At 51.0% G+C, this 57671-nt stretch carries 52 protein-coding genes and 1 pseudogene (1 of these 53 running past the window's edge); 36 read left to right on the top strand and 17 right to left on the bottom strand.

Annotated features, from left to right (window positions below; genetic code table 11):
- The 5 genes in view from BMY16_RS14710 to BMY16_RS14690 are tightly spaced (at most 56 nt apart) and all read left to right on the top strand, a layout consistent with a single transcriptional unit that may run on beyond the window.
- Positions 1–603, top strand: the final stretch of a protein-coding gene (locus BMY16_RS14710) for a SpoIIE family protein phosphatase (protein WP_244513076.1). It extends 1467 nt beyond the left edge of the window; 603 of the gene's 2070 nt are visible here — the last part of the coding sequence; its start codon lies beyond the left edge, outside the window; it ends in the stop codon at positions 601–603.
- Positions 604–659: 56 nt separating this feature from the next.
- Entirely contained in the window at positions 660–1325 is a 666-nt protein-coding gene (locus BMY16_RS14705) for a LysE family translocator (RefSeq protein WP_091844008.1), read from the top strand.
- A 3-nt stretch (positions 1326–1328) separates the two neighbouring features.
- Positions 1329–1874, top strand: a complete 546-nt coding sequence (locus tag BMY16_RS14700; RefSeq protein WP_091844006.1) for a DUF4924 family protein — start codon at positions 1329–1331, stop codon at positions 1872–1874.
- Position 1875: 1 nt separating this feature from the next.
- Positions 1876–2733, top strand: coding sequence for a dTDP-4-dehydrorhamnose reductase (gene rfbD / locus BMY16_RS14695; RefSeq protein WP_091844004.1), 858 nt, complete (start codon positions 1876–1878; stop codon positions 2731–2733).
- 46 nt (positions 2734–2779) lie between these two features.
- A complete protein-coding gene (locus BMY16_RS14690; protein ID WP_091844002.1) occupies positions 2780–4366 on the top strand; it encodes a peptide chain release factor 3 in 1587 nt (528 codons plus the stop codon).
- A 15-nt stretch (positions 4367–4381) separates the two neighbouring features.
- Here BMY16_RS14690 and BMY16_RS14685 read toward each other — a convergent pair whose 3' ends face one another.
- Positions 4382–6433, bottom strand: coding sequence for a SpoIIE family protein phosphatase (locus BMY16_RS14685; RefSeq protein ID WP_170836136.1), 2052 nt, complete (start codon positions 6431–6433; stop codon positions 4382–4384).
- A gap of 231 nt (positions 6434–6664) precedes the next feature.
- Here BMY16_RS14685 and BMY16_RS14680 point away from each other — a divergent pair, with 231 nt between their 5' ends.
- From BMY16_RS14680 to rpe, 4 genes are all read left to right on the top strand, one after another.
- Positions 6665–7246, top strand: coding sequence for an L-threonylcarbamoyladenylate synthase (locus BMY16_RS14680; protein WP_091843998.1), 582 nt, complete (start codon positions 6665–6667; stop codon positions 7244–7246).
- Between the two features lie 7 nt (positions 7247–7253).
- Complete coding sequence (locus BMY16_RS14675) at positions 7254–9026, top strand: chloride channel protein (RefSeq protein ID WP_091843996.1); 1773 nt, start codon at positions 7254–7256, stop codon at positions 9024–9026.
- Positions 9027–9071: 45 nt separating this feature from the next.
- Positions 9072–10049 (top strand): methionyl-tRNA formyltransferase, encoded by a 978-nt coding sequence (fmt, locus tag BMY16_RS14670; RefSeq protein WP_091843994.1) that lies wholly within the window; start codon positions 9072–9074, stop codon positions 10047–10049.
- Positions 10050–10221: 172 nt separating this feature from the next.
- Positions 10222–10872 carry a ribulose-phosphate 3-epimerase gene (gene rpe / locus BMY16_RS14665; RefSeq protein WP_091844024.1) on the top strand — a complete coding sequence of 217 codons (651 nt, stop codon included), beginning with the start codon at positions 10222–10224 and terminating at the stop codon, positions 10870–10872.
- Here rpe and BMY16_RS14660 read toward each other — a convergent pair whose 3' ends face one another.
- Positions 10873–11469 carry an RNA polymerase sigma factor gene (locus tag BMY16_RS14660; RefSeq protein ID WP_244513075.1) on the bottom strand — a complete coding sequence of 199 codons (597 nt, stop codon included), beginning with the start codon at positions 11467–11469 and terminating at the stop codon, positions 10873–10875.
- A 203-nt stretch (positions 11470–11672) separates the two neighbouring features.
- On the opposite strand from BMY16_RS14660, the gene BMY16_RS14655 reads away from it, so the two are divergent.
- Both BMY16_RS14655 and BMY16_RS14650 read left to right on the top strand, forming a co-directional pair.
- Complete coding sequence (locus BMY16_RS14655; RefSeq protein ID WP_091843990.1) at positions 11673–13607, top strand: sugar phosphate nucleotidyltransferase; 1935 nt, start codon at positions 11673–11675, stop codon at positions 13605–13607.
- 150 nt (positions 13608–13757) lie between these two features.
- The gene (locus BMY16_RS14650) at positions 13758–14447 is read left to right on the top strand and encodes a porin family protein (RefSeq protein WP_170836135.1); all 690 of its coding nucleotides are present in this window, start codon (positions 13758–13760) and stop codon (positions 14445–14447) included.
- 229 nt (positions 14448–14676) lie between these two features.
- On the opposite strand, the gene BMY16_RS14645 is transcribed toward BMY16_RS14650, so the two are convergent.
- Positions 14677–15984, bottom strand: a complete 1308-nt coding sequence (locus BMY16_RS14645; RefSeq protein ID WP_091843987.1) for an NCS2 family permease — start codon at positions 15982–15984, stop codon at positions 14677–14679.
- Complete coding sequence (gene rfbA, locus BMY16_RS14640) at positions 15981–16847, bottom strand: glucose-1-phosphate thymidylyltransferase RfbA (RefSeq protein WP_091843985.1); 867 nt, start codon at positions 16845–16847, stop codon at positions 15981–15983. Before rfbA ends, BMY16_RS14645 begins: the two co-directional genes overlap by 4 nt.
- Positions 16848–16936: 89 nt before the next feature.
- Here rfbA and BMY16_RS14635 point away from each other — a divergent pair, with 89 nt between their 5' ends.
- From BMY16_RS14635 to rny, 4 genes are all read left to right on the top strand, one after another.
- On the top strand, positions 16937–17551 hold the full coding sequence (locus BMY16_RS14635) for a hypothetical protein (RefSeq protein WP_091843983.1): 615 nt from the start codon (positions 16937–16939) through the stop codon (positions 17549–17551).
- A gap of 123 nt (positions 17552–17674) precedes the next feature.
- On the top strand, positions 17675–17974 hold the full coding sequence (locus BMY16_RS14630) for a hypothetical protein (protein WP_091843981.1): 300 nt from the start codon (positions 17675–17677) through the stop codon (positions 17972–17974).
- A 12-nt stretch (positions 17975–17986) separates the two neighbouring features.
- The gene (locus tag BMY16_RS14625) at positions 17987–18307 is read left to right on the top strand and encodes a cell division protein ZapA (RefSeq protein ID WP_091843980.1); all 321 of its coding nucleotides are present in this window, start codon (positions 17987–17989) and stop codon (positions 18305–18307) included.
- A gap of 7 nt (positions 18308–18314) precedes the next feature.
- Entirely contained in the window at positions 18315–19856 is a 1542-nt protein-coding gene (gene rny, locus BMY16_RS14620; RefSeq protein WP_091843979.1) for a ribonuclease Y, read from the top strand.
- A 48-nt stretch (positions 19857–19904) separates the two neighbouring features.
- Here the strand turns inward: rny and BMY16_RS14615 are convergent, their stop codons facing one another.
- Complete coding sequence (locus tag BMY16_RS14615) at positions 19905–22007, bottom strand: prolyl oligopeptidase family serine peptidase (RefSeq protein WP_091843977.1); 2103 nt, start codon at positions 22005–22007, stop codon at positions 19905–19907.
- A 114-nt stretch (positions 22008–22121) separates the two neighbouring features.
- Between BMY16_RS14615 and serB the strand changes: the two genes are divergently transcribed.
- Positions 22122–23363 (top strand): phosphoserine phosphatase SerB, encoded by a 1242-nt coding sequence (gene serB, locus BMY16_RS14610; RefSeq protein ID WP_091843975.1) that lies wholly within the window; start codon positions 22122–22124, stop codon positions 23361–23363.
- On the opposite strand, the gene BMY16_RS14605 is transcribed toward serB, so the two are convergent.
- From BMY16_RS14605 to BMY16_RS14580, 6 genes are read right to left on the bottom strand one after another with little or no spacing between them, the layout of a single operon-like run.
- On the bottom strand, positions 23354–23743 hold the full coding sequence (locus BMY16_RS14605) for an FMN-binding protein (RefSeq protein ID WP_091843973.1): 390 nt from the start codon (positions 23741–23743) through the stop codon (positions 23354–23356). The two genes, serB and BMY16_RS14605, sit on opposite strands and share 10 nt — an antisense overlap.
- Positions 23744–23753: 10 nt before the next feature.
- Positions 23754–24896 (bottom strand): Rid family hydrolase, encoded by a 1143-nt coding sequence (locus tag BMY16_RS14600; RefSeq protein WP_091843971.1) that lies wholly within the window; start codon positions 24894–24896, stop codon positions 23754–23756.
- Complete coding sequence (locus BMY16_RS14595; RefSeq protein ID WP_091843969.1) at positions 24893–25471, bottom strand: hypothetical protein; 579 nt, start codon at positions 25469–25471, stop codon at positions 24893–24895. The genes BMY16_RS14600 and BMY16_RS14595 overlap by 4 nt, the downstream gene beginning before the upstream one ends.
- Before the next feature lies 1 nt (position 25472).
- Positions 25473–27233, bottom strand: coding sequence for a di-heme oxidoredictase family protein (locus tag BMY16_RS14590; protein ID WP_091843968.1), 1761 nt, complete (start codon positions 27231–27233; stop codon positions 25473–25475).
- A gap of 30 nt (positions 27234–27263) precedes the next feature.
- Positions 27264–28577 (bottom strand): imelysin family protein, encoded by a 1314-nt coding sequence (locus BMY16_RS14585; RefSeq protein ID WP_091843966.1) that lies wholly within the window; start codon positions 28575–28577, stop codon positions 27264–27266.
- Positions 28578–28624: 47 nt separating this feature from the next.
- Positions 28625–29929, bottom strand: coding sequence for a hypothetical protein (locus tag BMY16_RS14580; RefSeq protein WP_091844022.1), 1305 nt, complete (start codon positions 29927–29929; stop codon positions 28625–28627).
- A gap of 210 nt (positions 29930–30139) precedes the next feature.
- On the opposite strand from BMY16_RS14580, the gene BMY16_RS14575 reads away from it, so the two are divergent.
- Positions 30140–31099, top strand: a complete 960-nt coding sequence (locus BMY16_RS14575; protein WP_170836134.1) for a LuxR C-terminal-related transcriptional regulator — start codon at positions 30140–30142, stop codon at positions 31097–31099.
- A gap of 26 nt (positions 31100–31125) precedes the next feature.
- Here BMY16_RS14575 and BMY16_RS14570 read toward each other — a convergent pair whose 3' ends face one another.
- A complete protein-coding gene (locus BMY16_RS14570) occupies positions 31126–31728 on the bottom strand; it encodes a response regulator transcription factor (protein ID WP_091843964.1) in 603 nt (200 codons plus the stop codon).
- Between the two features lie 126 nt (positions 31729–31854).
- Between BMY16_RS14570 and BMY16_RS14565 the strand changes: the two genes are divergently transcribed.
- Entirely contained in the window at positions 31855–32358 is a 504-nt protein-coding gene (locus BMY16_RS14565) for a DUF4251 domain-containing protein (RefSeq protein ID WP_091843962.1), read from the top strand.
- A 39-nt stretch (positions 32359–32397) separates the two neighbouring features.
- Here the strand turns inward: BMY16_RS14565 and BMY16_RS14560 are convergent, their stop codons facing one another.
- The 4 genes from BMY16_RS14560 to BMY16_RS14545 all read right to left on the bottom strand — a co-directional run bounded on the left by BMY16_RS14560 (position 32398) and on the right by BMY16_RS14545 (position 36788).
- Complete coding sequence (locus BMY16_RS14560; protein WP_091843960.1) at positions 32398–33555, bottom strand: sodium ion-translocating decarboxylase subunit beta; 1158 nt, start codon at positions 33553–33555, stop codon at positions 32398–32400.
- Positions 33556–33558: 3 nt separating this feature from the next.
- Complete coding sequence (locus BMY16_RS14555; RefSeq protein ID WP_091843958.1) at positions 33559–34014, bottom strand: acyl-CoA carboxylase biotin carboxyl carrier protein subunit; 456 nt, start codon at positions 34012–34014, stop codon at positions 33559–33561.
- A 5-nt stretch (positions 34015–34019) separates the two neighbouring features.
- Positions 34020–35033 carry an OadG family protein gene (locus BMY16_RS14550; protein ID WP_091843956.1) on the bottom strand — a complete coding sequence of 338 codons (1014 nt, stop codon included), beginning with the start codon at positions 35031–35033 and terminating at the stop codon, positions 34020–34022.
- Between the two features lie 69 nt (positions 35034–35102).
- A complete protein-coding gene (locus BMY16_RS14545) occupies positions 35103–36788 on the bottom strand; it encodes a putative transporter (protein WP_091844018.1) in 1686 nt (561 codons plus the stop codon).
- A gap of 246 nt (positions 36789–37034) precedes the next feature.
- On the opposite strand from BMY16_RS14545, the gene mutA reads away from it, so the two are divergent.
- Genes mutA through BMY16_RS14530 form a run of 3 tightly spaced genes read left to right on the top strand, consistent with a single transcriptional unit; the run spans position 37035 to position 42126 of the window.
- Complete coding sequence (gene mutA, locus BMY16_RS14540) at positions 37035–38888, top strand: methylmalonyl-CoA mutase small subunit (RefSeq protein WP_091843955.1); 1854 nt, start codon at positions 37035–37037, stop codon at positions 38886–38888.
- Positions 38889–38907: 19 nt separating this feature from the next.
- A complete protein-coding gene (gene scpA / locus BMY16_RS14535; protein ID WP_091843953.1) occupies positions 38908–41073 on the top strand; it encodes a methylmalonyl-CoA mutase in 2166 nt (721 codons plus the stop codon).
- Entirely contained in the window at positions 41074–42126 is a 1053-nt protein-coding gene (locus BMY16_RS14530; protein WP_091843951.1) for an NAD(P)/FAD-dependent oxidoreductase, read from the top strand.
- A gap of 43 nt (positions 42127–42169) precedes the next feature.
- Here BMY16_RS14530 and BMY16_RS14525 read toward each other — a convergent pair whose 3' ends face one another.
- A complete protein-coding gene (locus tag BMY16_RS14525; RefSeq protein ID WP_139207252.1) occupies positions 42170–42415 on the bottom strand; it encodes a hypothetical protein in 246 nt (81 codons plus the stop codon).
- 164 nt (positions 42416–42579) lie between these two features.
- On the opposite strand from BMY16_RS14525, the gene BMY16_RS14520 reads away from it, so the two are divergent.
- The 15 genes and pseudogenes from BMY16_RS14520 to BMY16_RS15880 form a co-directional block, all read left to right on the top strand.
- On the top strand, positions 42580–45120 hold the full coding sequence (locus BMY16_RS14520; RefSeq protein ID WP_091843947.1) for a 3-keto-alpha-glucoside-1,2-lyase-like domain-containing protein: 2541 nt from the start codon (positions 42580–42582) through the stop codon (positions 45118–45120).
- Between the two features lie 66 nt (positions 45121–45186).
- Positions 45187–45744, top strand: coding sequence for an RNA polymerase sigma factor (locus BMY16_RS14515; protein ID WP_091843945.1), 558 nt, complete (start codon positions 45187–45189; stop codon positions 45742–45744).
- Positions 45737–46600: an anti-sigma factor family protein gene (locus BMY16_RS14510; protein WP_091843943.1), complete on the top strand. Its 864-nt coding sequence runs from the start codon at positions 45737–45739 to the stop codon at positions 46598–46600. The genes BMY16_RS14515 and BMY16_RS14510 overlap by 8 nt, the downstream gene beginning before the upstream one ends.
- Before the next feature lie 12 nt (positions 46601–46612).
- Positions 46613–47764: a hypothetical protein gene (locus tag BMY16_RS14505; protein WP_139207251.1), complete on the top strand. Its 1152-nt coding sequence runs from the start codon at positions 46613–46615 to the stop codon at positions 47762–47764.
- Positions 47765–47877: 113 nt separating this feature from the next.
- Complete coding sequence (locus BMY16_RS14500; RefSeq protein ID WP_091843939.1) at positions 47878–49338, top strand: TlpA family protein disulfide reductase; 1461 nt, start codon at positions 47878–47880, stop codon at positions 49336–49338.
- A 130-nt stretch (positions 49339–49468) separates the two neighbouring features.
- Positions 49469–50128 carry a helix-turn-helix domain-containing protein gene (locus tag BMY16_RS14495; protein WP_170836133.1) on the top strand — a complete coding sequence of 220 codons (660 nt, stop codon included), beginning with the start codon at positions 49469–49471 and terminating at the stop codon, positions 50126–50128.
- Between the two features lie 97 nt (positions 50129–50225).
- On the top strand, positions 50226–52250 hold the full coding sequence (locus BMY16_RS14490; RefSeq protein ID WP_139207250.1) for a TonB-dependent receptor: 2025 nt from the start codon (positions 50226–50228) through the stop codon (positions 52248–52250).
- On the top strand, positions 52247–52849 hold the full coding sequence (locus tag BMY16_RS14485; RefSeq protein WP_091843933.1) for a hypothetical protein: 603 nt from the start codon (positions 52247–52249) through the stop codon (positions 52847–52849). The genes BMY16_RS14490 and BMY16_RS14485 overlap by 4 nt, the downstream gene beginning before the upstream one ends.
- Positions 52850–52936: 87 nt before the next feature.
- A complete protein-coding gene (locus tag BMY16_RS14480; RefSeq protein ID WP_091843931.1) occupies positions 52937–53512 on the top strand; it encodes a Crp/Fnr family transcriptional regulator in 576 nt (191 codons plus the stop codon).
- A 134-nt stretch (positions 53513–53646) separates the two neighbouring features.
- Positions 53647–54417, top strand: coding sequence for a TlpA family protein disulfide reductase (locus tag BMY16_RS14475; protein WP_091843929.1), 771 nt, complete (start codon positions 53647–53649; stop codon positions 54415–54417).
- A gap of 170 nt (positions 54418–54587) precedes the next feature.
- Positions 54588–55532, top strand: a complete 945-nt coding sequence (locus BMY16_RS14470) for a carboxypeptidase-like regulatory domain-containing protein (protein ID WP_091843927.1) — start codon at positions 54588–54590, stop codon at positions 55530–55532.
- 5 nt (positions 55533–55537) lie between these two features.
- Positions 55538–56476: a hypothetical protein gene (locus BMY16_RS14465; RefSeq protein ID WP_091843925.1), complete on the top strand. Its 939-nt coding sequence runs from the start codon at positions 55538–55540 to the stop codon at positions 56474–56476.
- A 147-nt stretch (positions 56477–56623) separates the two neighbouring features.
- Positions 56624–56761: a hypothetical protein gene (locus BMY16_RS15620; RefSeq protein ID WP_170836132.1), complete on the top strand. Its 138-nt coding sequence runs from the start codon at positions 56624–56626 to the stop codon at positions 56759–56761.
- Between the two features lie 299 nt (positions 56762–57060).
- Positions 57061–57252, top strand: coding sequence for a hypothetical protein (locus tag BMY16_RS14460; protein WP_091843923.1), 192 nt, complete (start codon positions 57061–57063; stop codon positions 57250–57252).
- A gap of 294 nt (positions 57253–57546) precedes the next feature.
- A pseudogene (locus BMY16_RS15880) lies at positions 57547–57671 on the top strand (N-acetylmuramoyl-L-alanine amidase); the annotation flags it as partial.

Raw genomic sequence — 57671 nt, 5'->3', positions numbered from 1 at the left:
GACCTCTACGGCTATCTGCTCATAGGCGATTCACTCTATTTCTGTGTGGGTGATGTCTCGGGTAAGGGCGTGCCCGCTTCGCTTTTCATGGCTCAGGCCACCCGTCTTTTCCGTACGCTGGCAGCCCAGAGCATGATGCCGGCGGAAATAGCCACACGCATGAACAATGCTTTGACTGAGGGCAACGAACAGGGCATGTTCGTAACCATGTTCCTCGGACTGGTTGACCTACAGTCTGGCAGGCTCGACTTCTGTAATGCCGGCCATAATCCCCCGATTATCTATGACGATCAACAACATGGTGCGTTTCTTGAGATGGAACCGAATGCGCCGATTGGTCTTTGGCCAGAACTGGAGTTCGTGGGCGAGTCGATTGAAAATGTCAAGGGCCGGCCGTTCTTTGTCTATACCGACGGACTCAATGAGGCGGAGAATACCAGCCAGGAACAGTATGGTGACGAACGCCTGCTGGCTTTCCTCCGTGCCGCCCGTTTCCATAATGCCCGAAAGTTGCTTGAGGCTCTCAAGGCTGATGTCGAGCGGTTCCGTGATGGCGCTGAGCCTAACGATGATATGACGATGCTCTGTTTACGTGTAGAATAAAATAGGGCTATTTAGATTTGGTAGTGTAGTAATAATTTTGTAATTTTGCACCCGTTATGCCTTTTCATGTGCCAATAAACATATTGGACTTTATCTTCAAGGGGATGATGATCGGCGTGATTGCCTCTGCCCCGATGGGTCCTGTCGGCATCCTTTGTGTACAGCGAACGCTGAACAAAGGACGCTGGTATGGTCTTGCCACTGGTATAGGTGCTGCGGTAAGTGATATCATCTATGCGGCCTTTGCCGGTTTCGGTATGTCGTTCGTCATGGACTTTATCACCAATACGCAGAACCGTTTCTATCTGCAGATTGTAGGAAGTGTCATGTTGCTCTGCTTCGGTGTCTATACCTACCGCTCTGATCCTACCAGGAAAATGCACCAGTCAGGACAGCAGAAGGGTACCCTCTGGTACAACACGTGGACTGCTTTCCTCGTGACCTTCTCTAATCCATTGATTATCTTCCTGTTCCTGGCCATGTATGCTCAGTTTGCCTTCGTGCTGCCCGATCATCCCTTTGAGATGCTGGTGGGCTTTGCCAGTATTGTTGGCGGTGCCCTGTTATGGTGGTGGGGACTGACATGGCTGGTGGATAAAATACGTACGAAGTTCGATACTAACGGCATTAAGATCATCAATGAGGTTATCGGTGTGGCCGTGATCTTAGGCAGCGTCATCATGCTGTTAGGTACTACAACGAACCTCGTGAGATTCTTTTAGATTATGTTTGTAGCTCAAGAATTACGAAAGAAGAATATTGCCGAATATCTGTTGTATATGTGGCAGATAGAGGATACGATACGGGCCTTCGACTGTTCGCTGACCCGCATCAAGAGAGAGTATGTGGAACGCTTCGACTATGACGAGGAGCAGAAAGAGGAAGAGATAGACTGGTTTGGCAACCTTATCCGTATGATGAACCAGGAGGGGTGTCGTGAGAAAGGCCACCTGCAGATCAATCAGGTGACGTTGCAGATGCTCGTCGAACTCCACAACCAGCTGTTGCAGTCGCCGAAGTTTCCCTTCTATAATACAGCGTACTATAAGGTGCTGCCGTATATTGTGGAACTGCGCAACCATGGAGCCAACAAGGAGGAGAATGAGATTGAAACCTGTTTCAACTCGCTCTATGGCGTGATGTTGCTGCGCCTGCAGAAGAAGGATATCTCCCCAGACACGCAACATGCCGTCAAGGAGATTACCACCTTCATTGGTATGCTCTCAGACTATTATAAAAAAGACAAGGAAGAAGGACTGAAATTTGAATAACATGAATATATTGATAACAGGCTGTAATGGCCAGTTGGGTAATGAGATGCAGTTGCTGGAGAAGGAAAATCCCCAGCACACCTATTTTAATACGGATGTAGCAGAACTGGATATTACGGATCAGGCTGCCATTGAGAAGATGGTGATGGACCATGCCATCGATGGCATCGTAAACTGTGCCGCCTATACCGCTGTGGACAAGGCAGAAGATAATCAGGAACTTTGCCGAAAGTTGAACAGTCTGGCACCCGGTTATCTGGCAGCAGCCATTGCGAAACGGGGCGGTTGGATGATTCAGATATCCACCGATTATGTGTTCGACGGTACGAACCACACGCCTTATACGGAAGATGCGCCCACATGTCCGAACAGCGTCTACGGTGTGACGAAACTCGAAGGTGAACAGGCTGCTCAGAAAGCTTGTGAGAAGACGATGGTCATCCGTACGGCATGGCTTTATTCCACCTTCGGCAATAATTTTGTTAAGACAATGATTCGTCTGGGTAAAGAGAAACCTGAGTTGGGTGTCATCTTCGACCAGATTGGCACACCCACCTATGCCCATGACCTGGCTGTGGCCATCTTTGCTGCCATCAACCAAGGGGTGGTGCCAGGTGTCTATCATTTCTCCAACGAGGGTGTCATCTCATGGTACGACTTCACGAAAGCCATCCACCGCATAGCAGGTATCACAACCTGTCATGTGCGCCCTCTCCACACGTCGGAATATCCAACACCCGCCAGTCGTCCGCATTATTCCGTGCTCGACAAGACAAAGATCAAGACTGTATACGGTATAGAGGTCCCTTATTGGGAAGAGAGTCTCGAAGTTTGCGTGCGCAAACTTCTAAATGATTAAAGTATTTATCATTTGTCATTCATCATTTATCATTTAGCGAAAGCGCATGAATACAGAAATAGAAAGAAGAAGAACATTTGCGATCATCTCGCACCCGGATGCGGGTAAGACAACACTGACGGAGAAGTTCCTGCTGTTTGGTGGACAGATACAGGTGGCTGGCGCCGTTAAGAACAATAAGATTAAGAAGACTGCCACCAGCGACTGGATGGACATTGAGAAGCAGCGTGGTATCTCGGTGTCGACCTCTGTGATGGAGTTCGACTACACTCCTGAAGGCTCAGACATAGAATATAAGGTGAACATCCTCGATACCCCGGGTCACCAGGATTTTGCCGAGGATACCTTCCGTACCCTCACGGCAGTCGACTCTGCCATTATCGTGGTGGATGGTGCCAAGGGTGTGGAGACGCAGACCCGTAAGCTGATGACTGTCTGTCGTATGCGTAAGACACCCGTCATCATCTTCATCAATAAGATGGACCGTGAGGGTCGTGATCCTTTCGACTTGCTCGACGAACTGGAACAGGAACTGGAAATCAAGGTGCGTCCTTTGAGTTGGCCCATTAATCAGGGTGCCAAGTTCAAGGGCGTGTATAACATCTATGAGCAGAAGCTCGACCTCTTCACCCCTGACAAACAGCGTGTGACGGACAAGGTAGAGGTGGACATCAACAGCGAAGAACTCGACCAGCGGGTAGGCGAGGAGAATGCTGCCAAGCTTCGTGAGGACCTGGAACTTGTGGATGGCGTCTATCCCGAGTTTGAGGTGGAGACCTATCGCGAGGCCGAGGTGGCGCCCGTCTTCTTCGGTTCTGCCCTTAACAACTTCGGTGTGCAGGAACTGCTGAATTGTTTCGTGGAGATTGCTCCCAGTCCCCGTCCTACGAAAGCCGAGGAGCGTGACGTGAATCCCGAAGAACCCAAGTTCACGGGCTTTATCTTCAAGATTACCGCCAATATCGACCCCAACCACCGTTCTTGTATTGCCTTCTGTAAGGTGTGCAGCGGTAAGTTCCAGCGTAACCAGCCCTATCTGCATGTGCGTCAGGGAAAGAGTCTGCGCTTCTCGAGCCCCACACAGTTCATGGCTCAGCGAAAGAGTACTATCGACGAGGCCTGGCCCGGTGATATCGTCGGACTGCCAGACAATGGTATCTTTAAGATTGGCGACACCCTCACCGAAGGTGAGCAGTTGCATTTCCGCGGACTGCCTTCCTTCTCGCCAGAATTGTTCAAGTATATCGAGAACGATGACCCCATGAAAGCCAAGCAGTTGCAAAAGGGCATCGACCAGCTGATGGATGAGGGTGTGGCTCAGTTGTTCGTCAATCAGTTCAACAACCGTAAGATCATCGGCACCGTCGGTCAGTTGCAGTTTGAGGTCATCCAGTACCGTCTGGAGAATGAGTACAACGCCAAGTGCCGTTGGGAGCCTGTGCATCTCTACAAGGCTTGTTGGATAGAGAGCGACGATCCGCAAGAACTTGAAAACTTCAAGAAGCGCAAGTATCAGTATATGGCCAAGGACAAGGAAGGACGTGATGTGTTCCTCGCCGATTCAGGCTACGTGCTCTCCATGGCGCAGGAGGACTTCAAGCATATTAAGTTCCACTTTACCAGTGAGTTCTGATTTATTTTGCTAAATCTATTCAGGATTGATTGTTCTTGATGAAATGGATGACGATACCCGTAGGGCGAGCATGGTGAGGTCGTCGTTTTGTTCGGCACCGTCTCGGAAGAGGGTCGTGTCAGCCTTGAGGGCCTCGATGATGTCACGCGTGCTGTTGTGGTAGAGTGGTGTCATCAGCTCTATAATACGGTCCTCGCCATACTGCTCTTGTTGGCGGTTCTCGGCTTCGTTGAGTCCGTCGGTGTAGAGTAGCATCAACCGATCGTTAAAGAATTCAATCTCCTCACCCTTATACTCCAGATCTGGCCATAGTCCGATGGGGGCATTAGGCTCTTCAACATCAAGGAAGGATAATTGTCCATCGGCATTGCCTATGACGGGTGGGTTGTGCCCGGCGTTGCAATATTCTATTCGTCCCAGTTTCAGATCGAAACAGCAGATGAACATGGTGACAAACATGCCCATTTCGTTGTTATTCGACAGCTCGACATTCAAACGGGTGGCAATCTCTGCGGGTTTCCTACCCGTAGAGGCCAGTGTGAGGAATCCTCGCGTGGCCAGCGTCATGAAGAGCGAGGCGGGAACCCCCTTGCCGCTGACGTCGCCGATACAGAAATATAGCTTATCACCCTTTACAAGAAAGTTGTAAAGGTCGCCGCCCACCTCCTTGGCGGGAGTCATCGAGGCGTACATGTCGAGCCCCTCAACCTTGGGGAATACACTGGGAATCATCGACATCTGTATGTCGCGGGCAATGCGGAGCTCACTTTCTATTCGCTCCTTGGCTGTGGTGGCCTCTTCAAGCTGGTCGTAGGCTACCTTTAGGTCGTTGTGAGCCTTTCTCAGACGGACTCCCATGCGATGGCGCACAAGAATGTAGATGATGAGGAACAGGATGGTTGCCGACATACCGATTACTCGTCCGATGTGGCGCTGGCGCACGTATTGCTCGTTTTCGGCCGTTATCTCCAGTTCTTTCTTGTGGACGGCCTCCTCTTCACGGGCTTCGGCGATGCGCGAAAGCGTGATAGCTGAGTCGAGACGTTCGGTGATGTCCATACTGACTGCACGGGCTGTGTCTAGCCGTCCGGCTCTCATGTTAACCTCGAACTTCTTCAGGAGCAGCTTCTGTATGTTCTCCAGCGAATAGCTGGTACCATATTCCTTCATAAATACCTCCATGCTTCCGAAGTTGTCTGCTGCTTCCTGCCATAGACCTGCCAGTTTCAGGTAGTCGCTGGCCAGGATCTTTCCCTCAGCCGTCTTGAAGAAGTCTGTCTTGCAGAACTGCTTGTAGGCCTCGGTAGCTTCATCTTTTCGCCCCAAACCCTCTAATGCTCTGGCAAGGTAGATGTAATAGCGTGCCCATTGCTTTTCTGCATAATCAGGCTTGGCATCTTCTTGTTTCTCATACTTGCTGATCAACTCGGCAAGGCGGTCTAGCCATACGGTAGCTTTCTCGTAGTCTTCTACCTCCATAAGGGTGTAGCAGATGTTGATAACGCCGATGATGGCATCGCGGTATGTCGTGGCATAAGGATGGCGCTGGATGAGGCTGAGGTGGGATTGATAGCCTTCTTCCATATGTTTGTTGGTATCCTCTTCACCCAGTCCGAAGCGGCTCTGGCAACATCCAATGTAGATAAGCAGGTTGGTATATTCGCTCGTCGTGTCACACCCCAGGCTTTTCAACCGTTCCGTGGCGGGTATGGCAACTTTGAGGGCAGACTCATACTCGCCCCACGTATTCATCAGTCCTGTTAGACGGTTGGTGATGCCGGCATAGACTCTTATATTCTCCTCGTCGGTGGAGTTCTCAACAGCCTCGATTCCCGTTTTCCAGTATAGTTCTGCCATGCGCTTCTGCATCAGCCTGTCGTAGGCGTAGCCCAGCCAATAATAGGCCTTGCCTTCAGAGAAGCTTTTCTGCTTTTTGAAACTGTCGGCGAGCTCAATGATGCGAGGGTAGTCCTTGGCTAAGTAGGCAGCATATACCATGTTCTCTGCGTCTATACGCTGACTGTTATTCTTGTTGCTGCCTCTTTCGCATCCTGTCAGGATTGCCAAAAGCAGGACTATATAAAAAATGTAATGCTTTGTCATTTAGAATGATATATGAGCATATTAATCTGCTGCAAAGATACAAAAAAACTTTTATTGTCACAATAATAACAGTGCTTTTTGTGTTTGTTTTTCCTCTTTTTTTGTGTATCAGTGGCGAAAAATGTACTTTCTGAAGAAAGATTTGGTTGTTTCGGAAATAATATGTACCTTTGCAAAATAAATAATAATGACGTAATGACAAGAGAAGAAGATATCAAGCGTGCCGTCGAGACGATGCGGAAGGGTGGGGTGATCCTCTATCCTACGGATACCGTATGGGGCATCGGTTGCGATGCTACGAATGCCGAGGCGGTGAGACGCGTCTATGAAATCAAGCAGCGTGACGACTCGAAGGCCCTTATCTGCCTCGTCGACAGCGATGCCCGTATGCAGCGTTACTTCCGTCAGGTGCCCGATGTGGCTTGGCAGCTCATCGACAGTCTGAAAGAAGGTGACGTGAAACCTACCACACTGATTCTTGACGGTGCCATCAATCTGGCCACGAATCTGATTGCCGAGGATGGTAGTGTGGGTATCCGTATCACCAACGAGCCTTTCTCCAAGGAGCTCTGCTACCGCTTCCAAAAGGCTATTGTCTCTACCTCCGCCAATATCAGTGGAGAACCAGCTGCACAGAACTATGGCGACATCGACCCCCGCATTCTGGAGGCTGTCGATTATGTCTGTTGGTCGCGCCGTCAGGAGCATAAGCCCCATACGCCCTCAAGTATTATCAAGTTGAAAGAGAACGGTGAAGTCACAATCATCAGGAAATAGTCCGACAATGCTGCAGCGGCTGCATGAGTGGCGGGTGGAGCACGTGAGCGAGAGGGCATTCATGATTATCCTCGCCCTCATCGTGGGCTTCTTTGCTGCCGTGGCTGCCTTCTTCCTCCATAGGATTATCAACCAGATCGTATTACTCCTGACGAGCTCTTTCGACCGCACCGGCGCCAACTGGCTCTATCTGGTCTATCCCGTCGTGGGTATCTATCTTACCTCGCTCTTTGTACGGTATATCGTTAAGGATAATATCTCGCACGGTATTACCCGCATACTCTATGCCATCTCTACGAACAAGTCGCGGCTGAAGTCGCACAACTGCTGGTCTTCGGTCATCGCTTCAGCCATTACCATCGGTTTCGGTGGATCTGTGGGTGCTGAGGCTCCTATCGTGCTCACAGGCTCTGCCATCGGCTCGAACCTCGGACAGCTGTTCCATCTCGACCGTAAGATGCTTATGACCCTCGTGGGCTGTGGTGCAGCCGGTGCTATTGCCGGTATCTTTAAGGCCCCGATAGCCGGACTGGTGTTCACGCTTGAGGTGCTGATGATCGATATGACGATGTCGGCCCTTCTGCCTATTCTCGTCTCTTGTGTGACAGCCACAGTCTTCACCTATATCTTCAGTGGTGATGCAGCCCTCTTTACCTTCCATCTTGACAGCGGTTGGTCGGTGGAGCGCATCCCTGCCTGTGTCCTCTTGGGCATCAGCTGTGGTCTGGTATCGCTCTATTTCATCCGGATGATGGGTGCCTGCGAAGGCGTGTTTGCCAAGTTCAAGGATCATCCGCACATCAAACTGGCCATCGGCGGTGTGGCGTTGAGTCTGCTCATCTTCCTCTTCCCGGCACTCTATGGTGAAGGTTATTCCAGTATCAACCTGTTGCTCAACGGACGGACGGAGGCCGACTGGAACCGCATCCTCAACAACTCCCTCTTTGCCGGTCAGGGCGCCATGCTCCTGCCGTATATCGCCCTCGTGCTGTTTACGAAGGTGGTGGCCACCTCGGCCACTAATGGCGGTGGCGGTTGCGGTGGTACGTTTGCCCCTTCGTTGTTCATCGGCTGTTTCACGGGTTTCCTCTTCTCTCGTCTGTGGAACATCAACCAGATTGGTGTCTATGTGCCCGAGAAGAACTTCGCCCTGCTGGGCATGGCTGGCGTGATGTCGGGTGTGATGCATGCCCCGCTGACGGGTGTCTTCCTCATTGCCGAACTCACGGGCGGTTACTCGATGTTCATGCCCCTGATGATTGTCAGCGTGTGTGCCTATCTCACGATTATCATGTTCGAGCCCCATAGTATCTACGGCTACCGTCTGGCCCGTCAGGGTAAGCTGCTGACCCACCATACCGACCATGCCGCCCTGACGCTGATGAACCTCGACTCGGTAATCGAGAAGGACTTCTTGGGTGTGACGCCCGACATGGAGCTTGGGCAGATAGTCCAGAAGATCAGCCGCAGCCATTCTTCGGTGCTGCCAGTAATGGATGCCGGAGGTATGCTTTTGGGCGAGATTGATATTCTGAAGATCCGTAGTGTCGTGTTCCGTATTGAACTATACCATCATTTCAAGGCTTCGCAGCTGATGACTGAGCCGAAGGCCCTGCTGAGCGATGCTACGCCGATGGCTGATGTGATGCGTACTTTTGAACGGACGGGTGCCAACTGGCTTCCCGTGCTCGACGTTGAGAGTCGCCTGAAGGGCTATATCTCTCGTCAGCGCCTCTATACACTCTATCGTAAGATGGTACATGACATGAGTGAAGATTAGGAGTTAAGAAGTTAAGGAGTTAAGGAGTTAAGAAGATAAGGAGTTATGGAGAAGAAAGATTTACGTATTGTGTTTATGGGAACGCCGGAGTTTGCGGTGGAGACACTAAAGGCGTTGGTAGAGAATGAGTACAATGTCGTGGCAGTGGTCACACAGCCCGACAAGCCCGTGGGTCGTCATCAGACGGAGGTACAACCCTCGGAAGTGAAAAAATACGCCTTGGAACATCAGCTGCCCGTGCTGCAGCCGGAGAAGATGAAGGATCCCGCCTTCGTGGAACAGTTGCGTGGCTATAAGGCCAACCTCCAGGTGGTCGTGGCCTTCCGCATGTTGCCCGAGGTGGTGTGGGACATGCCGCAGTATGGCACCTTCAACGTCCATGCCGCCCTGTTGCCTCAGTATCGTGGTGCTGCCCCCATCAACTGGGCCGTCATCAATGGTGAGAAGCGAACAGGCGTCACCACTTTCTTCCTCGACAAGGATATCGATACCGGACGTGTCATCCTGCAGAAGCCCTTCGACATCCCCGACACCGCCGATGCGGAATATGTCTACGACGGACTGATGCACCTCGGGGCTGAGATATGTCTGGAGACCATCGAGAAGATTATCGCCGCCGACGGCATGCCCGAGAGCATCCCGCAGGATGATCTGATGGGTAATGTGAAATACCTCTACGACGCACCGAAGCTCTTCAAGCAGACGTGTGAGATCAACTGGAACCGCCCCTCGAAGCGCATCTACGACTTCATCCGCGGACTGAGTCCCTATCCCGGGGCGTGGACCACGCTGATGGGCCCCGACGGAAAGCCCGTCGACCTGAAGATCTTTAAGACCACTAAGACCGAGAAGAATCCTGGCATGCGTCCTGGTATGATTGTGGTCTATAAGGGCGTGCTCTATATCACCACTGCCGATTTCCTGCTGCAGATCGACGAACTGCAGTTGGCTGGCAAGAACCGCATGAAGGCCCGCGACTTCCTCAACGGCAACAAAAATTTCGACCGCTATATAATAAAATAAGGTGTATCAGCGTTTCTTAGGTAAAGAACCCCCAAAAAGTGTGATTGCCTATGAAGGATTCTACTCCAGAGAAGTTCAAACCGAGAGCGCAGACACTCGACATCATCCGTCAGGTAGCCTACACCTATCGTACAAACATCAATCAGGCTGTGAGCCTGAATTAAGCAAAAGGATTATGGCATTAGTATCCCCATCATTACTCGCTGCCGACTTTCTGCATCTCGACCGCGACATCGACATGATTAATCGGAGTGAGGCCGACTGGCTCCACCTCGACGTGATGGACGGCTCGTTCGTTCCCAACATCTCTTTCGGCTTCCCTGTGCTCGAGGCTGTGGCAAAGGTCTGTAAGAAACCGCTGGATGTGCATTACATGATTGAGCATCCCGAGCGTTACATCCAGCAGACGGCCAAGCTCGGTGCCATGATGATGAATGTGCATTATGAGGCTTGTGTCCATCTCCACCGCACGGTTCAGGAGATCCACAATGCCGGCATGAAGGCCGGTGTGACGCTGAATCCCTCAACACCCGTGTGCGTGCTTGAGGATATCATCGGCGATGTGGAGATGGTATTGCTGATGAGTGTCAATCCCGGCTTCGGCGGACAGAAGTTCATCGAGAATACCATCGACAAGGTGAAGCGCCTGCGTCGGATGATTGACGAGAAAGGCTGTCAGACCCTGATTGAGGTAGATGGTGGCGTGCAGGGCGAGACGGCTCCGCGCTTGGTAGAGGCGGGTGTCGACGTGCTCGTCAGCGGCTCCTATGTCTTCGGTGCCACCGACCCTGAGCAGGTCATCCGTCATCTGAGAGCCCTGTAATTACTCCAAGTTCAGGTTTACCCCGTACTGTCTTGTCAGCTTGCGCAGGTTGATGAGAGCATAACGCATGCGCCCCAGCGACGTGTTGATGCTGACATTGGTCTGTTCGGCAATCTCCTTGAACGACAGTTCCTGGAAATAACGCATGTTCACCACGTCGCGCTGTGCCTCCGGCAGGGCTTCTACCAGACGCTTCACGTCTTCCATCACCTGTTCGTTGTTCAGCTCGCTCTCACGGCTCTGGTTGTGGATGGCCTCACCGCGCAGGTTGCTCAGGTCGTTGTCCTTCGGGGCTTCCACAATCTTACTGCTCTTCTGGGCCCTGAAGTGGTCGATCACCACGTTGTGGGCGATACGTGTCAGCCACCACGAGAACTTACCCGTATCCGAATACTGGCCGTTCTGCAACTTGGTTATCACCTTCAGGAAGGTCTCCTGAAAAAGGTCGTTGGCCAGATCCTCATCTTTCACCGCATACATGATCGTGGTGAAGACTCTGTCCTGATTCCTTGAAAGTAACTCGTCGAATGCACGGTTATTGCCATCGATGTAAGCCAATGCCAACTGTTCGTCGGACATTGTTTTCAGTGTACTCATACTCTTCAAATTTTGAATGGAGTAAAGTCTGTTTCGATAGGCAATAATCTGTTTAAAGGGTTATTAATCTGCCGCAAAAGTAGTGATAATTCCCGAAATAACCAAGAAAATAGCCTTTTTTCTTAAAAAATTTCACTAATCTCTCTTTACTATTTACTTATTTTATTATCTTTGCACACATTAATAGAACTAAAATAACACAAATGATGAAACTATTCGTTCCTGGGCGCTTGTGCCTTTTTGGAGAACATACAGACTGGGCTGGACACTATCGTACAATGAACGCTGATATTAAACCGGGTGCCGCCATCGTGACGGGTATTGAACAAGGTATCTATGCCGAAGTCGAGAAGTCGAGCATCTTCGAACTCTATAGCGACGCCCCGGAGATCGGTGGCGTGTGGCAGGATTTCTCCTGTCGTATGGACGAGGCCGAGCTGAAGCGTGTCGCCAAGTCGGGCGGCTTCTTCTGCTACTGTGCCGGTGTGGCCTCCTATATGCTCGAATGGTATAAGGTGGGTGGTGTGCGCATCCGCATCACGTCGATGACGCTCCCCATGAAAAGCGGCCTCTCCTCGTCGGCAGCCATCTGTGTTCTCGTGGCCCGCGCCTTCAACCTCTTGTATAATCTCAACCTCAATACCCTGGGCGAGATGAATATCGCCTATGTGGGCGAACTCCGTACCAGTAGCCGATGTGGCCGTCTGGACCAGGCCTGTGCCTTTGGTGTGAAGCCCAACCTCATGACCTTCGACGGCGATGAGATCGAGGTGCGCTCGCTCAACGTGAAGAAACACCTCTACTGGGTATTTGCCGACCTCTGTGCCGAGAAGGATACTATCAAGATTCTGTCCGACCTGAACAAGGCCTATCCCTTCCCCACCACCGAGGCCGAGCGGAGGGAGCACGAGGCACTGGGTGAGAAAAACCTTGAGATTGTCGACCGCGCCATCCGCTTTATGGCCGAGGGCGATGCCGAGTCGCTGGGACGTCTGATGACCGAGGCCGAGGCACTCTTCAACAGTCAGGTGGCTCCCATGTCGCCTGCCCTGAAGTCGCCCAAGCTGGATGCCGTTCTGGCCGATCCCGCCATCCTGCCCCTTGTCTGGGGTGGTAAGGGCGTCGGCTCCCATGGCGACGGCTCGGTGCAGTTCCTGGCTCGCAGCGAGGAGGCTCAGACCCAGCTGACGGCTTATCTCAACGAGCATGGCATGAAGGCCTACTCCCTCACGCTGAAGCCCGTACACACCGTGCGTCGCGCCATCATCCCCGTGGCAGGCTTTGGCACCCGGTTGTATCCCGCCACCCGTGCACTGAAGAAGGACTTCTTCCCCATACCTTGTCCCGACGGCATGGTGCGCCCCGTCATCCTCATCCTGCTCGAAGAACTCGTTCTGAGCGGCATCGAGGAGATCTGTCTGGTGCTTGGCTCAGAAGAGGAACGCCAGCAGTATGCCGACTACTTTGAGCGTCCGTTGGAGGAGGAACATCTGCGCAAACTCAATCCCGAGGCTCAGGAGTACGAGAACCATATCCTCGACATTGGCAAGCGCCTCCACTATGTCTATCAAAAAGAGAAGCGTGGCTTTGGTCACGCTGTCTATCAGGCTGCCCAGTTTGCCGGCAACGAGCCCGTCATGCTCCTTTTGGGCGACACGCTCTATCGTAGCGACTCCAACAAGCCCTGTGCCCTGCAGATGGTCGAGGAATACGAGCGTTACAACTCCCTGATGGTCAGCATCCATCCTATCCCTCTGGCCGAGGTGAGCCGTTATGGCATCCTCCACGGTGTATGGGAAGACAAGGGTAGCCATGTGCTCAGTGTCGATACGATGCACGAAAAGCCCAAGGCCAGCTATGCTGAGGAGTTCCTTGGTGTGCGCAATAAGAATGGAGAGAAGGAGTACTACAGCGTCTTCGGTCAGTATATCCTTACCCCGGAGGTGTTCTCACAGTTGCATGAAGACATCATGCAGAAGGAGATTGAGGGCGACCATGTCACCGAGATAGAGCTGACCTCCGCCCTCGAGGCTGTTCGCAAGCGTAGTGGCATGATGGGTGTGCGCCTCCAGGGCCGCATGTTCGACATGGGCAACCCCACCGCCCTCGTCCGCGCCATAGAGGAATACAGTAAATAAAAAGGGCATGCTTCTCTGTCCTATTTTAACTTTTTTATGTTTAAAGTGCACTTTTTTGCATTTTTTCTTGCTAGTTTGGGAAATTATATATATATTTGCACCGTGAACGAAATAAATAAAACATTTTTAACGTTTAAAATTAACACGATTATGAAGAAATTAATGATGATTGCAGCCCTCTTGGTTGCTACAGTTAGTGCAAATGCACAGTTTGAGGCTGGTACATTCTCTCTGCAGCCGAAGATCGGTGGTGTTATCAGCAAGGTAAGCAATATGCCTGATATTAAGATCCCTACCGCTGCAGGTGTCAGCTTGGATGCCGACAAATCTTTCTACGCAGGTGCTCTGATTGGTGTTGAGGCTGAGTATCAGCTGGCCGATATGTTCAGCCTTGCTGCTGGTTTGAACTTCGCTATGCAGGGATGCCAGTGGGAAGATACTGAGCTGAAAATAGGTGGCGAATCTCTTAAGTTGAAGGATAACAAAATTCAGCTGAACTATCTGAACCTCCCCATTGTGGCCAACGTTTATCTCTTCAAGGGCTTTGCCGTCAAGACTGGTGTTCAGCTTGGTTTCCTGCTGAGTGCAAAGAGAAAGTATGATATGACAGGCTCTATCGGTGGTTCGAGTGCTACCGTCAAATACGACGAAGATGTCAAGGATCAATGCAAGAAGTTCGATGTTTCAATTCCCATTGGTGTCTCTTATCAGGTTCCCACAGTCCCCGTTTACATCGACGCTCGTTACAACCTCGGTCTGACCAAGATTGTTAAGGATATCGACGAGAGTGTAAAGAACCAGGTATTCCAGCTCACCGTTGGTTACAAGTTCGCCCTCTAAGATTTCAAGTTATTTAGACATAAGATCCCCGTCAGAAGTGAATTCTGGCGGGGATTGTTATTATAAATATAAAGCATCATAGAGATGTATTCTATGACAGTAAAACAACTTGTTTTGGTTTCGAAGAAACTATCTTTTCACCTCGTGGAGATAGTCTTTTACAGACCAAAACAAATTGTTTTACTATTGTGCATAGAAGGGGCAGGCCCCTCTTATTTGCTATAGGAATCTATAGGAATGCGTAGCGACACACAAAGAGGACGGCCAACAGAATGGTTGCCCAGTTGATGTTGTTGCGTTCATCCTTGTCCTTGAGGGTGCCCGTCAGCAAGTGGATGAGCACATAGGAGATGACACCCATCAGAATACCGTCGGAGATGCTGTAGGTAAGCGGCATCAGCACAATGCATATAAAGCAGGGGATGCCGGTGACATAGTCGGAGAAATCAACTTTGCGGATGTCGTGCATCATCATCACACCGACCAGTATCAGGGCGGCTGCTGTGGCTTGACCGGGAATGGCCAGGAAGAGCGGCGCAAAGAGTAGGGCGACAATGAAACACAGGGCAGTGGTGAAGCTGGTGAGACCACTACGGCCGCCGGCATTGACACCCGAGGCACTCTCCACATAGGTGGTCACGGTAGAGCTGCCAAGAATGGCGCCCACGGTGGTACCGATGGCGTCGGCCATGAAAGCCTGGTTGAGATTCTTCACGTTGCCATCGTCATCTACCATACCGGCACGGTTGGACACGCCAATAAGGGTGCCGATGGTGTCGAACATGTCGATAAACAGGAATGTCAACACGACAACAACCATATCGACCGTCAGGATGTTGTGCCACTCGAACTGCCAGAATATGGGCTCGATGGAGGGAGGCGCAGAGACGATGCCCCCGAAGTTGGTGATGCCCAAGGGAATGCCCACAACGGTGGTGACGAGGATGCCGATGAGCAGCGAGCCGGTGATGCCCTTGACCAGCAGAGAGGCTGTGAGCACAATACCGAAGATGCCCAGCAGCACAGCGGGATCGTGCAGATTGCCCAGGGTGATGAAGGTGGCCTCGGACGAGGTGACGATACCTGCACTCTTCAGACCGACAAAGGCAATAAACAGGCCGATACCGGGACTGATGGCGCGGCGCAGGATCAGCGGGATGGCATTGACGATGTACTGCCGCAGCCCGGTGATGGTGAGCAGGATGAAGATGACACCCTCGATGAGCACGGCGGTCAGGGCAAACTGCCAGCTATAGCCCATGGTGAGCACCACGGTGTAGGCAAAGAAGGCATTGAGGCCCATGCCCGGAGCCAGCGCAAAGGGCAGCTTGGCATAGAGCGCCATGACCAGCGTGGCTACGACAGCCGAGATGCAGGTGGTGGTAAACACGGCTCCGGCATCCATGCCTGTGGCCGATAGAATACTGGGGTTGACGGCCAGGATGTAGGCCATCGTCAGAAATGTGGTAATGCCGCCAATCACTTCCTTGCGAAGCGTCATCGTGGCGGGATTGAATCCGAAAATTTTTTGTATCATAAGTTTAGCAGATATTTGCCGTAGTCATTTTTGGCCATGGGCTCGGCGAGACGGCGGAGCTGTTCCTTGTCGATCCAGCCGCGCTTGTAGGCTATCTCCTCGATACAGGCCACCTTCAGACCCTGGCGCTTCTCGATGACCTCGATGAAAGTGGATGCCTCGGAGAGCGAGTCGTGGGTGCCGGTGTCGAGCCACGCAAAGCCGCGCTGCAGCGTCTGCACCAGCAGCTCTTTCTTGGCCAGATATTCCTGGTTGACGGTGGTAATCTCCAGTTCTCCACGGGCGGAGGGCTTGATGTGCTTGGCAATCTCCACCACGCTGTTGGGGTAGAAGTAGAGTCCTACCACGGCGTAGTTCGACTTCGGGTGCTCGGGCTTCTCCTCGATGCTGAGGCAGTTGCCATCCTTGTCGAACTCGGCCACGCCATAGCGCTCGGGGTCGTTGACATAATAGCCGAAAACGGTGGCACGATTGTTCTGTTCGGCATTGGCCACAGCCTGCTTGAGCATGCCCGTAAAGCCGCCGCCATAGAAGATGTTGTCGCCCAGGACGAGACAAGCGCAGTCGTCGCCGATAAACTCCTCACCGATGATGAATGCCTGGGCCAGTCCGTCGGGAGAGGGCTGTTCGGCATACTCGAAGCGCACGCCCAGGTCGGAGCCGTCGCCCAGGAGGCGCTTGAAGCCCGGCAGGTCGTAAGGGGTGGAGATAATCAGGATCTCACGGATGCCGGCAAGCATCAGCGTGGAGATGGGATAGTAGATCATTGGCTTGTCGAAGATAGGAATCAGCTGCTTGCTGATGCCCTTGGTGATGGGGTAGAGGCGTGTGCCAGAACCGCCGGCTAAAACGATACCTTTCATATTTTTTGTTATTTTGTTGCTGCAAAGGTACGATATTTATTTTATTTTTAGTAACTTTGCACGCGAAATTTGATAAATTACGAATAATTATGGGATTTTGGAATAAAATTTTCGGAAAGAGCGACGAGCAGAATGTGGGCGGCATGGAGGACTTCATGTCGCTGATCCGCGTGTATTTCCAGGCGGCGATGGCTGCCGACCTGGGTATCACCAACCTGGCTGCGCTGCCCGACCTACGTGTCTTCAAGGCTACCCTGAAGGTGCCGACTGTGAATAATAAATTAGGTGTTGGCGAGCGTAGCCGCTGTAAGAAGATGCTGAAGGAGATGTATGGCATGGAGGACGACTTCTTCAAGGAGATCGACCAGAGCCTGCGTAAGCGCTGTAAGAAGATACAGGACGCACAGACCTATCTGCTGCAGTTCCAGGGCTTTACACAGGACATCATGATGCTGACAGGCAACCTGATGAAGTTCAAACTCCGTCTGCCAGGCTTCATGAAGAAGGCGCTCTACACGATGACGGAGAAGACCGTCGGCGACATCTTTAATAAGAACGACTTCTCGGACGCCTCGGTGATGAAGACGGTGGTGGCCGTGCGCCAATACAACCAGCGCCTGGGCTTCTCGCAGAAGTGGGTGACCGACTTTGTGTATAAGGTCGTGATGCTTGCTAAGAAGGAACCAAAGAAGGCGGAGGAGTGATTATTGAAGATTGAAGATTGAAAATTGAAAGGGGGATGGATTGTTAAAAAATAATAATCTTCCGTCTTCAATCTTCTATTTTCAATTAAAAAGGTTTACCTTTGTACTCCAAATAGTTACGAGATGAATCCAAACGAGCAGGCATTAGCAACTTTTCAGACGCGTGTGAGGCAAATGATCCTCCAGTTTCAGAAGCTGAAGAAGGAGGGTGAGGAGCTGCGCACGGTGATTGCGAAGAACGAGCAGGAGATCAAGGACCTGCAGGCTAAGCTGGCTCAGGCGGAAAACGACTATATGTCGCTGAAAACGGCAAAGATGATGGAGATCACCGACGGTGACCTGGAGAGTGCCAAAGCCCGGCTGGCCAGGATGATCCGCGACGTGAACAAGTGCATCGTCATCCTAAGCGACGAGGAACAATAACGGTGCTATACAATGGCAGAAGTGAATAACGAGAAACTACATATCAGGCTGCACGTCTACGATGAGGAAATCGAGATGACGGTGAAGCGCTCCGACGAGGAGTATTTCCGCAAGGCAGCCAAGCTCATCACCGACCGTTATAATGCCTATGCACAGGCTTATAAGGGGCGGAAGGCAGATCACACCATCGCGCTGATGACGCTGATCGATGTGGCCTTGATGTATGAGCGGGAGCACGGTAAGAACGATACGGCTCCCTTCCATGACGTTCTCGCCAAGCTGACTTCTGAGATTGAGGAAGCACTTGAGAGTGAGAACGTTTTAACAATATAGATTTTTTATGGATTTAATTTTTGTACTTTTGATTGCTGCCGGCGCCCTCGCACTTGGAGGTGTCTGCGGATATCTGGTATTCCGTTACGTACTGAAAGGGAAATACAAGGAGATGATTGAGGCTGCCGAGAAGCAGGCCGACGTCATCAAGGAGAAGAAACTGCTCGAGGTGAAGGAGAAGTTCCTGAACAAGAAGAGCGAGCTGGAGAAGGAGGTGCAGCAGCGCAACCAGCACATCCAGCAGAGTGAGAACAAACTGAAGCAGCGTGAGATTTCGCTGAACCAGCGCCAGGAAGAGCTGGGCCGCCGTAAGAACGAGCTCGACAACCAGCAGAACCGCATCGACAACGAGAAGAAGCTGCTCAGCGTGAAGGCCGAGGAGCTGGAGAAGATGCAGTTGATGGAGCGCGAGAAGCTGGAGGAGGTGTCGGGACTGAGTGCCGAGGAGGCTAAGAACCGTCTGGTGGAGTCGATGAAGGACGAGGCCAAGACCGCAGCCGCCAGCTATATCAACGAGATCATGGACGAGGCAAAGCTCAATGCCAACCAGCAGGCCAAGAAGATTGTGATCCAGACCATCCAGCGTGTGGCTACCGAGACGGCTGTGGAGAACAGCGTCAGCGTGTTCCATATCGACAACGACGACGTGAAGGGCCGCGTGATTGGCCGTGAAGGTCGTAACATCCGCGCCCTGGAGGCTGCCTGCGGTGTGGAGATTGTGGTTGACGATACGCCCGAGGCCATCGTCATCAGCGGTTTCGACCCCGTACGCCGTGAGACCTGTCGTCTGGCCCTGCACCAGCTGGTGAGCGACGGCCGTATCCACCCCGCCCGTATCGAGGAGGTGGTTGCCAAGGTGAAGAAGCAGCTCGACAACGAGATCATCGAGACGGGTAAGCGTACTGCCATCGACCTGGGTATCCACGGTCTGCATCCTGAGCTCATCCGTATCATCGGTAAGATGAAATACCGTTCTTCTTATGGTCAGAACCTGTTGCAGCATGCCCGTGAGACGGCCAACCTTTGTGCCGTGATGGCTGCCGAGCTGGGTCTGAACCCGAAGAAGGCCAAGCGTGCCGGATTGTTGCACGATATAGGTAAGGTGCCCGACGAGGAGAGTGAGATGCCTCACGCACTCTACGGCGCCAAGATTGCCGAGCAGTTCAAGGAGAAGCCCGACATCTGCAATGCCATCGGTGCCCACCACGACGAGATGGAGATGCAGACGCTGCTGGCGCCCATCGTTCAGGTGTGTGACGCCATCTCCGGTGCCCGTCCTGGTGCCCGCCGTGAGATCGTAGAGGCTTATATCAAGCGTCTGAATGACTTGGAGGCCATCGCCATGAGCTATCCCGGTGTCACCAAGACCTATGCTATTCAGGCCGGTCGTGAGCTGCGTGTCATCGTGGGTGCCGATAAGATGAACGATGCAGAGGCAGAGGCTCTGAGCGGTGATATCGCCACGAAGATCCAGAACGAGATGACCTATCCCGGACAGGTGAAGATTACCGTTATCCGAGAAACACGAAGCGTTGCCTACGCAAAATAAAACAATAATCCCCGCTCAAATCCGAGCGGGGATTATTGTTTTATTTGATTAGAATTTCAATCCCATATTGTAGAGGATGAAGCCGTAGATGTCGGCTTGCTCCTCGAGCACCTTTGCCAGGGGCTTGCCGCCGCCGTGACCCGCCTTCGTGTCGATGCGGATGAGTACGGGGTTGCTGCCCTGATGGCACTCCTGCAGGGTGGCTGCAAACTTAAACGAGTGGGCGGGTACCACACGGTCGTCGTGGTCGGCAGTGGTCACGAGGGTGGCAGGGTAGGTTGTGCCGGGCTTCAGGTTGTGGAGTGGGGAGTAGCCCTTGAGATACTCGAACATCTCCTTCGAGTCGTCGCTGGTGCCATAGTCGCTGGCCCAGTTCCAACCGATGGTGAACTTATGGTAGCGCAGCATGTCCATCACACCCACCTGAGGGATGGCCACACGGTAGAGGTCGGGGCGCTGGGTCATGCAGGCACCGACGAGCAGACCGCCATTGGAACCACCGACGATGGCCAGCCGGTCTTTGCAGGTATAGCCCTCGCTGATCAGGTATTCGGCAGCTCCGATGAAGTCGTCGAAGACGTTCTGCTTCTGCATCTTCGTACCTGCCAGATGCCATTCCTCGCCATATTCGCTGCCGCCACGGAGCGTCACCTGTGCATAGATGCCACCATTCTCGAGGAAGGGGATGCGGGTAGCCGAGAAGCTGGGGCCGAGCGAGATATTGAAGCCGCCGTAGCCATAGAGGTAGACGGGGTTCTTGCCATTGCGCTTGAGACCTTTCTTATAAGTAAGGAACATGGGGATGCGCGTGCCGTCCTTGCTCTGGAAGAACACCTGCTCGGAGGTGTAGTCGTCCTGACGGAACTTGACTTTCGGCGAGATGTAGAGGGTGCTCTCGTTCTTGTCCATGTCGTAGCGGTAGATGGTGCCGGGGATGGTGAACGAGGTGAAGGTGTAGAAGCACTCGGCCTCTTTCTCGTCACCGGTGAAGCCTACGCTACCCACCGATGGCAGTTGCACTTCATGGCGCAGCTGGCCGTCGAGACCATAGAGGTAGGCATGGTCGGAGGCATCCTTCTGATAGGTGAGGATGAGCTGACGGTTGATGACATCGGCGCCACCGAGCACGTTCTCCTGCTCGGCCACCAGCTCCTGCCAGCTGTCGACACCCGGCTGACGGATATCGGCTGTCATGATACGCCCCTTGGGAGCCCCGTAGTTGGTGTAGAGCCAGATACGATTGCCGTCGTCGTAGACAGGACTGTACTGATAGTCCATGTTGGAAGTCATCTGAATGAACTGCGATTCCGGTTTCGTCAGGTCACGCACGAAGAGGTTGTTGCCAGAGCCTGCTCCTGACTCGTAGAGATACATCTTGGTCTCACTTTCGTTGACGTCGACATAATAGAACCGCATGGGGTAGGCGGCATTCTGATAGAACAGCACATCGTCGCTCTGGGGCGTACCGATCTTATGATAGTAGATCTTATGGCCAGAGTTGACGTTTGAGAACTCCTTACCCTTGACAGGGGCGTCGTAGGCGCTATAGTAGAAGCCGTCGCCCTTCCAGGCGGCACTGGTAAACTTGGCCCACTCGATGTGGTCGTCGGTCAGCTGGCCGGTCTTCAGGTCGATCACAAAGATCTCTTCCCAGTCGCTGCCACTACGCGAGATGGTGTAGGCAGCATACTTGCCGTTGTTGGAGAAGTAGACGCCTTTCAGGGCCACCGTTCCGTCATCGCTCAGATTGTTGGGGTCGAGGAACACGCGGGGCTCACCGCCCAGCTTGTCCATGACATACATCACATACTGGTTCTGTAGGCCGTTGTTCTTGTAGAAATACCACTTGCCGTGACGCTTGCGGGGGGCGGTGATCTTCTCGTAGTTGGCCAGCTCGGTGAGGCGCTTCAGCAGTTTTCCACGGAAGGGGATCTTCTGGAGATAGGTATTGGTTACCTTGTTTTCTGCCTCCACCCAGGCGGCAGTCTGAGCACTCGTGTCGTTCTCCAGCCAGCGGTAGGGGTCGGCCACTTTCGTGCCGAAATACTCGTCAACAGTGCCGTCTTTCGCGGCCTTGGGGTACTGCAGCCCCTGTGCCGGGACTGTAGTGGTAGCTAATGCTGCCATGGTCATGAGAATTAGTCTTTTCATATCGTTTTTTGTTGTTTGAATGAATCTGATGGCAAAGGTACGAAAATCTTTTCAAACTAATTTGGTTTTATCGGCTTTTTTGTGTACCTTTGCGCACAAAATGAATGAATGAAAATGGAACAGCAGAATCGTAAGGAACAAATACTCGTGAGAATCACAGGTCAGGACCGCCCGGGACTGACGGCTTCGGTGATGGGCATATTGGCCAAGTATGATGCGCAGATTCTCGATATCGGCCAGGCCGACATCCACTCCACACTCTCCCTGGGTATCCTTATCCGCATGGACGAGATACACTCGGGGCAGGTGATGAAGGAACTGCTCTTCAAGGCTACGGAGCTTGGCGTGCAGATAGGCTTTTCACCCATTGGCGACGATGAGTATGAGGACTGGGTGGGTCATCAGGGCAAGAACCGCTATATCCTGATGGTAATGGGGCGCGAACTGGAGGCCCGCCAGATAGAAGCTGCCACGAAAGTTATTGCCGATCAGGGATTCAATATCGACTCGATCATCCGACTGACAGGCCGCAAGAGTATCAAGAATCCGGCCAAGCACACCCGTGCCTGTATCGAGTTCTCGCTGCGCGGCGAGCCTGCCAACCGTCAGGAGATGCAGTCGAAGCTGATGAAGCTCTCGTCGGAAATGGAGATGGACTTCTCGTTCCAGCGCGACGATATGTTCCGAAGGATGCGCCGTCTGATCTGTTTCGATATGGACTCCACGCTGATTCAGACGGAGTGTATCGACGAGCTGGCCGAGCGCAACGGGGTGGGGGCCGAGGTCAGAGCCATCACGGAGAGTGCTATGCGCGGCGAGATTGACTTCAAGGAGAGCTTTACCCGAAGGGTTGCCCTGCTGAAGGGACTCGACGTGAGCGTGATGCAGGACATTGCCGAGCATCTGCCTATCACCGAGGGCGTTGACCGCCTGATGACCATCCTGAAGCGTTGTGGTTATAAGATTGCCATCCTCTCGGGTGGATTCACCTATTTCGGAGAGTATCTGCAGCGCCGTTACGGCATTGACTATGTGTATGCCAACGAACTGGAGATTGGTGACGACGGCAAACTGACGGGTCGTTATGTGGGTGAGATCGTCGACGGTCACCGTAAGGCCGAACTTCTGAAACTGATTGCCCAGGTGGAGAAGGTGAACCTTGCCCAGACGATTGCCGTAGGAGACGGTGCCAATGACCTGCCGATGATTTCTGAGGCTGGTCTCGGCATAGCATTCCATGCCAAACCGCGTGTGGTGGCCAATGCCAAACAAAGCATCAACACCATCGGCCTCGACGGTGTGCTCTACTTCTTAGGATTCAAAGATTCTTATCTCGGAGATCAGGGTTACTTGTGATTCTGGTAGTAATCGAGGGCTAGACGAACGTTCTCGATGACAGCATCGGAGGAGAAGGTGGCTCCTGTGACAGCATCGACCTTCAGCGCCTTGGCGTCCTTGACTTTCTTTCCATCCCATGTGTTGAGCAAGGCCTTTTTCACCTTCGCATAATACTTAGGCGTCTCCTGACTCTTGAGGAACTCTATCTTCTCGACCTTGTCTTTCTTGATGTAGACTTTCAATGGGGTGGTAGCCTGGTAGCCTTCGATGTCCTTACCGATTTCGGTTGTATTGATGACGTACACGCCATCTTCTTTTGTCATGGTGTCGTCACCTACCATAAAGCTCTGGAGACAGAGTGCGACAGCCAGCAAAAGGAACTGATATTTCTTGTTCATAGTCGTCACATTAAAACGGTTTATATGCGTTGTTTTCAATCTTCTTCAAGGCCATACACTCCATCTCTACCAGCCAACCGGGACGGCAGACGGCAGCGTGGACAATGATATAGGGCTTGCCGGGGAAGCGCTCCTCGTAGAGACTGCGTACAAGCTCGTAGTCGGCCACATCACGCAGATAGACAATCATCTCACAGACATCATCGTAGGTGCAATCGGCTTCCTTCAGCAGGGCCTCTACATTCTCCCACATACGGCGGGTCTGCTTCTCTACATCTTTGGGGAAAAGAATCTCGCCCTTGTTGTTGATGCTGGCGGTACCCGAGATGAACACATGGCGACGGTCGGCATAGTCGATATAGGTGCCGCGCTCGAAGCTCACACCATAGTCGCTGGTGCGGTTCAGATGGGTAGGGGCGTAGAGATAGTGTATCTGCTCAGGCTTGATACCTGCAACCGCGTAGTTGTCCATCTGCGAGAGAACGTTGGGGTCGGCCTGACGACCGCCAATGCCTGTAGAGGCAATGAAGTGGGTGTGTACCGTGAGGCCCTGGGTAAAGAATACCTGATTGCGGGCGCGAACCACACCGCCGTAGTTCAGGTCGATATCGTTGACAAAGAGCCATGTGCGGATGCAGTTGTCGGAGAGTGTGCAGCCCTCTTCAGCAAGCTGCATGATATACTCGTTGAAGAGCAGGCGCATCTGGTACTCCGAGTTGGCTGCCAGGTTATGGGCCGAGGCATTGTAGAGGTGACGGAACTCACCATGGCGCACTTCGTAAAGGCCGCTCTTGGTCAAACCTGTCTGAACGTTTGACATCAGATAGACCCAAAGGGCCACTTTCGTACCGTCGAGGGGTGCCTGCTGGATAATGCTCTTGGCACAGTCGGTGACGTCGGTAACGATGATGTCGTCGGCCTGGTTGGCGGCGTCGCTCAGGAAGTAGCGCTTGAACACGGCCTGGGTGTCGGGCAACTGACTGAGCAGGCCATTGTAGGCATCCATCACTGCCTCCAGCTGCTGGGCATACGTCAGCCCTTTTTGGGTGACGTGAATCATCGCATGATATTCTCTGACCTCCGTGCATGTATCAAAGCAAAAGATATCGGCACGGGTATTCTCAAAATCGATATGTGAGAGTTGTTCGTTCATTGTTTTGTTATTTTGGCTGCAAAGTTACGAATTAAAAATGAAATAACAGCCAAACCTATCAAGAAAAGTACGATTATCCCTATCAGGTGGGACGGCTCAATGGTATCTGCGGCCTCACTACCCCCGTATTTGCATTGATATTCTATCATCTTGTCGATATAGGCATCGACGGTTTCCCAATTACCGGCCTGTATCTCGTTGCTGAGGCGGGGAAACACCTCGCGGATATATTTTTGATGCTCTGGGCTGAGTGTCGACGGAAGCTGGTCTGTCGGTGCATACCATGTGACGATGCCGTCCTCGCCAGTGTGGGGAAAGAAGCGCATGGTCTTCCAGTTGTCCTGGAAAAAGATGTAGCCTGCAAACAGCTGTTCTGCGGTCAGACTGTCTTCCTGTGTCATGAGACTACGGGCGTGATAGTTCAGCGGAGCGATGCTATTGCCGTCGTTGATGAGCAACTGGCAGAAGTGTTTGGCCTGCGCCTTGGGAAGGGCCTCTGTAACAATAGCAGAAACTGACCCTGCGTAGGATAGCAGGGTCAGCATCAACAAATAACGTTTTATTATCCTCAACATTTTATATAGATTCGATAAACTTCACGATGGCGTCACGGTCGGCCTTCGGTAGGTTATAGAATTTCTCCGTGGGCTTATAGGCATCCGACTTCTTGCTGTAGCCGTGCCACATGATGGCCTCGATGACCGTTCGGGCACGACAGTCATGCAGACGGTCGTCGGCACCAGTCAGCTGACGTGAGAGACCGCGTCCCCAAAGAGGTGTCGTACGGCACCAGCCTGTGCGGATGTCGTTCATCATGAAGAGCCGGTGCTGCACCATGTCGGTATAGGGCCAGATGGTCTGGCCGGCATATCTGGGCATGATACTCCGGGCATCCTTTCCGATGCTCTGGGCATAGGCCTTGATGCTGGCATCGATCCACATGTTGTCTGAGCCTGTCTTCCATGATGGACGGTGACAGTTGGCACAGCCTATCTCGGTAAAGAGCGTCTTGCCGCGCTTCACGGCGTCGTCGTTCAGGTTACGGGCGGCGGGAACAGCCAGTCCGCGATGCCACACCATAAACTGGTAGTACTGCTTGTCGTTCATCTCTTCTTGGCCACCATAATAGGTATCGTTAAGCAGATATTTCTCGAAGGTCTCCTTGTATGCCACGGATGGGGTGTTCAGAACCTCGTAGACACGGTTGGCGATACCCTCGTTTGTGCCGTCGGCATAATAAGGATGCAGAATGCTGGCAGTCGAAGAACCATGTTCCTTGATATAGCTGATGACCTCAGGATCCTCGCTCTGAGCCTTGGCCCAGGCTGTGGTGGTATAGAGCCAGTGACGGTCGCTGCGGGTAACGTTGGTGATGTTCCAAATGGCATTGGCACCGGCACCGTCCTGTAGAGAACCGCGCGTCATGGCATAGGTGAAACGTTTGAGGGGACCATGAGAGCCACGGTGCGAACCAGTGTCGTTGTAGGGAGCGCTGTAATAAGCTGAAGCCTTGAACTTTCCAGCCTCCTTGTCCCACATGGCAGGGTTCAGTTCCACATATTTTGACTCTGCCTTCCACTGGGCTTCGATATCCTCATCGTCGAGAGCGTCGAGCAGTCCAGTGCCATAGACGCCGATGGTCGACTCCAGGCGTACATCGTAGTTCGTGGGCTTGGGGTTGGTGTTGAAAGCCGACTGCGGGATGCGCACCTCGGGATAGATGAGTTCATATTTCTCACCGTCGTCGGGGAAATTCATGGCCAGTCCACTCTCCATTGCATCGACTGTCTTCCATTCAATCTGAATCTGGTTCTCGTCGATAGGAGCCTTGAATGGAGCCATGGCTGCTGTCTGCGGCATTCCTGTCACCTCTGAGATGTAAGCATTGTTGTCGGGATGGTAGATTACGAGCAGATAACCGTTACCGATGGTGTTGGCACGGTATTCCGTCTGGCGCTTGCCATGTCCGTAGCTGGGATGGCAGGCGATACAGCTGTTTCGTACCCACGCTGGACCAAGACCCTTACGGGGAGCTACATCGAAGGTGTAGAGATGTTCGAAGAAATCTTCACCGGTATTGAAGTCATCTTCCATGCCAGCAATATTCTCTATGGCAGGAGTAGAAGCTGAGTAACTGGCCTTTTCGGTGGTTCCCAGTTCTCCGCCGGGGAACCATTCCTCGGCACTGAATACGTCATTAGCTTTACCGAAGGTCTCTTCTTCGGGAACGAGCGGTCCCAGACTGCTGGTGGTGGTGTCGTCTGTACAACTGACGAGTGCTGCACTCATCAGAAGCGCAGCACACATCATGTGGTGTAATTTTGAATTGATTGTCATAAAGGGTTTTATTTAGAATGTTTATATTGCTTATTCCCAATCCTCATCGTCCTCGAAGGCGATGCCCCAGATGGTGCAGCAGTATTTTACGAAGGGTGACGGCATGTTGCAGATGCCCTCGATGGCACTCACATATGCGTTCTCTACCTTGTTGTTCACAGCCTCGTTCTTCACGCTGGCAAAGAAGGTGTGGAAACTGTATTTGTTAGCCGACTTATCGGTTGAACCCAGCCAGACGTTACGGATAGAACGGATGTTGTCGCGGAAGTCGGTGATAGAGTTATAGCTATAGGGTGACTCCACATACGACACGTCACCTGCAGAGAAGGGGTTGGCAATCTTAGCGGTACCCACCTCGTTGGCGATGGCTACACAACTTCCCTCATCGTCGGAGAGTACCTGTGCGATGGCTGCCTTTAGCGTGGGGAAAGAACTCTTGCTACCATCCAAGCCTGCCGTGGTCAGGTTCTCACCATACGAGAGACCCTTCTCCGTCTGATAGTCCAGTCCGGCAGCCTTCACGATGGCCAGACGACTGGCATTGGCACCACCGTCCCAGGCACACTGCAACTGGAAGGTGCGCTCCTTCAGCAGCTTACAGATGGTTTGTGCGTAGGTCAGCTCCTGGGCACCGGTAATCTTCTCGAAGTTCTTGTAGGTATCGTTTGCCTGCAGTTCTGCCACCTTACGGGGCTGTCCGTCGCGGAAGAGGATGAACTCCAGAGCATGGAAGCCGAGGATGGTGGCATCGTCGAGCATCTCATCGTCCATGCCGTTGTTGAAGTAGCTCAACAGCAGCGAACGGTTCAGCGGCCATGAGTCGATGGTGGGATCGACGTCGAAGTCGGAGGCGGCACCTCCGAGGAAGGCCTCACTCTGCTCCCAGTACTGACGGGCTTTCTTGAAGTCTTCGCAGGCAGCGTTGATCTGGGTCTGGCTGATGGTGTTGGTGGTCAGTCCGTTCAGGGTCTTCTCCAGAGCCTCTGTCTCGTCGGCGAGTTTGGTGTAGGTAGGTATAATCACGTTGTTAACAAGGTTTTTGAGCACCTCCCGTAGATAAGTTTCCTGAGCCTCGGAGAGCTTAGACGATGCGATGGTGGCATTGGCTGCTGTCAGTTCGTCAACGAGGTCGCTACAGCCGTCGATGGCAGTCTCTCCGAATGTTTTTACAGCGTAGTTGGATGCAGTAGTGTTGGCAGTATAGCTGTCCTGATCAACGATTGGAGCTGTTGTCACAACATTGAATTCCGTGTCTTCATTACTGTTGCTGTCATTGTCACTACATGATGTCATGGTCAGAGCGCCCATCAGGCACGCTACTGAGAGAATAAGAATCTTTTTCATCGTTGCTTTTATTATTACGTTATTACCTTGTTTTACTTTTTTACCTTTTATAAAAAGAATCCTTCGTAGGCCACGCCGATATTTACTGACGGCTCGTTGTTATAAAGGCTCTTCAGGAATCGTTTGGAGTATTCGGCCTTGATGACAATCTGGTGCACAGGGTGATAGTTCACACCTACGGCCATGCGTTTCACCTCAGTATAGTCGTAGGCTGTTCCCTTGGTATTGCAGGCGTAGGGATTGTACTGTTCATAGCGTCCGAATATGTACAGTTTCTGATCGTCTTTGCGCAGTTTCTGAATCTGAGAGAAAACGTCATAACCTGCCTCGATGCCAATGGCATAGGCATTCTTGCTGACGAAGGCCGAGTGCTTGTAAGGCGATTTCGAGTTTAGTCGGTTATATACATATTTCAGTTGGTCGGCATCGCCCAGATAACCATAGTCGGCCTGGCCGCGTACCACCCAGTTATGACCTTGGTAGGTAAAGTCGATGGCCCCCACGGCCACCTGGCCTTTATACTCTGCATCCACACCGTTGGCATTCCTAGGGAAGCTGTTGCCGATGCTCTCGCCATAGTAGCCACTCACACCGATGCGCAGACCGGGAATGGAGTAGTTGTCTATGCGCAGGGCCACACCATACTTGTTGGCCACCTCAAACTCCAGTGGTGAACTCGGACCTTTCTTGATCCAGTTGATGTTGGTGAAGTTGTCGGCATTCAGACCAGCCAGGAACTGGGCCTCGTAGCGGAAGTCCTTATATCGTCCCCAGAACGAAACACCCGTCTGATGCCATGTACAGGGCAGGATGGTGTTCTCGCCCTCCGGACGGTAGACAGTGAAGAAATTAAGAGGCTCATGATGTGCATTTGTCAGGCCGACGGGTACTACGATATGTCCGAACCTCAGGTGAGCGGCCTTAGAGAAAGCCTTTTGAATCCAGAACTGTTCCAGTTCCACCTCACCGCCTTTCTCGGTCTCCTGTTCCCATTCGCCACCTTCCTCGTCTTCTTTCTCGTAAGCGATGCCAGTGCCGCCATGTTCAAACTCTATCTCGGTGCCGAAGGTCCAGCCCTTTCCGAAATCGTAACCCATATAGACCACGGCGTGGGGGATGTCGAAGCGTCCATGGCTCGGATCGTCCTTGTGCTGTTCGGGTTGACTGTATCGGCTTACATGGTCACTAAAGAAATTACGGCTATAAGCCACCTCGCCATAGCCGCCGATTGAAAACTTGTTGCCCTTGACATGCTGCATCACACTGTCGCCAGCCACTTCCTGTGCCTGTGTAGTCATGGTGGATAGACCAATCGTGACACTTAATAATACCTTATTAATAATACTATTCATGATCTTAATAATCACTTAATATACCTAAAAAACGTGTGCAAAGGTACAGCCTCTTTGCCAAATCACCAATACCTAAAAATAGTGAAATCGCCTAAAAATGGGGATTTTGGAAGGTTTAGACCCCGAAAAATACCTACTTCTGATTATTGCACAAGTCGGAAAATATGCCTACCTTTGCACCCGATAATCATTATTAGGTAGCATACGACGATGAAAAATCAGAAGATGTATGAGGCGGATGACAAGATGATTTCCCTGATCCGCGATAATTATGACCTGCTGCAGTCGCTTGGCAGCTTCGGTATCAGTCTGGGCTTTGGCGACAAGACGGTGCAGGAGACTTGTGAGGATAATAATGTAGATACCTATACCTTTTTGGCGGTGGTTAACTATACCATCAACGGTTATGGCGAGTTTGAGGCCGACGAGCAGATCAGTGTTCAGACCCTGATGCACTATCTGGAGGCGAGTCATGCTTATTTCCTCGACTTCCAGTTGCCTTTTATCCGTAGGGAGTTGCAGGAATCGCTGAATGAGGACGACTCGCTTGCAAGACTGATCCTGCGTTTCTATGATGAGTATGCCCATGAGATTCGCCGTCATATGCAGTATGAGCAGAAAACGCTGTTCCCCTATGTCAATACCTTGCTGGAAGGACAGCCTGCCAATGATTATAATGTAGAGACCTTCTCAAAGCACCACGGTGCTGCCGACAAGAAACTTCGGGAGCTGAAACTCCTGATTATCAAATACCTGCCTCAGGACGGACTCCACAACAACCAGTTGACGGCTACCCTCCATGATATCTATGACAACGAGGAGTGGTTACGCCAGCATGCCCAAGTAGAGGATCATATCTTTGTGCCTGCCATCCGTCGGTTAGAGCAGATGACGAAGCAGCAGGATGTTTCGAGGAATATCACGGGCATGGTGTTCAAGGGTGGTGTACAGAATCCTGATGCCCTTTCCGATAGAGAGAAAGATGTGATTATCTCGTTGGTGCAAGGCATGTCGAACAAGGAGATTGCCGACCATCTGTGTATCTCCATCAACACGGTGATTACCCATCGGCGTAATATTGCCCGGAAACTACAGATCCATTCTCCGGCAGGTCTGACGATCTATGCTATCGTCAACAGATTGGTTGATATCTCGAGTGTGAAGTTATAAAGAATCCCGCCAAACGGCGGGATTTCTTATATCTTGTTGATGTCTACATAACCGTGCATCACGGCATAGATGGTCAGGGCGGAGACACTTTTCATCCCCAGTTTGTCCATGATATTCTTGCGGTGGGTGATGACAGTAGCCAACCCGATGTTCAATTTCTCGGCAATCTCTTTGTTGATGAATCCCTGTACAATAAGACTCATCACCTCAATCTCACGGTCGGAGAGAATCTTCTGAGTCAGGACAGAAGGCATCGGAGGCATATTATGCCCTTGGCCATGAGCATGCTGTTCAAGCATCAGTAGGGAGCGTACCAGTTCCTGTTCCGGCACATTAATGCAAAGACTATGAAATTCCGATAGCTGCGACATGGAGTCGAGGCTGAGGGTTAATACGATGGTCTTGCGGCTACGTTCAAGGAAGAAAGGCTTGTTTTCAAGAACAATGGCCATCGAGACGAAGTAGTGGAAATACTGATCCGGCTGGTTGGCTTCCAGTTCCATGAACGAACCATAAGTGTCTACCGACATGATGGGCATCACGTTCAGTAGCATCTGTTTCAATCCCATCGTGGCCAGCGTGTTGGGATCGATGATGGCAATCTTTGGTCTTCCTTCCGTGTAAATCATAGTGCAAAGGTACGATAAAAAAGCGAAAAGTGAGGTTCTATTCGTTAAAAAATAATGAAAAGGATGTAAATTAAGGAAAAAGTTGTAATTTTGCAGATAATAAATTGACTTTAAAAACCAAGTTTTATGAAAAAGCTATTTCTATTGTTTGTGGCTGCCTTGACGATTATGGGCTGTGCCACATCGGAAGAGAGGGCTGCCCGTGAGGCAGAACACATGCAGAAAGTGAAGGCTGCCGTTGGTACTCAGCAGTACAAAATCAGCATGCGTGAGATGACACCCTTGCGCAGTACTCCTATCACGTTGACAGGAATGTATTATCTGAAAGTTGACGGTAATGAGATTAGTACCGATCTTCCTTACCTGGGACGTGACGATGTGCCTCATTTTAAGACTCGTGGAGAACGTAAATTCGACAGGTCCATCATTCTCCGTACGCAGATGGAAGGCTATAACCTGACTCTGATGCCGAAACAGAAAGCAGGGTTGATTACTTTCTCGGCCAAGAGTGGCTCCGACGCATACAGTTTCAATATCCAGGTAATGAGCGATGGGTTGGCAAAGGTAACGTTAAGACCAGAAGGTAAGGACGAGATAAAGTATGAGGGTTATGTAGACCCCATCAAATAATAGACAATAATCCCCTGCCAACTGGCAGGGGATTATTGTCTATGACAGGAAGCCTAGCAAGGCACCGGCCGCAACGGCCGATCCGATGACACCTGCCACATTCGGGCCCATGGCGTGCATGAGCAGGAAGTTGTGACGGTCATATTCTAAACCGAGGTTGTTGGAGATGCGGGCTGCCATCGGCACGGCACTCACACCTGCGTTACCAATCAGCGGATTCAGTTTTTTACCTTCCGGCAGGAAGAGGTTCATAATCTTCACGAAGCAGACACCCGAGGCGGTGGCAATCATAAAGGCCATGGCACCGAGGGCGAAGATTTTAATCGTGTTGAAAGTCAGGAACTCGCTGGCCTGCGTTGAGCAGCCTACGGTGAGACCCAACAGCATCACGACAATATCGTTCAGGGCAGCACCGGCAGTTTTGGCAAGACGGGTGGTCTTACCACTCTCCTTCAGCAGATTGCCGAAGAATAGCATACCCAGCAGAGGCAGACCTGAAGGTACGATGAACGTGGTGAGCAGCAATCCGATGATGGGGAAGAGTATACGCTCTGTCTGAGACACCTCACGACCGGGCTTCATCTTGATGACACGCTCTTTCTTAGTGGTGAGCAGGCGCATGATAAACGGCTGAATGACGGGTACCAGAGCCATGTAACTATAGGCACACACGGCGATTGCTCCCATCAGGTTTGGCGAAAGCTTCGACGAGAGGAAGATGGCGGTAGGACCGTCGGCACCACCAATGATGGCGATACCTGCAGCCTGAGAGGGCTCAAAACCCATGGCCAATGCTACCATGTAAGCACCGAAGATGCCAAACTGTGCCGAAGCACCAATAAGCATCAACTTTGGATTGGCCAACAGGGCAGTGAAGTCGGTCATGGCACCAATGCCGAGGAAGATCAGTGGCGGATACCAACCCTGACGTACACCCTGATAGAAGATGTTCAGTACAGAGTTGTCTTCATAGAGACCGATTTCCAGTCCGGCATCAGCACGGAAGGGAATATTGCCGAGTATGATGCCCAGTCCGATGGGGACGAGCAACAGCGGCTCGAAGTCTTTCTTGATGGCAAGCCAGATGAAGAAGGCTCCCACCGCAATCATGATCAGATTCCCGACCGTGGCATTGGCAAAGGCCGTATAGGTCAGGAATTCCTGAAAGTTCTGAATGATAAACTGTCCTAAATCCATAGCTTATCCGATGGTTAAGAGTAATGCACCTTCCATGACCGATTCACCAGGCTTGGTGTTGATGGCGGTAACGGTACCTGCGTATTCAGACTCAATATTGTTCTGCATCTTCATAGCCTCGAGCACGAGTACGACATCGCCTACGTTGACTTTGTCGCCTACGTTGACCTTCAGTTCAATAATCGTGCCGGGCAGAGGAGCCTTGACGGCAGAACCTGCACCTGCAGGTGCGGCAGGTGCGGCAGGTGCTGCTGCCGGAGCAGGAGCCACAGAAGGACGGGCTACAGGCTTCGGAGCTTCTACACGCACCTTCTTCAGGGTACTGGAGGGGTTGATGGGCTGCTTCAATTCCACATCAAAGCGGATGCCGTTGACAACAACCTTGGCAACGTTGCCCTCTACTTCTTCTATCTCTACGTCGTAATCGACGCCTTGTACTTTATACTGATACTTATTCATAAGTCTTAATGGATTTCTGGAGTTGTTGGAATTTGCGGAGCGTTATGTGATGACGGGATGACGGGCTTGGAGAAGTGAGTCATCTGATTGCCTTCATCGGTCCAGCCTGTCTGACGGGATTTGATGGTGATGATACCGCTCTCGATATCATGGACATCGTCCTGATACTGCTTCAGGGCCATGGAGATTACGGCGATGTAGACCTCCTTGTCAATACCCTTCGTCTTCAGACCATCCTGCAGGATGTTACCTGTGGCATGGGCAATGTCATGGGTAACCTCCACGGTCTTGGTTACGGCCTTGATGGGCTGTACATTCTTTGCCTCGTCAAAGTGACGCATGATCAGTCCGAAGAGCCAGAAGAACAGGAAGAGCACGGCCAGGCAGAAAAACACGATACCCATGGCGAGCAGGGTGATACCGAATCCGTGAGGATCGTCACGCTTCAGTTTGGCATCCTTGGTCTCGTCGGTCATGATGAAGTTCTCGATGCCGGGTGTCACATTCTCTGCCGACTTGACGCTCCAGCTGTTGCCATGACGGGCATAGCTTTGGTCAGCTGCTAGGGCTGGGACGGTGACGGAGTCGATAAGCTCCACGGCATTACCGTTGTAGAATCCTATCCATACAGGTTCTGACATGGGTACGGAAAGAGATAGGTGCAACTTCCCCTGTGCAGGGTTGGAGTTGCAGAAGAACGTGATGTGCTGACGTCCACCGATCTGTGTGCGCGTTTCACCATTGGGGATGACACTCATGCGCTTGATACGCTCGGGAACGCTCATCTTAGGATCGAGTACACTACGGTCAGTCGTGAGATACATGCCACGGATATTGTAGGTGGTGAACGATACGTTCTCCAACTCAATCCATGCCTCACGCTGCCCGAACTCATCCACAATGCTGGTGGTATTGTTGGTCAGTACCTCATTGAGACGGATGTTCTTGGCTCCCTGAGCCATCACCCCTGAGGCGCTTAACAACAATAGCCCGCTGAGCAGGATCTTTACTTTATTCATTTTTTGTTTATTTGGTGTATTATTATTCTTTATAGGATGACCTAGGAGAACCTAGAATGGCCTAGGCGATTACCCACAGAAAAAGAGCACCACAATCTGAGCCGTGAAGATACGCAGGAACATTGACAGCGGATATACCGTTGAGTAACCTACGGCAGGGGCCTCCTTCGAACAGATGCTGTTGGCATAGGCCAGAGCAGGGGGGTCGGTATAGGTACCTGCAATCATACCGGCAATGGTGAAATAGTTAAACTTATAGCGTATCCTGGCGATAGGACCTATAATTAGAATAGGTATGATCGTAATCAGGAATCCTGTCAGCACATAGAGCAGACCGTCGCCCTCGATGACTGTCTCAAAGAAGCCTGCACCAGCCTTGATACCCACCGAGGCGAGGAACAACACGAGTCCGATTTCACGGAGCATCATATTCGCCGATGTAGTGGTATAGGTCACAAGGTGAATCTTATAGCCGTAACGGCCGATGAGGATAGCAATAATCAACGGACCGCCAGCCAGACCGAGTTTCACGGGAACTGGCATGCCGGGGATGGCTATGGGCAGTGAACCGAAGATAAGGCCAAGGAAGATTCCCACGAAGATGGTGGCGATGTTTGGAGCATTAAGTCTGCGGAGGGAGTTGCCCATCTTGTTTGCTACGCGGTCTACGGCATCCTCCGGACCCACCACCATGATTCGGTCACCCACCTGCAAGGGTAGGGAAGCAGAGGCAAAGAGGTCTAGGCCATGACGTGTGACACGGGTGACGTTAACGCCATGTACACTTGAGAAGTGGAGTGATGCCAAGGTCTTACCGTTAATCTTCGGGTTGGTAATCAGGATGCGTTTGGATACTAACGGCTGGTCCTGCTGCTCGAAGTCGATGTCGAGTTTCGGACCGATGAAAGCCATGATTGCCTCTTGGTCGGCTTCTGCACACACAATAAGCATCTGGTCACCCAGATGAAAGATGGTGTCGCGGTTGGGGATGCAGAGCTCACCTTCATGGACAAGACGTGAAACCACGAAGTCGCGGTTCAGGAAGTCGTGTACCTGCAACAGAGTCTTTCCCTCAAGATATTTATTGGTCACTTCCAAGTGCATCTTGTAGGGCTTCTTATTTGCATTAGTCTCTTCCTGAGCTTTCAGTTCCTCTTCTTCCTTCTCCAGTTTGACCTTACATATATACCTTATTAATATAGTAGCACCGATGATGCCCAACACGCCAAGCGGATAGGCACAGGCGTATGCTGAGGCAATCTGTGGGGCGCCGCCACTAGGGAATACGGTGTTGAGGGCTTCGTTGGCAGCACCAAGTCCCGGGGTGTTGGTCACGGCACCATAGAGCGTACCCACCATCATGGGGAGGTTTGTCGTGTTGTTGGTGTCGAAGAAGATGTAATAGCAGGCAAACATCACGAGGATGTTCAACAGGATGGCACTGGCAGCCAGGCCGTTGAGTTTGATGCCCTGGGTGCCGAAACTCTCAAAAAAGCCCGGACCAACCTGCATACCAATCATGAAGACGAAGAGTATCAGGCCGAAGTCCTGTACGAATGTGAGGATAGAAGTGGGGGCGGTGAATCCGATGTGTCCTGCCAAGATGCCGGCGAAGAGCACAAAGGTGACACCAAGTGAAATTCCAAAGACCTTGATCTTACCCAAATACACACCGATGGCAATCACAATGGCATAGAGCAATGTGATGTGTGCCACAGAATCGGTAGTTGTGAAGAGGTCTTTCAACCATTGAATTGATTCCATATACGTATAATAAATAACCTATAATTTGCCTGTACTCGAAGCGTGTTTTTTCCAAACACGCTGCAAAGGTACTCAAAAAATTGCTCATAATGTGCAATTTTGTGCACTAAATTTTGAATAAAAACCGTTTTTTTATTTCTTTCACAATTCAATTGACTGATTTGGCTAAAAAGTTTGTATCTTTGTCGGCTGTTAGGTGTAACTTAAAACATACTTATATAATAATTTAACGTATTTATGGCAAACAAAGAAAAACTCTTTACCGAGTTTACTGCGCCGACCACTCAGGAGTGGCTCGACAAAATTCAGGTCGACCTCAAGGGTGCCGACTTCCAGAAACGTCTGGTATGGAGAACTAATGAAGGTTTTAATGTACAGCCCTTCTATCGCCGCGAAGACTTGGCGAATTTGAAGACGCCCGACGCTCTCCCCGGAGAGTTCCCGTTCGTGCGTGGTAACAAGAAGGACTCCAACGTGTGGTATGTCCGTCAAAACATCAAGGTGGACGATCCCAAGGCAGCCAACGCCAAGGCTCTTGACATCCTGAACAAGGGTATCGACTCCTTAGGCTTCAAGCTTCCTGGTAAGTTAGTGAGCAAGGAGACTGTTGAGGCTTTGCTTGATGGTATCTATTGCGACATCATTGAGGTGAACTTCGCAACTTGTCCGAAACACTCACTTGAGCTGGCTCAGATTTTGGTGGAGTTCTTCGCCAAGAAGGGTTATGATAAGGAAAAGGTTGTCGGCTCTATCGAGTGGGACCCCATGGCCAAGATGGTGATGAAGGGTAAGGACGTGACCCCGATTCTGGAGATTGCTCCGAAGCTCGTTGAAGCGCTGAAGGAGTATCCTAACTTCTGTTGCGTCGCTGTCAGCAGCGATGCGCTGAACAATGCCGGTGCTTATATCGCTCAGGAGTTGGGCTATGCCTTGGTTTGGGGTAATGAGTACCTGCAGCAGTTGACCGATGCTGGCGTCGATGTTGATCTTGCTGCCAAGAGCATTAAATTCAACATGGGTGTCTCTGAGAATTACTTCATGGAGATTGCCAAGTTCCGTGCAGCCCGTCTGCTCTGGGCTCAGATTGTGAAGCAGTATGAACCGAAGAACGATGAGGCCTGCAAGATGATTGTAAATGCTTCAACCTCAGTGTATAACCAGACATTGTTCGATAGTTACGTGAATCTGCTCCGCTCTCAGACCGAGGCCATGAGTGCTGCCTTAGGTAGTGTCCATTCGATGGTGGTGACACCATTTGATGCACCCTACGAGGAAGCAACCGACTTCTCTGAGCGTATCGCCCGCAACCAGCAGTTGCTGATCAAGGAGGAGAGTCATTTCGACCGTATCGTTGACCCCTCGGCAGGCTCTTATTATATTGAGCACCTAACCGATGCTTTGGCTACTGAGGCATGGAAATTGTTCCTGAAGGTAGAAGAGGAGGGAGGCTTCCTCGCTGCTGTCAAGGCTGGCACTATTCAGGATGATATCAATGCTACGAATGTGAAGCGTCATGGTGATGCTGCTAAGCGTAAGGAGTTCCTGCTGGGTACCAACCAGTTCCCCAACTTCACAGAGAAGAGTGAAGGTAAGAAGGCTAAGGCCTGTGGTTGCTGCTGTGGTCAGGCCGACGAAGAGGAGCACCCCTTTAAAGCTATTGAGAGTACCCGTCTGGCCGCCGACTTTGAAGACCTTCGTATCCATACAGAGGAGACCAAGGTTCCTACGGCCTTCATGCTGACCATTGGTAATCTGGCTATGCGTCAGGCACGTGCCCAGTTCTCATGCAACTTCCTTGCCTGTGCTGGATATAAGGTGATTGACAATCTCGGCTTCAAGACCGTTGAGGAAGGTGTCGATGCAGCGCTTGAGGCTAAGGCCGACATCGTGGTCATCTGCTCTTCCGACGATGAGTATGCTGAGTATGCCATCCCTGCCTTCAAGTATCTGAATGGCCGCGCCATGTTTGTCGTGGCTGGAGCTCCTGCATGTATGGAGGACCTGAAGGCTGCCGGCATCGAGAACTACATTCACGTGAAGTGTAACGTACTTGAGACTTTGAAAGAATATAATCAGAAACTTGGTATTTAAAGAATAGGAGACTTGAATTATGCGTAAACAGTTTAAAGATATTGATATCTATGCAGGCATCAAGGCTCAGGATGGTGCCAAGTGGATTAAAGACAATGGAATCGTAGAGAACTGGAAGACCCCCGAGCACATCGAGGTACGCCCTGTCTATACGAAAGAAGACCTCGAAGGAATGGAGCACCTCGACTTCACGGCAGGTATCCCGCCCTATCTTCGTGGTCCGTATTCAATGATGTATCCGTTCCGCCCGTGGACTATCCGTCAGTATGCCGGATTCTCTACTGCTGAAGAGTCGAATGCATTCTATCGCCGTAACCTGGCTTCTGGTCAGAAGGGACTTTCTGTGGCCTTCGACCTGCCTACACACCGTGGTTACGACCCCGACAACGCCCGTGTTGTGGGTGATGTTGGTAAGGCTGGAGTAAGTATCTGTAACGAGGAGAATATGAAGGTGCTCTTCTCTGGTATCCCCTTGAACAAGATGTCTGTATCAATGACTATGAATGGTGCAGTATTGCCAATTCTGGCATTCTACATCGTGGCAGGTCTGGAGCAGGGTGCTCAGCTTGAGGAGATGGCAGGCACTATCCAGAACGATATCCTGAAGGAGTTCATGGTGCGTAATACCTATATCTATCCCCCTGCATTCTCGATGAAGATTATCGCTGATATCTTCGAGTATACCTCGCAGAAGATGCCTAAGTTCAATTCGATTTCTATCTCTGGCTATCACATGCAGGAGGCAGGTGCTACTGCTGATATCGAGTTGGCTTACACGCTGGCCGACGGTATGGACTACCTGCGTACTGGTGTGAATGCTGGTATCGATGTGGATGCTTTTGCTCCTCGTCTGAGCTTCTTCTGGGCCATTGGTATGAACCACTTCATGGAGATTGCCAAGATGCGTGCAGGTCGTCTGCTGTGGGCAAAGATCGTGAAGAGCTTCGGTGCCAAGAATCCGAAGTCATTGGCTCTCCGTACTCACTCTCAGACTTCTGGTTGGTCGCTCACCGAGCAGGATCCGTTCAACAACGTAGGTCGTACCTGTATCGAGGCTATGGCTGCTGTGCTGGGTCATACCCAGTCGCTGCACACCAACGCCCTCGACGAGGCAATTGCTCTGCCTACCGATTTCTCCGCCCGTATCGCCCGTAACACCCAGATCTACATCCAGAACGAGACGAAGGTGTGCAAGCAGATCGACCCATGGGCTGGTTCCTACTATGTGGAGACCCTTACCAACGAGCTCGTTCACAAGGCTTGGGAGCATATTCAGGAGATTGAGAAGCTGGGTGGTATGGCCAAGGCCATCGAGACCGGTCTGCCCAAGATGCGTATCGAGGAAGCTGCTGCCCGTACTCAGGCTCGTATCGACTCAGGTGTTCAGACCATCGTGGGTACCAACAAGTACCGCCTCGAGCACGAGGATCCTATCGATATCCTCGAGGTCGACAACACCGCTGTTCGCAAGCAGCAGGAAGAGAGTCTGAAGGAGGTTCGCAGCAAGCGCGACGAGGCTGCCTGCCAGGCTGCCTTGAAGGCTATCACCGATTGTGTGCGCGACTTCAACGAAGGCCGTAAGAGTGAGAACAACCTGCTCGACCTGGCCGTGAAGGCTGCACAGCTCCGTTGTACGCTGGGTGAGATTTCAGATGCCTGCGAAGAGATCGTAGGCCGTTATAAAGCAGTAATCAGAACAATTTCAGGCGTGTATAGTTCAGAATCAAAGAACGACAGTGACTTCGAGTTGGCTTGTAAGCTGACCGATGAGTTCGCACAGAAGGAAGGTCGTCGTCCCCGTATCTTCATCGCTAAGATGGGTCAGGACGGTCACGACCGTGGTGCAAAGGTTGTGGCAACGGGTTATGCCGACTGTGGCTTCGACGTGGATATGGGACCATTGTTCCAGACACCTGCCGAGGCTGCCCGTGAGGCTGTGGAGAACGATGTCCATGTGGTGGGCGCTTCTTCACTGGCTGCAGGTCATAAGACCCTCATTCCTCAGTTGATCGAAGAGCTGAAAAAGCTTGGACGTGAGGATATTATGGTTATCGCGGGTGGTGTGATTCCTGCCCAGGACTACGACTTCCTCTACAAGGCTGGCGTCGCTGCCATCTTCGGTCCTGGCACCTCCGTAGCGAAGGCTGCCGTTGAGATGATGAATATCCTGCTTGATAAAGAATAAATGAGTGAAGTAAGACAAGTAGAAGTATTGATTATCGGAGCCGGCCCTGCCGGCTCCGTTTGTGGCAGTCTGCTGAAGCGGGCTGGGGTAGAGTGTGTGATTGTGGATCACGCCACTTTCCCTCGTGACAAAGTGTGTGGCGGAGGACTGACGGTAAAGGCCTGGCGCCTCCTTGATATGTTGTTGCCTGGCATCAAGTACGACTATCGCCCCATCTACCGTATGCGCTGCCAGTTCGAGAACGATCCCGTTTGCGAGTTCCGTGCGGAGTACGAGATTCGTATGACGCGCCGTAAGGATTTCGACTATTCTCTGGTGAAGTATTATCAGGCCCAGGGTGGTGAGCTCCTCAAGGGCTCATTCGCCCGTTTCGAGCAGCAGGCCGACGGCCGAGTGCTAGTCACCCTGAAGTCAGGCGAACAGTTCTCATGCCGCTACCTCGTGGCAGCTGATGGTGCCAACAGTCTCATCCGCCGTCAGATTCATGGCGAACCTAAGCTGCATGCTCTGTTCCTCGAACAGTTCAACGAGGGTGTAATTGGTGACGATGTGTTTGTCCATTTCTCCAGCAACTATAAGCCAGGCGTGTTCTATAAGTTCTCCAGCATCGGTCGCGAGATGTACGGTTTTGCCTCGCTGGAGTCCAACGATGACGTGCCTCGCCACAAGGAGACATTCCGCAAGACGCTTACGAAGTTCGGTGTGCCTGTCGACCGTATTTGCGGTGCATATATTCCGCTGAATACGGTGCCGCCTACGGCAGACAATGTGATTCTCATAGGCGATGCGGGTGGCTTTGCCAACAAACTGACTGGTGAGGGTCTGTACGATGCCTTCAAAACCGCTGCCAACGCTAAGCGTGCCATTGTCGAGGGTATTCCCTTCCGCAAGGCCAACGCCGAGGAGTTCCGTAAGATGGAGCACCAGGTGCATGTCTTCAAGTTCTTCTTCAGTCCTTTCGGTTGGCGGCTCATCCGCTGGGCCATGCGATATCCGAAGGTCATCAAGTGGCTTTTCGACGCCAAGATGAAGCGCGAGACATTCCGTGCTTAGCTTGCAACAATAATCCCCAGCCAAACGGCTGGGGATTATTGTTTTACGACTGGAAGGAATCTCTCTCGTCAATTTTGTAGGCTTTGTTGTCCTCCTTCATATAGATCTGGAGGTCAGAGAAGTAGCCTGTCTCCTGGATTTTCTGCAGGTTGGCCTGCGCATCCTCTTCGAGGAGATACTCCTTGGCGCTGGCCAAGTGGTTGGTAAACTCGAGCTTCTTCTTTTCAGTGTCCAATACTGAGATCCACTCATCCTTCAAACGGTCTCCGATTACAAATTTCTTACTCATAGCTGTCTATATTTTAATTGTAGTTTGTTTGTTTGATGGTGCAAAGGTACGCACATTTCCGATAAGTTGTACCGCCAACCCCTGAAAAAGTCGTGTAAACGTTTGAGTATTTGGAAAAAATTCGTACCTTTGCATCGTCATCATAAACTAAAAACATCTTAAGAATGAAAAGGTATCTATTGTTGGCATTCCTGTTGACAGGGATGATTGCCAAAGGTCAAAGCGAGTATGAAATCAAAGTTGAGAGCCGCCAGCCCTCAGGAATCATCGATGAGATGCTCTATGGACAGCTCTTTGAACACATCTACTTCAGTGCCAACAATGGTGTCTGGCAGGAGCTCATACAGGAACGCTCCTTTGAGCCCGAGCAGTATCCGGGCATCCATCCGCGTGACGGCTATTTCGACGGATGGTTTATGGACGACGACATGGTGCTGCATTCACCTACCCGTTATGAGCAGCCGCTCAAGATCGATAGTATAGATACTAGTGACTTCGACCTGACGATGGACGTCAACTGGCGTGCTTACAAACTGGCCCGACGCGCATGGAGTGGGGGACTGATGGACATCCGTTTCGCTGTCCGTAACAAGGCCGACGGTTCGTCTTATTTCGTCCGCATACACGACCCTTATTATGAGAGTCGCATGTTCACCCCGGCACAGACTCAGGCGCAGATAGAAGCTGCCAATGAGGCTGCTGCACGTGCCAAACTTCAGCAGCAGAACGCTACGGCCGATTTCTCCATCTGCACCATGGAAGAGCGTGAGATGCCAGGCTTCGGTGGACGCCCCGGTCGCCGCATGAACGTGCTTTCACCGTTGGCCTCGGCCCCGGCTACCAAAGAACAGGTCAACGAGGAACAGCGGTGGCATAAGTTGCGTATAGAGAGCCGTGGCAGCAGGGTGACCGTCTTCTGGGATGGCCAGCAGGTGCTCAACTTTGATGGTCTGGAGAAGGTAGACCGCAACTTCCTGACCTTCTGGGTTAACTATACCGAGGCCACCTACCGCAATATCAAAGTCACATCAGCCGACGGTAAGGTACTCTTTGAGGGCACGCCTGGCGATGTCCGCATACCGGCTGTGGCACAGCAGTGGACGGCCTTCGGCGATGGCGGCAAGTACCGTTTGGTTAAGGACGATGCCGTGAACATGCGCTATTCGCAGGAGATGACGGCAGGCAAGACCGAGGCTGGCATCTTCCAGGGACCGCAAAGCATTATCTCTGGTGAAAAATATGTAGGCTCCATCTATGCCAAAGGCAAAGGTGAGCTGATAGTCGGCCTGCGCAATGCTGAGGGCCAGTATGTGGCGCGTCAGTCGCTTGGCAAAGTCGGCAATGAATGGAAGAAATATGCATTCACGCTCGAACCGCAGACCTGTTGCGACGGCGACTTTGCCATTGCCGTCAAGGGCGGTACAGTTCAGGTCGACATGGCCACTATGACCACTCAGACAGGTATCAGCCTGGGCGGATTCCGTCCCGACATCCTGCAGGCCGTCAAGGAACTCCATCCCACCTGTTTGCGCTGGCCAGGCGGCGGTTATGTGGCGCAGTACGACTGGAAATGGGGCATTGGCCCGCAGGAGAACCGTGAGCGCTGGGCCCACTGGATGTGGATGGATTATGACCAGAACTGCTTTGGCACCGATGAGTTCATCCGCTTCTGCCGTGAGGTCAACTCCGAGCCTGTCATCGTGGTGAGCGTGAAGTTCGAGCGTCCTGCCGAAGAATACGACCAGATTCTTCAGGATGCGGTCAACTGGCTGCGCTACTGCAATGCCCCAGCCACCGACGAGTGGGGTGCGAAGCGTGCCGCCAACGGCCATCCCGAGCCCTACAACGTGAAATATTGGGAGATCGACAATGAGATGTGGGAGATGGGTATCGACCGTTATGAGAAGTGCGTACGCGACTTCAGTACCGCGATGCGCAAGATCGATCCCTCCATCAAGATCATCGCCTGCGGCGGGTTCCGCGAGGACGAGCAGTTCATCAATCGCAGCGGCCAATATTTCGACTACCTGAGTCTGCACCACTATGAGCAGCAGGGCGGCTATGCCACCGGTCCCGTTCGTCTCGCTCAGCAGTACGACAACTATGCCAAGATGATTGCCGAAGGCCCCAATCCCAATATTAAGCTGTTCATCTCAGAGTGGAACCTGAACAGTATTGACTGGCGCACCGGTCTCTTTGCTGGAGGATTCCTCAACATGTGTGAGGCCCGCGACGTGGTGGCCATGGGTGCTGCCGCACTATTCATCCGCCGTACCGATGCTCCCGACTGGAACAATGCCTTTATCAACTTCGACTACAAGGACCTGTTCAAGGCTCCCAACTGCCAGGTGACCGAACTCTGGTACGATCACTTCTCGAAATATCGTCTGGCCTTCAACGGCGATACCGGCAACCTGAGTGTAAGCACCACCATGCAGGAGAATGGCTCGGGTGTGATCGTGAAGGTGGTGAACCCTACCGACGAACCTGCTACCCTGCGTATCAAGGGCGATTGGGCCAGTGTCTTGGATGCAGCCTTCGAGTATTACGCTCCTGGTTCGCTCACCGTGGCCAACAGTATGGAGAACAAACAAGCTGTCGCCCTTCAGAAAGCCGCCCCCAAGACCGACGGAGGCGATGTTGTGCTCTCCGTTCCCGCCCTCTCCGCGGGTGTACTGACGATTACCACCATCAGGACAAAATAACATCAAAAACATAATTTAACACATAAACCTGTAATCATTTGATTTTTCTCTTGTCTATTAGGTAGAATGACAGAGATCATCAGCATAGACGTGCAAAGCGAACGTCAGCGTATCGGGCAAATACTCGACGGTAAGCCTGAGGAGTATGCCTGGTTTGTGAATACCTATTCACAACACGTGCTCGACTTCACATCGCGGATGCTGCCTAATGCCGAGGATGCCAGAGAGGTAGCACAAGATGCCTTCGTGAAAGCTTTCCGCTCACTGGCTTCATTCGGATTCCATTCGTCGTTCTGCACATGGGTCTGTCGTATCGCTTACCACGAGTCACTGAACCGTCTGAAGCACCAACAGCCTCACTATGTCGACATCGCCGACATTCCTGCTTTGGAAGATGACGAGGAACTGTCAACGGGGCGCGAGGAGCGTATCATACTGATGGAAGAGGTCATTGACGACCTGCCGCCCGACGAACGGATGCTGTTACATCTCTATTATTACGAGGATCGCCCGTTACGGGAAATCTCTTACATCATGGATGCTGAACCCAACGCATTGGCCACCCGGCTCCATCGCATCAGAAAGAAACTCTTACAAATGATCAGACAAAAGGAAAATGAATGAATTGAATGATAAGGATTTGCGTGAGGCTCTAAGCCGGAGGGAAGCCCGAAGGACAAAGCCCGAAGTGCCTGCCGATTTCTGCGACGGCATCATGCAGGAGATTGTCCCCAGGCGGAGCCGTCGTCCTCTCTGGCGCTGGGTGGCTGTTGCCGCCTCACTGTTGCTGTTAATAGGTATTGGCGTGGCATTAGTCCCCTTCAACAAGCAGACAGAAGCCGGTTCGCTCATCGTCCAGACCGTGCAACCTGTCAGGACTGACAGTACGGGCACTCCATCCAAACAGACTGTAAAATCCGCCCAGGCAGTTTGCACAACCACAAGTCCTACCCCCAAGCCCGTTAAGGTCACTCCTAAAACCCCAGTGGATACCGTTGCCGTTAGTCTGCATACAGACCCCAACCTTCATTATGCTGTTTACAGCCCAGAGGAAGATTCCACTTATCAGGCTCCTAGCCGCATGGTTGAATTCATTACCAAGATAGCCGATTATAATAAGGTGAAGGCAGTGCCGCTAATGTGCTCTATAGGCAGTAGCGACAGCACGGCCGTCAGCATGGCCTACGTCTTTGAGGACAAGGAGGAACTCAACCTCTTCGGTCGATTGCTGCAGGCCGCCTGCTGGTACGACAGTAAGACGCCCGGCTACCTGTTGAACTTCTCCCACCAGCAGTTCTTCTTCACCCTGAAGGATCTGCGCAAGAACGAGAAATACCTCTGGATAGCAGAGCGCATCATAGGCGATCGTATCCTGCTCTTCAGTTCCCACTCTCCGATAGAAGCGGACGTCTCTTCAGTCTGTTATCAGAATTATCGCGAACAGCTGATGCATACTAACTATAGTACATCAAACTTTTAAAAACGAAGCCGTATGAAAAGAATCATTTTAATAGGCCTTCTGGTGGTGACAGGTCTCACCTCGCAGGCACAAACTCATGAATACGCCAAGAGAATGGGCATATTCTTCTCTTGTCCTCAAGTAAAAAAGGATCCGAAGACGAAAAAGACCACAGCCAAATGGTATGCGACGAATATGGCGTGGATCAAGGACTATTGCGAAGTAGAGAATGTCGCCACGGAGAAGGATATCCTGAAAATCTTCCCCGAGCTGCCAAACTTGCCATACGACGAATCATATGTTCCTATGAGTTGGCGACTGACGAGTGAGAATAATGAGACCGTGCTGCATTGCTACTTTACTATGCCTGCCGATGAAGTGGCCGACATGTGGCTGGCCTCTGAGGAGACGTGTATCGTAGATCAGGAGACTGGCGCACAATATCGTATCCGCCGTACAGAGCCCGACACCTACCGCAAGCATTTCACCATCAAGGCGAAAACGGGCGATGTGGTAGATCTGAAAGTATTCTTCGCACCTTTGGCAGAAACGACGAAAGAGGTAAGGATCTACGGTCTTCCCAACTGGGGAATGATGGGTAGTCCCGGTGCTCCTATCACCATCCGCCATGAGTCCGATGGTACATCCGAACCACTGGCCTACGATACCATTCCGCAGTTCCATAAGCCCATAGTGCATAAAGAACACATGAGCGAAGACAAACCCTATGATATGCAGAACTGGAACACCTGGAAGGTGATGAGGGAAGCTCATCTGATCAAACCTCTGGACAATGAGACGATGGCTCTATGGCGCACACCCGAGGCCACCTATCTTGCCATTGGCTACGAACAAAACTGGACTACAGAGTATTGGAGTTTCGGTCATGACATCAAACTGCTCGACAATGCTGGTCGTCAGTACAAGATTCGTGAAGTACAGGGCCTTCCGCTCGACGAGCTGTTCTTTATGGAGGGCAATGCTGGCGATTATGTAGCTTATGTGTTGGTCTTCGATCCCCTGCCTCTCAGTATATCTGCCATCACATACATCGAACCGGAGGGAGAACCCTTTAATGCCTGGGGCGCCAACTGGTCTGGCAAAGTCATCCCCAACTTAAGCATCCAACAACTTCGCGATAACCAGAAATTGTTCGGTTATCATCCAAGAATCATTGTGAAATAGCAATAAATAGAATTATTGCTTTATAATTTTAAAATTCCACATGTCTTCAGCATCCGTCGTGATGACGGGTGCTGATCTAAAGAAGAATTCAATTAACTAAAATACAACAAAATATGAAGAAGACTATTATTACAACGATGCTCGCCCTCGTCGCATTGATGGGGCTGGCACAGACAAAGACAGCAACTATCACTGGTTATTCACCCGCACTCAAAGAAGGCACATTGGTTATTGGTGGTGCTGGCACTTCATGGGAAATTGTAGACAGCGTTAGGGCTGGACATTTCAGCCTGACTGTTCCAGTAGAAGAACTCTCTGTGGGCGGTATGTCTTGTATTGGCGAAGGTTGCCCCAATTTTACTTTGAACCTGATGCTGAAGCCTGGAGTGACGGTGAAAGTATCGGGCACAGATTGCCTCTTTCCACTATGGAAAGTAGATAGTCCGATTCCTGAACAGCAGACATTAAACCGCATAAGAGACTATTGTCGTGAAACCATCGTAGATTTAATCCGAATAGAACAGAATCGAGATAGGGCAAAGTTCGACTCTATCAACTTGGTGTTGATGAAGCAAGAGCTTGACATTCTTTCCTCATTACCTGTGGATGTTGCCTCAATCAGCAAACTAAGTAACATAGCCAGGATGCCGAAAAACATGAAAGACTTTCCATACATGGAGCAATTGAAGAATCTTGAGAAGACTTTTGCTGCTCGTGCGCCGAAAGGGTTTGAAGCCCAACTGGCAGAGATACACACCTATATTTATCCCCCAAAAGTCCTGCAGTTGGGCGATAAGGCTGTTGATGCAGAGCTTTTCGATATGCAGGGCAACAAACACCGGTTGTTTGACGCCTTCGCCGATGGTAAATACGTATTGCTCGACTTCTGGGCCATCGGTTGTGGCCCGTGCCGAATGTCAGAACCAGAGATGAGAGAGGTCTATGAGAGGGTGAAAGGAAAGCTTGAGATCATTGGTATTAATGAAGATGATGTTTCTACCTGGAAAAATAACGGCTTTAGCAAAAATATTGTTTGGAAGAACTGGAGCGATGGCATGAGGGGAAGCAGCGTCAACAGCATATACTGCGATATGGGAGCCATACCTTATTACGTTCTGATCTCGCCTGATAGGCGCATCGTCTGGAAAGATATGGGTTATAATCCGGGATGGTTTATAGGAATAGCTGACGTCGTAAACGGACTCGAGATCAAGCAAGACAACAGTGCCAATTACCAGTTCAGCGTCCGCCAAATTAATGCTACAGCCAACGGCACCACCATCAGTTTCCGTTATTATGGCCATAAAGACTACTGGTTCCGCATCGCCAAGGATTCCTATCTTGAGGCCAATGGCAAGAAGTATAAACTGACGGCTGCAGACGGCATCAAGCTTGACGAAAACAACTATCCCACCGTGAAAGCAACAGCTTCAACGGAATACCTCCTGAGTGGATTATGCTATTCTGACTTCACGCTTACCTTTGAACCATTCGACGCTCTTCCTGAGAACTTCGACTTCAAAGAGGGTGACGGCGATGGCGCCTTTGTCATCCGCAATGTTTCTCTGAAATAACAATACTGACATCTCCGCCTGCCTCTATGGTCGCAATAACACTTTTTTTGTATTTTTCCCCATGTAATCGCGACAAGTTTACAGGAAAATGTGTAACTTTGCGACCGATATCAAACAATTATTCTCTGCGATGAAACAACGATATGCAGTAGTGGTGCTCTTTGCACTGATAATAGCTTCGAGCATGGTGAGCCTGACAAGCTATAAGGCTACGGAGGAGTTGGTGACTGAGGATATGAACCAGGCACTGGCCAAGGCTTTGGACGAACAGCAGTCAGACGTGATAAGTGCTGACACGATACAGGTGTTCAACAAGCACCTGCAGATGGAGGCATTGAGAGGTAGGGCTGTGTTGGCGGTAGATACCAGAAGGGAGTTCCGCCCACGTCCGCAGGTGTCAACGGCAACCATCCTGTCGCTGTCAGACCAACGGCCAGCGATGGTGCTGTGGTCGATGGCATTGCTATGGGGACTCTTCTGTATATATCTGCGCGGAATGACTTTGGGATTGTATGGCGGGTTGGCATTGCAGGAAGGGAATTTCGTGGATGCGAAAGGCTGCATCATAAAACTTACCCCCATGCAGCAGCAATTGATGGAGATGCTGTGGAAGTCGCCCTCGCACAAACTGTCGAAGGCGGAGATATGCGATGCCCTCTGGCCCAAGAAAGAGGATGCCAGCGAGACGCTCTATACGCTTATCCGGCGACTGAAGCCCATCATAGAAGAACATTCCGACCTCAAAATCGAATCAGACAGGGGTAAATCCTACGGGCTGACTATGAGGTAGTTAGCCGTTTGTCAGACAATTGTCAGACAAATGTCAGGAAGTATTTTTGGATAACGAGCAATCTCTTCATACCTTTGCAATCAAAAACAGCAAACGTATGAAGAGATTATTATTTTTGCCCCTTCTCGCCGCAATGATAGCAGTTCATGCCCAGGACGTCAAGGAGGGAGAAACACTGCAAGAGGTTACTGTAAAAGGTTCGAAGGTCGTACAACGTGTAGATGGTCAGACCATCTATCCCACACGCCAGCAGTTGGAGAGTTCCACGAATGGCTACTCGCTGTTGTCGAAACTGACACTTCCTCATCTGCGTATCGACCCCGTGATGCATACCATTACGGCGCTTTCCAATCTTGGCAGCGTGCAAGTACGCATCAACGACATCGTGGCATCGAAAGAGGACCTGTTGGCGCTCGACATGAAGGCAGTGCAATATATCGACTATATCGACAATCCAGGAGTACGCTATGGCGAAGGTGTAGCCTATGTTGTCAACATCATCGTGAAGAAACCCGTCAGCGGTTACGATATCGGGGCAGACCTCACGAATACACTCACTGCTGTGAATGGTGATGAGACCGTCTATGGGAAGTTCAACTATGGAAAGAGCGAGTTTGGAGCGAACTACTCTCTGGGCTACCAAAACTTCAAGGGGACGGAATATGAAGAACAGGCGACATACGAACTGGAGTCCGGTGAGAAACGAAGCATTTTGCGCCGGCAATCAGATGGGCAAAACAAGAGTCTCAATCACAACATCCAACTCACCTATAGCCTGAGTGATTCAAACTACGTGTTCCAATCGAAACTCTCTGCCAGTCGCGATATTCAGCCTCACAGGTCGTGGTCTAAGTTTGACAACTTCGAAGACCATTACGCCTCCCGCACTTCATCACCAGTGCTCGATCTTTATTTCCATCGCGATTTCAGGGGGCATCAGTCGCTTACTGCCAATGCCGTGGGAACGTATATCAAGACCGACAGCTATGCAGAGCACAACGAAGGAGGCAATTATGCCTACGACGTGACGGGCAAAACGTATTCGCTCTGGACAGAGGCCGTCTACGAAAACCGTCTGAAGCCCTTCACGCTCTCTTTGGGTACTCAGTATGGGCAGAAATATATTAATAATGTGTATTCGGGCGATGCCAATGCCGACAATTCCATGCGTTCGTCCATGTTTTACTTCTTCGGACAACTGAAAGGTCGTCTTGGTAAACTTGGCTATATGGGAGGACTCGGCGTGAGCTCACGCTACTATCGACAAGGCGAATGGAATGACCGTTTCCTGCTGTTCCGTCCAAAGATGACGCTTGCCTATCCATTGGCCAGGAACCTGAAGGCGAAGTACGACTTTGAAATATCGCAGCACGTCTCACAGATAGCCCTCGTCAGCGATGTCTCAATCAAACAGAACGCTATGGAGACGTTAGTGGGTAATCCTGAGATCACTCCCAATCGCGTCACTTCGCACGATCTCCGTCTGACGTACTCTACGCCCCGTATCATGAGCGAGTTGCAAGGTTATTGGCGACTGAATGCCAACTGCAACATGGAGAAATACACCCGCAAGGACGGGCATTTCTATCAAACACAAACGAACGATGACAACGAGTGTAGTTTCTTCTTTATCCAAAGTTACAACCGCTGGGAGGCTATACCAGAGCATCTGTCCGTCACCCTCTATGGAGGCATCTACCGTTTCTTCAACTTCACGGATGACTATCGCCATACCTATACGGCATTCAACGGTGGTGCCAGCGTAGAAGCCTATCTTGGCCGATGGACGCTGACTGCATACGCAGATAATGGTTGGAATTTCATGGAGGGTGAGCATCGGGGACATCAGGCACCCGCATGGTATCTCACAGCCTCTTATCAGTTGAAGAATATCACCTTTTCCCTCTACGCCCAGCATCCCTTCTGCGCCCGTCCGCTTACCAACAAGACGGAGGTGCTTAGCCGTTATATCCACAAGGAAGTGTCACAGCACAGCCGTGACTTCGGCAATATGATGACACTCAATGTTACGTGGCATCTCTCTTCTGGACGCAAATATCGCGACATTCAGCGTACCATGAATCATCGGGATACAGAAACAGGAATCCTACAAAGCAAATGAGAAAGGCCATCTTCATAATCATTGCCATCATCCTCATGGCTGCAAGCATCGACTGGATTCATTCTTGTGCCGAGTTGAAGTCACACAAGGAGGTATTCGGGCGTTACCTTACATATGCCGATATGTACGAATACAAGGATAAGGACTATGACTACGTTGTCCGCGTGCCCTCGTTCTTCACCGCCCAACCCGATTCCCTTCAGGAGGAAAAAGGCCGTATACGTTTCGAGTACGGCGACCAGTGGATCACCGTCGTCATCGAAAGCTATGTGATGCATAACAACGGCCAGTCATTAAAGGACGGGATGGACTCGCTGGCACAGGTGCTTCAAGCAACAGACCGCAAACTCGGCAGCGATTACTTCATCCTCTCTGGCCCACAATGTGAAAATGGCAGTCGCATCGACGGCTATAGTTATTACACCAAGATTATGGTCAATCATAAACTATGGTTCGTCTATACGATGATCTATCCCGACGATTATAAAGACGTCCTTACTCGTCTCTTCAAAGAGATAGACGACTGGCAAATCTGGGAACGTCCGCATCTACAACTAAAGCAAGGCGAGTCACAAACGCCCAAAGCAGTATCGGAATAACAGCATAATTATGAAAGCATTTTTTTGTCTTGCTATGAACGCTTTCGTAGGAAATTTTGTAACTTTGCAGCCAAACAAGCACAGACGATGGAACAGAAATTCGGAAAAAACAGTATTGACATTGAGGCGCTGCGCGAGTTTTGCGAGCGCGAGGGCAAGATGGTGGAGTACCGCAAGGGCGAACAGTTGGAGCGCGAGGGCGACCCCGCACGGTGGTTCGGCTTCGTCACCGAAGGGTGCTTCAAGTACGTGACACACGGCATCAGCGACGACAAGGAGCACATCACATGGTTCTCGTTCGAAGGCGAGTTTGCGGGCGACTATCCCGCCTGCCTCGACGGTGGCCCCGCGCTGACCACGATCGAGGCGATGGTGCCTACCCGCATCATCCGTGTCAGCGGCGAACAGCTGGTGAAGCGGTTCAGTCAGGACAAGAAGTCGATGGATCTGCGCTGCCTCATTGCCGAGCACCTGCTCAGTCAGGCCCGCGCCCGCTACACCGACCTCCACCGCGCCACGCCCCTCGAACGCTACGAGTTGCTGCTCCGCCGCTGCCCAGGCATCGCCCGCCATCTCCCCCTGAATGCCATCGCCTCGTTCCTCTGCGTCACTCCCCAACAGTTGTCACGCATCCGCAAGGCCGTCACGTTTTCGGAGAAATAATTCCAAATATTCACAAAACCCCTGAACATTTGTTCAGACTTTCACCTCGACAGACACTTTTTCGGTCATGTCGGGGCTTTTTCGTGGGATTTTCTGTAACTTTGTGGCTCAAAACGTATAAAAAACAAAGAATAATGAACAAGCAAACCATCATCACCATCCTGCTTGCCCTCGTTGCAATGACGGGGCAGGCACAGGAAGAGCGCATCGACACAGTTATCCCAAAGTTCCTTTCCAACGGCTATTTCTTCCGCGAAATGCCACAGTTGCCCGACGGAGAGAAAACCATGTCGCGACTGAAGGACAAGGAGGGTAACAGCGTCACCGTCATCAACGTCAACGCCACGCTGCCCAAGTCAGTCATTCGCAAGGCTATTCCCCGCGAACAGGTTCACAACGCCGACCAGTTCCTAAGCGGTCTTAATATGATGGCCACGATGACCTCGCTGACACAGGCGGGCGTCAAGGCCGACGGCACGTGGTATTCACCCAAGGAGGGTGAGCCGTTCCCGCAGTTCTCGGAAAGGGATATGGACGGCCGCACATGGACGAACGACAGCGTGAAGGGTCGCGTCATGGTGATTAACCTCTGGTACTCCGGCTGTGGCCCCTGCCGTGCCGAAATGCCCATCCTTTCCGAGTGGAAGGAGCAATTGCCTGGCGTAATGTTCTTCTCGGCCACCTACCACGATGCTGAGACCGCCAAACGCATCACCGACAAGCACCACTTCACATGGACGCACCTCGTCGAGGCGAAGGATATGATGGCGTGGATTGGCTATGAGGGTTTCCCACTGACCATCGTTGTCGATAAGAAGGGCATCGTCCGCCACGCCGTCCACGGCACCAACGAGACGAAGCGCGAGGAACTGTTAGCAAAGATCAAAGAGGCCGAGGCGGAATAAATGCACCCACGAGAACCCGCCAAGCCTCTTCACAATGCTTAAATCGGCGGGTCGTTTTTTTTCTTATGGCACATTATTCAAAGACCTACACATCGCCCGCTCATTTGACGGCATTGCTACAGTCGCGCGGTCTCCACGTCGAGAACGTCAAACAATAAAACGAAATGAATATGAGACAAACAAGACGATTCCTGCTCCTGCTGACAATGTTGTTGACAGCGACATTCGGAATGTCTCAGACGATAATTGTCAAGGACAGCATCACCAATGAGCCAATACCGTTTGTGAGTGTCTATTTCGGGAATGACACTGGTGGCTACACAGACGAAAAAGGGGCAATTGCCATTCCAAACGAAGCAGCACAGATACGGTTGTCTCATATCTGCTACGAGACAAAGAGTATCTTTAAGATAACAGCCGACTCGCAAACGATCATTCTTGTTCCGAAGAGCATCAATCTTGATGAAGTCGCCATTAGCGCAAAGGCTCCCAAACGAATAAAGACCACAGAAGTGGGATTGATGAAAACAAAGACGCAAACCAAGCACAAAGGTGCTAATGGATTTGAGATGGCTTTATTCATCCCCTACGACAGCACTTGGACTGAAACGCCATACATCCAATCCATATTAGCGAGTCTCGATTACTCCACCCACTGGCTGGTGTTCACGGAAATCAAGACACCCATCTATGCCACTCTCCGCTTTGACCTACGACTGCCAGATGCCAAGACTGGTGCTCCCAAAGACGAGTCCCTCATTAATGGCGGCATCATACTCCCTTCCGGTCAGAGACTCGGCAAAGACGGTGTCAGCCTTACATGTCCTATACCATTTCCCCAGACTGGCGTATTTGTTGTAGTGGAATGGATAACCACAGCGAAGGTCTCAGAATCATGCAATCTTGTTCCTTCCCTCAATATGACCTTGAATGAGAAGGAAAACAGAACCTGGAACAAAAAGACATTCTTTGCAAAGCAAAGCGGTGGAGCCGAGCGCCGAGGCATGGATTGGATGCGAGAACAAGACGAACCCGCATATAAGAGCGAAGAGGCACAGGTCTTTTATAAAGGCAGGACACCATCTGCCAAACTCGGTTTGAAAATATCAAAATAAGAAACATGAGACAACAGAAACATTATAGACGACTTCTAATCTTGCTGGCCATGCTTTCGGCAGTGATATTTGCATCGGCACAAGATAATCATGCGCAACAACTGAAAATCGTAGAAGGAATAACTCATTCTTTTGTTCCCAAGAAAACTTCGCCAAAAGTTGCTTCATTGAAGGGAGGAAAACAGATGGGAGTGCAATCGATGTTTGGTGGAGTTTATCGTGATTCTCTCACAAGATATTTTGATAAGATTGAAGAGTACAATCGTCAGACGGGAAACTCTATTCGCTTTCGCTACTATAGGGCCATATTTGGTAAAGATACACTTTGCTACGAAGAAAGGAAAGAGGTCGTGATTGATTCTGTTATGGGGAAAAGGATGCTTGAAGTGGAGAGTCAGAAGGCTCCTTATCAGAGGTTTGAAGTCGAGATTAGCGGGCTGAAAGAATCGGAGATAATAGCATTGATTGATTCTATGCGACAGATGAAAACAGCAGATATATTGATGAATAACGGGCAGACCTGTATCTTCTATGCCTTGAATCTTCTGTTGGACTTTCATGGCATCAACCCTGCACCGATTATCACACGTAATACTACATTTACCGATGGGGATCAACTCAATGCATTCTTCGACCATATTCTCACACAAAAAGGCAACTATCCCTGCAAATATAGTGTTCTGAAGAAAGCCGATCTGCCAGATAATTGTGTGCTTGTATTCCAAAACGCCTATAAGAAATTTATTCATGCTGTTTTTTATAGGAAAGATACAGGTAAGTATTACACTAAAAATGGATGGTGGCCTCCAATTATCTTAAATAATATCCACCCTGTTACAGAGGCATACGGAAGATATGATACTAAAGAGGAATTATGCGAATATGGCCTTGATATGCAGGCCGACACCATATTGGTATATTGTATAAAAGAAGATGAAAAATAGGCACTGTCAGGCAAATGTCAGACAAATGTCAGGAAGAAAATTCGTTTGTCAGACATAAATGACAGTACCTTTGCACTCGCGAATGTTAAAGCCTGAACGATTCCTAAGGAAGTGTGTATGCTATAATGATTAAATCATCATATTAAAATGAAAAGACAGATTCTATTTTCAACGGTTTGCCTGATGACCATAGTAACACAGGCACAGAATAAGACTACAGCGGAGAACGATTCCGTGGCATGGGACAGGATGGCTACGTCATCTACTCTGACCATTATGAGTTAGAAGACCCGTTCTTCAAAGAGTGGATTTTGGACAATAATAATTAGTTTGAGTAGCGTTGTCGGTAATGGAACAGAAATTCGGAAAAAAATAGCGTCTCTGCATCACCCCAAACTATCTGAGCACGATTCGCAAGTCAATCACGTTCGAAAGCAAGAAATAGGGCAAATAACGCGGTGTGGTACATAAATCTTGCATTTTAGACGTTATTTTGGGTTAAAAATACGATAAAGTTTGCATATATGCATTATTTTTGTTATCTTTGTAGACAAGAAAAATAGATTTTGTAATTATTGCCCGTCATGAAAACATCACGCAAGGTAGGTTTGGCGATGAAAGCCCTGGGCTATACACCACTGCACAGCAGAAGTGGCAACATCTACCGGGTATATGAATTGAAGCCAGATGAACAACAGTCAAACATGCTGGCGATGCAGGATGCGTATATGATTGATAATCAGCACGGTGCTATGGAACAGGGACTCCCGTTCTGACCCTAGTGTGAAGGATGTGAAGGTACTTTTCGTAACTTCCTCTATAGAAATACATTCATCTCGAGATGAATCAATTTCCTTATATAAAGTTTGTATTTCTTCCTTCACTTCCTTCACACTTAATAGTTAACTTATTAATTATCAATAGATTATGTTGTAATCAGTCTTGTTGCTACTCAGTCTGTGTTACATTACGACTAACTGGTAGTTATATTACGACTAACTGGTAGTTATATTACGACTAACTGGTAGTTATATTACGACTAAATCAGAATCATTATGAAAGCGAAATCAAAGATAGAGCCCGGCCGTCCGGAGTTCATGATCGGTGCCCACTGCCTGAACCACAATGCCCACTCGATAGGCATCTGCTACGAGGGCGGGCTCGACATCCGCGGTCAACCCGCCGACACCCGCAC

The organism is Prevotella sp. ne3005 (genome assembly GCF_900110085.1).
Lineage (GTDB): Bacteria > Bacteroidota > Bacteroidia > Bacteroidales > Bacteroidaceae > Prevotella.
Note: the sequence above shows the minus strand (reverse complement) of the source record. Positions and strands in the feature narration are given on the sequence as shown.

Bases quoted from the DNA above. Each gene is read 5' to 3' on its own strand.
- BMY16_RS14705 (WP_091844008.1), top strand. From the start codon at position 660: ATGCCTTTTCATGTGCCAATAAACATATTGGACTTTATCTTCAAGGGG.
- BMY16_RS14700 (WP_091844006.1), top strand. From the start codon at position 1,329: ATGTTTGTAGCTCAAGAATTACGAAAGAAGAATATTGCCGAATATCTG.
- rfbD (WP_091844004.1), top strand. From the start codon at position 1,876: ATGAATATATTGATAACAGGCTGTAATGGCCAGTTGGGTAATGAGATG.
- BMY16_RS14690 (WP_091844002.1), top strand. From the start codon at position 2,780: ATGAATACAGAAATAGAAAGAAGAAGAACATTTGCGATCATCTCGCAC.
- BMY16_RS14680 (WP_091843998.1), top strand. From the start codon at position 6,665: ATGACAAGAGAAGAAGATATCAAGCGTGCCGTCGAGACGATGCGGAAG.
- BMY16_RS14675 (WP_091843996.1), top strand. From the start codon at position 7,254: ATGCTGCAGCGGCTGCATGAGTGGCGGGTGGAGCACGTGAGCGAGAGG.
- fmt (WP_091843994.1), top strand. From the start codon at position 9,072: ATGGAGAAGAAAGATTTACGTATTGTGTTTATGGGAACGCCGGAGTTT.
- BMY16_RS14660 (WP_244513075.1), bottom strand. From the start codon at position 11,469: ATGAGTACACTGAAAACAATGTCCGACGAACAGTTGGCATTGGCTTAC.
- BMY16_RS14655 (WP_091843990.1), top strand. From the start codon at position 11,673: ATGATGAAACTATTCGTTCCTGGGCGCTTGTGCCTTTTTGGAGAACAT.
- BMY16_RS14650 (WP_170836135.1), top strand. From the start codon at position 13,758: ATGAAGAAATTAATGATGATTGCAGCCCTCTTGGTTGCTACAGTTAGT.
- BMY16_RS14645 (WP_091843987.1), bottom strand. From the start codon at position 15,984: ATGATACAAAAAATTTTCGGATTCAATCCCGCCACGATGACGCTTCGC.
- rfbA (WP_091843985.1), bottom strand. From the start codon at position 16,847: ATGAAAGGTATCGTTTTAGCCGGCGGTTCTGGCACACGCCTCTACCCC.
- BMY16_RS14635 (WP_091843983.1), top strand. From the start codon at position 16,937: ATGGGATTTTGGAATAAAATTTTCGGAAAGAGCGACGAGCAGAATGTG.
- BMY16_RS14630 (WP_091843981.1), top strand. From the start codon at position 17,675: ATGAATCCAAACGAGCAGGCATTAGCAACTTTTCAGACGCGTGTGAGG.
- BMY16_RS14625 (WP_091843980.1), top strand. From the start codon at position 17,987: ATGGCAGAAGTGAATAACGAGAAACTACATATCAGGCTGCACGTCTAC.
- rny (WP_091843979.1), top strand. From the start codon at position 18,315: ATGGATTTAATTTTTGTACTTTTGATTGCTGCCGGCGCCCTCGCACTT.
- BMY16_RS14615 (WP_091843977.1), bottom strand. From the start codon at position 22,007: ATGAAAAGACTAATTCTCATGACCATGGCAGCATTAGCTACCACTACA.
- serB (WP_091843975.1), top strand. From the start codon at position 22,122: ATGGAACAGCAGAATCGTAAGGAACAAATACTCGTGAGAATCACAGGT.
- BMY16_RS14605 (WP_091843973.1), bottom strand. From the start codon at position 23,743: ATGAACAAGAAATATCAGTTCCTTTTGCTGGCTGTCGCACTCTGTCTC.
- BMY16_RS14600 (WP_091843971.1), bottom strand. From the start codon at position 24,896: ATGAACGAACAACTCTCACATATCGATTTTGAGAATACCCGTGCCGAT.
- BMY16_RS14595 (WP_091843969.1), bottom strand. From the start codon at position 25,471: ATGTTGAGGATAATAAAACGTTATTTGTTGATGCTGACCCTGCTATCC.
- BMY16_RS14590 (WP_091843968.1), bottom strand. From the start codon at position 27,233: ATGACAATCAATTCAAAATTACACCACATGATGTGTGCTGCGCTTCTG.
- BMY16_RS14585 (WP_091843966.1), bottom strand. From the start codon at position 28,577: ATGAAAAAGATTCTTATTCTCTCAGTAGCGTGCCTGATGGGCGCTCTG.
- BMY16_RS14580 (WP_091844022.1), bottom strand. From the start codon at position 29,929: ATGAATAGTATTATTAATAAGGTATTATTAAGTGTCACGATTGGTCTA.
- BMY16_RS14575 (WP_170836134.1), top strand. From the start codon at position 30,140: ATGAAAAATCAGAAGATGTATGAGGCGGATGACAAGATGATTTCCCTG.
- BMY16_RS14570 (WP_091843964.1), bottom strand. From the start codon at position 31,728: ATGATTTACACGGAAGGAAGACCAAAGATTGCCATCATCGATCCCAAC.
- BMY16_RS14565 (WP_091843962.1), top strand. From the start codon at position 31,855: ATGAAAAAGCTATTTCTATTGTTTGTGGCTGCCTTGACGATTATGGGC.
- BMY16_RS14560 (WP_091843960.1), bottom strand. From the start codon at position 33,555: ATGGATTTAGGACAGTTTATCATTCAGAACTTTCAGGAATTCCTGACC.
- BMY16_RS14555 (WP_091843958.1), bottom strand. From the start codon at position 34,014: ATGAATAAGTATCAGTATAAAGTACAAGGCGTCGATTACGACGTAGAG.
- BMY16_RS14550 (WP_091843956.1), bottom strand. From the start codon at position 35,033: ATGAATAAAGTAAAGATCCTGCTCAGCGGGCTATTGTTGTTAAGCGCC.
- mutA (WP_091843955.1), top strand. From the start codon at position 37,035: ATGGCAAACAAAGAAAAACTCTTTACCGAGTTTACTGCGCCGACCACT.
- scpA (WP_091843953.1), top strand. From the start codon at position 38,908: ATGCGTAAACAGTTTAAAGATATTGATATCTATGCAGGCATCAAGGCT.
- BMY16_RS14530 (WP_091843951.1), top strand. From the start codon at position 41,074: ATGAGTGAAGTAAGACAAGTAGAAGTATTGATTATCGGAGCCGGCCCT.
- BMY16_RS14525 (WP_139207252.1), bottom strand. From the start codon at position 42,415: ATGAGTAAGAAATTTGTAATCGGAGACCGTTTGAAGGATGAGTGGATC.
- BMY16_RS14520 (WP_091843947.1), top strand. From the start codon at position 42,580: ATGAAAAGGTATCTATTGTTGGCATTCCTGTTGACAGGGATGATTGCC.
- BMY16_RS14515 (WP_091843945.1), top strand. From the start codon at position 45,187: ATGACAGAGATCATCAGCATAGACGTGCAAAGCGAACGTCAGCGTATC.
- BMY16_RS14510 (WP_091843943.1), top strand. From the start codon at position 45,737: ATGAATGAATTGAATGATAAGGATTTGCGTGAGGCTCTAAGCCGGAGG.
- BMY16_RS14505 (WP_139207251.1), top strand. From the start codon at position 46,613: ATGAAAAGAATCATTTTAATAGGCCTTCTGGTGGTGACAGGTCTCACC.
- BMY16_RS14500 (WP_091843939.1), top strand. From the start codon at position 47,878: ATGAAGAAGACTATTATTACAACGATGCTCGCCCTCGTCGCATTGATG.
- BMY16_RS14495 (WP_170836133.1), top strand. From the start codon at position 49,469: ATGAAACAACGATATGCAGTAGTGGTGCTCTTTGCACTGATAATAGCT.
- BMY16_RS14490 (WP_139207250.1), top strand. From the start codon at position 50,226: ATGAAGAGATTATTATTTTTGCCCCTTCTCGCCGCAATGATAGCAGTT.
- BMY16_RS14485 (WP_091843933.1), top strand. From the start codon at position 52,247: ATGAGAAAGGCCATCTTCATAATCATTGCCATCATCCTCATGGCTGCA.
- BMY16_RS14480 (WP_091843931.1), top strand. From the start codon at position 52,937: ATGGAACAGAAATTCGGAAAAAACAGTATTGACATTGAGGCGCTGCGC.
- BMY16_RS14475 (WP_091843929.1), top strand. From the start codon at position 53,647: ATGAACAAGCAAACCATCATCACCATCCTGCTTGCCCTCGTTGCAATG.
- BMY16_RS14470 (WP_091843927.1), top strand. From the start codon at position 54,588: ATGAGACAAACAAGACGATTCCTGCTCCTGCTGACAATGTTGTTGACA.
- BMY16_RS14465 (WP_091843925.1), top strand. From the start codon at position 55,538: ATGAGACAACAGAAACATTATAGACGACTTCTAATCTTGCTGGCCATG.
- BMY16_RS15620 (WP_170836132.1), top strand. From the start codon at position 56,624: ATGAAAAGACAGATTCTATTTTCAACGGTTTGCCTGATGACCATAGTA.
- BMY16_RS14460 (WP_091843923.1), top strand. From the start codon at position 57,061: ATGAAAACATCACGCAAGGTAGGTTTGGCGATGAAAGCCCTGGGCTAT.